The 57,671-nt window shown below is 46.1% G+C and carries 52 protein-coding genes (1 of these 52 running past the window's edge); 41 read left to right on the forward strand and 11 right to left on the reverse strand.

Going from position 1 to position 57,671, the window contains the following annotated elements:
* Positions 1–142: 142 nt before the first annotated feature.
* On the reverse strand, positions 143–637 hold the full coding sequence (locus D104_RS29225; protein ID WP_152531153.1) for a hypothetical protein: 495 nt from the start codon (positions 635–637) through the stop codon (positions 143–145).
* Entirely contained in the window at positions 615–2,699 is a 2,085-nt protein-coding gene (locus D104_RS29230; RefSeq protein ID WP_024024191.1) for a TonB-dependent receptor, read from the reverse strand. The genes D104_RS29225 and D104_RS29230 overlap by 23 nt, the downstream gene beginning before the upstream one ends.
* Positions 2,700–2,875: 176 nt before the next feature.
* Between D104_RS29230 and D104_RS29235 the strand changes: the two genes are divergently transcribed.
* From D104_RS29235 to D104_RS29260, 6 genes are all read left to right on the forward strand, one after another.
* Positions 2,876–3,793 carry a heme/hemin ABC transporter substrate-binding protein gene (locus tag D104_RS29235; protein WP_024024192.1) on the forward strand — a complete coding sequence of 306 codons (918 nt, stop codon included), beginning with the start codon at positions 2,876–2,878 and terminating at the stop codon, positions 3,791–3,793.
* A gap of 18 nt (positions 3,794–3,811) precedes the next feature.
* Entirely contained in the window at positions 3,812–4,855 is a 1,044-nt protein-coding gene (locus D104_RS29240; RefSeq protein ID WP_024024193.1) for a FecCD family ABC transporter permease, read from the forward strand.
* Positions 4,856–4,879: 24 nt separating this feature from the next.
* Positions 4,880–5,674, forward strand: a complete 795-nt coding sequence (locus D104_RS29245) for a heme ABC transporter ATP-binding protein (RefSeq protein WP_024024194.1) — start codon at positions 4,880–4,882, stop codon at positions 5,672–5,674.
* 123 nt (positions 5,675–5,797) lie between these two features.
* On the forward strand, positions 5,798–6,691 hold the full coding sequence (locus D104_RS37020) for a helix-turn-helix domain-containing protein (RefSeq protein ID WP_024024195.1): 894 nt from the start codon (positions 5,798–5,800) through the stop codon (positions 6,689–6,691).
* A gap of 419 nt (positions 6,692–7,110) precedes the next feature.
* A complete protein-coding gene (locus tag D104_RS29255; protein ID WP_024024196.1) occupies positions 7,111–8,040 on the forward strand; it encodes a LysR family transcriptional regulator in 930 nt (309 codons plus the stop codon).
* 74 nt (positions 8,041–8,114) lie between these two features.
* Positions 8,115–8,729 (forward strand): LysE family translocator, encoded by a 615-nt coding sequence (locus tag D104_RS29260; protein ID WP_024024197.1) that lies wholly within the window; start codon positions 8,115–8,117, stop codon positions 8,727–8,729.
* Between the two features lie 80 nt (positions 8,730–8,809).
* Here the strand turns inward: D104_RS29260 and D104_RS29265 are convergent, their stop codons facing one another.
* Positions 8,810–9,619 (reverse strand): AraC family transcriptional regulator, encoded by an 810-nt coding sequence (locus D104_RS29265; protein WP_235075925.1) that lies wholly within the window; start codon positions 9,617–9,619, stop codon positions 8,810–8,812.
* A 97-nt stretch (positions 9,620–9,716) separates the two neighbouring features.
* Here D104_RS29265 and D104_RS29270 point away from each other — a divergent pair, with 97 nt between their 5' ends.
* The gene (locus tag D104_RS29270; protein WP_024024199.1) at positions 9,717–10,937 is read left to right on the forward strand and encodes an MFS transporter; all 1,221 of its coding nucleotides are present in this window, start codon (positions 9,717–9,719) and stop codon (positions 10,935–10,937) included.
* Between the two features lie 11 nt (positions 10,938–10,948).
* Here the strand turns inward: D104_RS29270 and D104_RS29275 are convergent, their stop codons facing one another.
* Positions 10,949–12,904, reverse strand: coding sequence for a helix-turn-helix domain-containing protein (locus D104_RS29275; protein WP_024024200.1), 1,956 nt, complete (start codon positions 12,902–12,904; stop codon positions 10,949–10,951).
* 254 nt (positions 12,905–13,158) lie between these two features.
* On the opposite strand from D104_RS29275, the gene D104_RS29280 reads away from it, so the two are divergent.
* From D104_RS29280 to D104_RS37330, 10 genes are all read left to right on the forward strand, one after another.
* Positions 13,159–13,950 (forward strand): SDR family oxidoreductase, encoded by a 792-nt coding sequence (locus D104_RS29280; protein ID WP_024024201.1) that lies wholly within the window; start codon positions 13,159–13,161, stop codon positions 13,948–13,950.
* Positions 13,951–14,038: 88 nt separating this feature from the next.
* Positions 14,039–15,280: a branched-chain amino acid ABC transporter substrate-binding protein gene (locus D104_RS29285; protein WP_024024202.1), complete on the forward strand. Its 1,242-nt coding sequence runs from the start codon at positions 14,039–14,041 to the stop codon at positions 15,278–15,280.
* 84 nt (positions 15,281–15,364) lie between these two features.
* Positions 15,365–16,306: a branched-chain amino acid ABC transporter permease gene (locus D104_RS29290; RefSeq protein WP_024024203.1), complete on the forward strand. Its 942-nt coding sequence runs from the start codon at positions 15,365–15,367 to the stop codon at positions 16,304–16,306.
* 4 nt (positions 16,307–16,310) lie between these two features.
* Positions 16,311–17,588 (forward strand): branched-chain amino acid ABC transporter permease, encoded by a 1,278-nt coding sequence (locus D104_RS29295; protein ID WP_024024204.1) that lies wholly within the window; start codon positions 16,311–16,313, stop codon positions 17,586–17,588.
* Positions 17,585–18,340, forward strand: a complete 756-nt coding sequence (locus D104_RS29300; RefSeq protein WP_024024205.1) for an ABC transporter ATP-binding protein — start codon at positions 17,585–17,587, stop codon at positions 18,338–18,340. Before D104_RS29295 ends, D104_RS29300 begins: the two co-directional genes overlap by 4 nt.
* Complete coding sequence (locus D104_RS29305) at positions 18,337–19,056, forward strand: ABC transporter ATP-binding protein (RefSeq protein WP_024024206.1); 720 nt, start codon at positions 18,337–18,339, stop codon at positions 19,054–19,056. The genes D104_RS29300 and D104_RS29305 overlap by 4 nt, the downstream gene beginning before the upstream one ends.
* A 36-nt stretch (positions 19,057–19,092) precedes the next feature.
* The gene (locus D104_RS29310) at positions 19,093–20,031 is read left to right on the forward strand and encodes a BKACE family enzyme (protein ID WP_024024207.1); all 939 of its coding nucleotides are present in this window, start codon (positions 19,093–19,095) and stop codon (positions 20,029–20,031) included.
* Positions 20,032–20,285: 254 nt separating this feature from the next.
* Positions 20,286–21,995: a diguanylate cyclase gene (locus tag D104_RS29315; protein ID WP_024024208.1), complete on the forward strand. Its 1,710-nt coding sequence runs from the start codon at positions 20,286–20,288 to the stop codon at positions 21,993–21,995.
* Between the two features lie 130 nt (positions 21,996–22,125).
* Positions 22,126–23,778 carry a sensor domain-containing diguanylate cyclase gene (locus D104_RS29320; protein ID WP_031214938.1) on the forward strand — a complete coding sequence of 551 codons (1,653 nt, stop codon included), beginning with the start codon at positions 22,126–22,128 and terminating at the stop codon, positions 23,776–23,778.
* 11 nt (positions 23,779–23,789) lie between these two features.
* On the forward strand, positions 23,790–23,954 hold the full coding sequence (locus D104_RS37330) for a hypothetical protein (protein ID WP_024024210.1): 165 nt from the start codon (positions 23,790–23,792) through the stop codon (positions 23,952–23,954).
* Positions 23,955–23,994: 40 nt separating this feature from the next.
* Here D104_RS37330 and D104_RS0118890 read toward each other — a convergent pair whose 3' ends face one another.
* Together D104_RS0118890 and D104_RS29325 are read right to left on the reverse strand one after the other, a co-directional pair.
* Complete coding sequence (locus D104_RS0118890) at positions 23,995–25,899, reverse strand: sensor histidine kinase (RefSeq protein ID WP_031214939.1); 1,905 nt, start codon at positions 25,897–25,899, stop codon at positions 23,995–23,997.
* Between the two features lie 4 nt (positions 25,900–25,903).
* Positions 25,904–28,108: an EAL domain-containing protein gene (locus tag D104_RS29325; RefSeq protein WP_024024211.1), complete on the reverse strand. Its 2,205-nt coding sequence runs from the start codon at positions 28,106–28,108 to the stop codon at positions 25,904–25,906.
* A gap of 251 nt (positions 28,109–28,359) precedes the next feature.
* Between D104_RS29325 and gmk the strand changes: the two genes are divergently transcribed.
* From gmk to D104_RS29345, 4 genes are all read left to right on the forward strand, one after another.
* The gene (gene gmk, locus D104_RS29330) at positions 28,360–28,983 is read left to right on the forward strand and encodes a guanylate kinase (protein WP_024024212.1); all 624 of its coding nucleotides are present in this window, start codon (positions 28,360–28,362) and stop codon (positions 28,981–28,983) included.
* Positions 28,984–29,040: 57 nt separating this feature from the next.
* Positions 29,041–29,265, forward strand: coding sequence for a DNA-directed RNA polymerase subunit omega (rpoZ, locus tag D104_RS29335; RefSeq protein ID WP_024024213.1), 225 nt, complete (start codon positions 29,041–29,043; stop codon positions 29,263–29,265).
* A 62-nt stretch (positions 29,266–29,327) separates the two neighbouring features.
* The gene (locus tag D104_RS29340; RefSeq protein ID WP_024024214.1) at positions 29,328–31,445 is read left to right on the forward strand and encodes a RelA/SpoT family protein; all 2,118 of its coding nucleotides are present in this window, start codon (positions 29,328–29,330) and stop codon (positions 31,443–31,445) included.
* Positions 31,446–31,496: 51 nt separating this feature from the next.
* The gene (locus D104_RS29345) at positions 31,497–31,883 is read left to right on the forward strand and encodes a RidA family protein (protein WP_024024215.1); all 387 of its coding nucleotides are present in this window, start codon (positions 31,497–31,499) and stop codon (positions 31,881–31,883) included.
* A 72-nt stretch (positions 31,884–31,955) separates the two neighbouring features.
* Here the strand turns inward: D104_RS29345 and D104_RS29350 are convergent, their stop codons facing one another.
* Positions 31,956–32,798, reverse strand: coding sequence for an NAD-dependent epimerase/dehydratase family protein (locus D104_RS29350; RefSeq protein WP_024024216.1), 843 nt, complete (start codon positions 32,796–32,798; stop codon positions 31,956–31,958).
* 114 nt (positions 32,799–32,912) lie between these two features.
* Between D104_RS29350 and D104_RS29355 the strand changes: the two genes are divergently transcribed.
* The 3 genes from D104_RS29355 (at position 32,913) to D104_RS29365 (ending at position 36,723) form a co-directional block, all read left to right on the forward strand.
* Positions 32,913–33,818, forward strand: coding sequence for a hydrogen peroxide-inducible genes activator (locus D104_RS29355; protein WP_024024217.1), 906 nt, complete (start codon positions 32,913–32,915; stop codon positions 33,816–33,818).
* Positions 33,819–33,826: 8 nt separating this feature from the next.
* Positions 33,827–35,908, forward strand: coding sequence for an ATP-dependent DNA helicase RecG (gene recG, locus D104_RS29360; RefSeq protein ID WP_024024218.1), 2,082 nt, complete (start codon positions 33,827–33,829; stop codon positions 35,906–35,908).
* 137 nt (positions 35,909–36,045) lie between these two features.
* Entirely contained in the window at positions 36,046–36,723 is a 678-nt protein-coding gene (locus tag D104_RS29365; RefSeq protein WP_024024219.1) for a hypothetical protein, read from the forward strand.
* A 45-nt stretch (positions 36,724–36,768) separates the two neighbouring features.
* Here D104_RS29365 and lrp read toward each other — a convergent pair whose 3' ends face one another.
* Positions 36,769–37,245, reverse strand: a complete 477-nt coding sequence (gene lrp, locus D104_RS29370; protein WP_024024220.1) for a leucine-responsive transcriptional regulator Lrp — start codon at positions 37,243–37,245, stop codon at positions 36,769–36,771.
* Between the two features lie 543 nt (positions 37,246–37,788).
* Between lrp and D104_RS29375 the strand changes: the two genes are divergently transcribed.
* The 9 genes from D104_RS29375 to phoR all read left to right on the forward strand — a co-directional run bounded on the left by D104_RS29375 (position 37,789) and on the right by phoR (position 46,930).
* Complete coding sequence (locus D104_RS29375; RefSeq protein ID WP_024024221.1) at positions 37,789–38,811, forward strand: amino acid ABC transporter substrate-binding protein; 1,023 nt, start codon at positions 37,789–37,791, stop codon at positions 38,809–38,811.
* A 112-nt stretch (positions 38,812–38,923) separates the two neighbouring features.
* Positions 38,924–40,099, forward strand: a complete 1,176-nt coding sequence (locus D104_RS29380) for an amino acid ABC transporter permease (RefSeq protein ID WP_024024222.1) — start codon at positions 38,924–38,926, stop codon at positions 40,097–40,099.
* Positions 40,100–40,109: 10 nt separating this feature from the next.
* Complete coding sequence (locus tag D104_RS29385; RefSeq protein ID WP_024024223.1) at positions 40,110–41,210, forward strand: amino acid ABC transporter permease; 1,101 nt, start codon at positions 40,110–40,112, stop codon at positions 41,208–41,210.
* Positions 41,211–41,232: 22 nt separating this feature from the next.
* Positions 41,233–42,012 (forward strand): amino acid ABC transporter ATP-binding protein, encoded by a 780-nt coding sequence (locus D104_RS29390; RefSeq protein WP_024024224.1) that lies wholly within the window; start codon positions 41,233–41,235, stop codon positions 42,010–42,012.
* Positions 42,013–42,108: 96 nt separating this feature from the next.
* Positions 42,109–43,377 carry an HDOD domain-containing protein gene (locus tag D104_RS29395; RefSeq protein WP_024024225.1) on the forward strand — a complete coding sequence of 423 codons (1,269 nt, stop codon included), beginning with the start codon at positions 42,109–42,111 and terminating at the stop codon, positions 43,375–43,377.
* A gap of 30 nt (positions 43,378–43,407) precedes the next feature.
* Complete coding sequence (locus D104_RS29400) at positions 43,408–43,968, forward strand: chorismate--pyruvate lyase family protein (RefSeq protein ID WP_024024226.1); 561 nt, start codon at positions 43,408–43,410, stop codon at positions 43,966–43,968.
* Positions 43,965–44,819: a 4-hydroxybenzoate octaprenyltransferase gene (ubiA, locus tag D104_RS29405; protein WP_024024227.1), complete on the forward strand. Its 855-nt coding sequence runs from the start codon at positions 43,965–43,967 to the stop codon at positions 44,817–44,819. The genes D104_RS29400 and ubiA overlap by 4 nt, the downstream gene beginning before the upstream one ends.
* Positions 44,820–44,903: 84 nt before the next feature.
* Entirely contained in the window at positions 44,904–45,599 is a 696-nt protein-coding gene (gene phoB, locus D104_RS29410; protein ID WP_031214941.1) for a phosphate regulon transcriptional regulator PhoB, read from the forward strand.
* Positions 45,596–46,930, forward strand: a complete 1,335-nt coding sequence (gene phoR / locus D104_RS29415; RefSeq protein WP_024024229.1) for a phosphate regulon sensor histidine kinase PhoR — start codon at positions 45,596–45,598, stop codon at positions 46,928–46,930. The genes phoB and phoR overlap by 4 nt, the downstream gene beginning before the upstream one ends.
* 51 nt (positions 46,931–46,981) lie before the next feature.
* On the opposite strand, the gene D104_RS29420 is transcribed toward phoR, so the two are convergent.
* Both D104_RS29420 and cysZ read right to left on the reverse strand, forming a co-directional pair.
* A complete protein-coding gene (locus tag D104_RS29420) occupies positions 46,982–47,839 on the reverse strand; it encodes a response regulator (protein ID WP_024024230.1) in 858 nt (285 codons plus the stop codon).
* The gene (cysZ, locus tag D104_RS29425) at positions 47,839–48,618 is read right to left on the reverse strand and encodes a sulfate transporter CysZ (protein WP_024024231.1); all 780 of its coding nucleotides are present in this window, start codon (positions 48,616–48,618) and stop codon (positions 47,839–47,841) included. Before cysZ ends, D104_RS29420 begins: the two co-directional genes overlap by 1 nt.
* A 331-nt stretch (positions 48,619–48,949) precedes the next feature.
* Between cysZ and D104_RS29430 the strand changes: the two genes are divergently transcribed.
* The 8 genes from D104_RS29430 (at position 48,950) to D104_RS29465 (ending at position 57,396) form a co-directional block, all read left to right on the forward strand.
* Complete coding sequence (locus tag D104_RS29430) at positions 48,950–50,560, forward strand: ABC transporter substrate-binding protein (RefSeq protein WP_024024232.1); 1,611 nt, start codon at positions 48,950–48,952, stop codon at positions 50,558–50,560.
* Between the two features lie 129 nt (positions 50,561–50,689).
* Entirely contained in the window at positions 50,690–51,610 is a 921-nt protein-coding gene (oppB, locus tag D104_RS29435; RefSeq protein WP_024024233.1) for an oligopeptide ABC transporter permease OppB, read from the forward strand.
* A 12-nt stretch (positions 51,611–51,622) separates the two neighbouring features.
* On the forward strand, positions 51,623–52,549 hold the full coding sequence (gene oppC, locus D104_RS29440) for an oligopeptide ABC transporter permease OppC (protein WP_024024234.1): 927 nt from the start codon (positions 51,623–51,625) through the stop codon (positions 52,547–52,549).
* Positions 52,550–52,558: 9 nt separating this feature from the next.
* The gene (gene oppD, locus D104_RS29445; RefSeq protein ID WP_024024235.1) at positions 52,559–53,548 is read left to right on the forward strand and encodes an oligopeptide ABC transporter ATP-binding protein OppD; all 990 of its coding nucleotides are present in this window, start codon (positions 52,559–52,561) and stop codon (positions 53,546–53,548) included.
* The gene (oppF, locus tag D104_RS29450) at positions 53,548–54,549 is read left to right on the forward strand and encodes a murein tripeptide/oligopeptide ABC transporter ATP binding protein OppF (RefSeq protein ID WP_024024236.1); all 1,002 of its coding nucleotides are present in this window, start codon (positions 53,548–53,550) and stop codon (positions 54,547–54,549) included. The genes oppD and oppF overlap by 1 nt, the downstream gene beginning before the upstream one ends.
* 174 nt (positions 54,550–54,723) lie before the next feature.
* Positions 54,724–55,233, forward strand: coding sequence for a hypothetical protein (locus tag D104_RS29455; RefSeq protein WP_024024237.1), 510 nt, complete (start codon positions 54,724–54,726; stop codon positions 55,231–55,233).
* Positions 55,234–55,237: 4 nt separating this feature from the next.
* On the forward strand, positions 55,238–57,058 hold the full coding sequence (locus tag D104_RS29460) for a sensor histidine kinase (RefSeq protein WP_024024238.1): 1,821 nt from the start codon (positions 55,238–55,240) through the stop codon (positions 57,056–57,058).
* Complete coding sequence (locus D104_RS29465; protein WP_024024239.1) at positions 57,055–57,396, forward strand: Hpt domain-containing protein; 342 nt, start codon at positions 57,055–57,057, stop codon at positions 57,394–57,396. The genes D104_RS29460 and D104_RS29465 overlap by 4 nt, the downstream gene beginning before the upstream one ends.
* Here D104_RS29465 and D104_RS29470 read toward each other — a convergent pair.
* Positions 57,393–57,671 carry the 3' portion of a GAF domain-containing protein gene (locus D104_RS29470; RefSeq protein WP_024024240.1) on the reverse strand. Its footprint extends 222 nt past the window's final position, so 279 of the gene's 501 nt are visible here — the last part of the coding sequence; the start codon falls outside the window, past its right edge — the gene reads right to left on this strand; its stop codon occupies positions 57,393–57,395. The two genes, D104_RS29465 and D104_RS29470, sit on opposite strands and share 4 nt — an antisense overlap.

The following is a 57,671-nucleotide window of genomic DNA, read 5'->3' on the forward strand; positions in this document are numbered from 1 at the left end:
TCTAGACCGCTACTCAATGAGCAAATTCAGAATATTGAATAATGCTTACATCAATATTTTAATACGAGAAAATTCATAAGATACAAAATCCCCTATGAGTAAAGTGATGCCTGATAGGGGATTTTTTGTAGGCGGTGCTTACCTAAGATATTTCGAGTGTTTGTTTTACCGCCTCCTTCCAGTCTTTTTTAAGGTCAGATATATCCATTATCTCAAGTGAACAATCAAGCCAATCCAATGCGTCTTCAATGGAAGGGAATATTCCCCCTGGAATACCAAAAACCGCAGTCACATCCATTTTCTTCATTCGAGGATATTGATCAGGAGGAACAACAATCATCATGCTTTTCACAAGCGTGCGAAACTTTGTGTCGGCCCCTTTTGACATCCATTCCAGTGTCGCTTTACCGACGCCAGACGCTTGTTCAAGAGAGGCTTTATCGACATAGAATCGAATAACATGAAAGGGCTCGTTTTTCTCAAACCATGTGTTCCAACCTTCTAAAGAAGCCAGATGTTGTTCGAATGTCAGCTTTTCTTGTGCGATGGTAAGCGCCAATGGCCAGTGCTTATTTTCGTGTATTAAGTAGCCCATTTCGGTTTCCGTCACAGCATTAAAGTTGATACTGAATGCCAACTAAGAAGGTTCTTGGTTGAAGCAGTACAGCCGAATCCGCAGAGGCCGAACCAGCGTCCGAGCGCTGAAAAATCACAGCGTCTTCATCGAAGACATTATCAATACTGGCAAACCATTCCGCTTTACCAATTTTGTAAGATGCTTTCGCGTTCGTCACAATATAAGCGTCTGTTTCAGATTCAGGCTGGTTGGCCAAGTACGTAAAATAGCTGTCGGTGTAACGGACGTTTAAGCTGGCTTGCCAAGCGTCTTTGTGCCAATCCAAATTGAGGCTCGATGTGACGGTCGGCGAGGTCACAAGCTCATTGCCTTCTAGGTTCGTGTCATCGGAGAACTTCACGACGTCAGTGCTTAACAGCGCGACGGTGCCTGATAATGTGAGTTGATCCGAAACGAGTACGGTTAAGCCTTGTTCGAGGCCCCAAGTATTCACTTTGTCAGCATTAACAATGGAATACGCGCCATCATTGCCCCAATCACCCGTTGTACTGTAGCCAAGTTGAAGATTTTTATAACGAGAATGGAAAAGGTTTTGTGTACTGCTCACGCGCCCTTCTAAGAAGGCTTGTCGTCCATAAATTTCATAAGTCCACGACGTTTCTTCTTCATATTCATAGTCATTAACGGCAAATGTACTGGTATCCAGTGTCCAGCCTGCACCGCCGGCATTATAGCCTTTGGATATTTGTGCACCCCAGCTGATATTTTCTGATTGGTGCCAGTTGATACCTACTTTCGGTAAGAGTTCTGAATAGCTTTCATCGTGGCTAAAGTCATCGGCCGTTACGCCACCGCTATAAGCGCCACCATTACGTTTTCTGGATTCATACTCATAACGTAATCCCATTGACAGAGCGACATCGTCTGTCAGTGTAAGAGACCCTTCAGTGTAAGCACTTAACGTGTCCGTTTCGTCTTCATAATGCAGATCGCCAACGCTAAAAAGCTCTGAGAATTGCTCTTCTCGCGCACGGTAATAATAAAGTCCTGCTACCGCACTCCAGTTGTCATCATCATAGTAAACCTGAGGTTCCAATACATATTCACGAGTATCAATCGTCGTGTTCGTACTGTTCACTACGGTGGTGCGGGTAAAGTCTACATCGGTTGCGGACGCGTTTAATTTAAACTGAAATGCAGAGGTAAGGTCTTGAGAGTAATCCACGGAAACCGTGTTGGTCACAGGGTTGTGTTGAGGTTGTTTTACCGCGTTGGACACCTTATCTTTATAAGGCTTTGAGATCACCTCGTTGGCTGGGCCAGAATAATCAGAATGCGATAAGCCGATGAGTAATCTAGCGTTGTTTTCTGAATCAGGTTCAACAAGTAGCTTCCCTCTGATGTTCACGCTTTCATAAAGGCCTGGGTCATCTACACCATCATAAGATTCGTATTCAACCGAAGATTTTTTTTCCGTCCAATCCGCGGCAAGGCGGAATGCCACTGAATCTTTTGTGATGGGTCGGTTTAGAACCGCTGAAAGTTGCTGAGTATTATGGTTGCCTGTCGCGGCTCGTAATATGGTTTCATCTTCGAATACGGGATCATTCGTTTTGATGTTTACGGTGCCTGCCATGGCATTTCGACCCACCAGCGTGCTCTGTGGGCCACGCAACACTTCCACAGTATTTACATCAAATAAGCTAATGTCGCCATAGGCCACTTCATTGAAAGACATGGGTCTGTTGTCTAATTCGTAGCTCAGCCTAGATCGACCGCCAGCAAAAAGTGCAATGGCATTTTGAGCAGCGCCCGTTCCGTCTATTCCTCGTACTGTCGGTGCGGTACCAGTGCCCTCCATAACAGAGACATTGGATGTTGTTTCTAAAATGTCTCTGACCGTCGTAATGCCTGCCCGACTTTGAATGGTGTCTTCATCAAAGATTTCAGCACTTTCGGCGCTTTCTTGTACCGACTGATCGAGTAAGCCAGCGGTCACAATAACGGTATCTAGAATAAACGTTTGATCGGATAGCGCGTTCTTACTTTCTTCTGCTTCTGTCATTTCAGCTACGAGTACAAGTGGTAAAAACAGTGTTGAGAGTATTGTATTTTTGAGCATTAACTTAATCTCCGACATTAACGATAATAATTATCATTAATATTACTGCGTCGTTACTCTCTAAACTACTCCATAAGCGTCCAAAAAACTCCGAGAGCGGGACTAATATTTCAATTTTATTGACACACAAACACTAACGCTTATCATTTCCATTTATTGCATACTGTGGATTGAATATGACTAAATACCGATTATTGTTTTTGGGTTGTCTTATTGCGTTGACCAGCGCTATCACTAAGGCGACTCCTCCCGAGCGAATTGCGGTGGCTGGCGGCTCTATAACAGAAATCATTTATCGTCTTGGCGAGCAAAATCGCATTATTGGCGTGGATTCCACTAGTATTTTCCCAGAAGAGGCTAAAGAATTTCCAAGCTTGGGTTATGTCCGAAATATTGCTGTCGAAGGTGTGCTCTCTTTAAACCCAGACTTATTGTTAGGTGAGGAAGATACCGGCCCTATTAAAGCCGTTGAGCAAATAGCCTCTGTCGGGGTAAAAACAGACATAATAGAAAAAGATAATACGCTGCCAGCCTTACAAGAAAAAATCATGCACATCGCATCGTTGCTGGAGGTCAAAGAAAAAGGAACCGCACTTTTAGAGGACATTCAAATAGACCTTGATGCGCTGTCTTACGCGAAACAACACCTTCCAGATTCGGTTAAAAAATCACCGCCTAAAGTCTTGTTTTTTCTTACATTAGAAAATGGCTCGCCCATTGCTTCTGGCTCTGGCACTCCTGCTCATACCGTTGTTGAAGAAGCAGGCGCAATAAACCTATTGGCAGATTATGATGGGTGGATAAAGCTTTCTCCAGAATCCGCATTGGAATTAGACCCTGATGTCATTATTGTCATGAATCGACGTCAAGATGTCTTTAAACAAATAGACGACCTGCCTCACTTCAAATATCTGAAAGCCGTGAAAAACAAAGCGGTATATATAATAGATGGCATTTACCTTCTTGGTTTTGGCCCCCGCACACCACAAGCGATTGTCGAATTAGGCACCATGATTCATAAAGATTTTCCGTTGCCGGTGGGTTATAAGTTTCGTTATCCGCGTGATGATCTCGCATCAATGGCAGAGCGTTAAGATATGCAAGAAATGATAATGCTTAATAAGAAACGAGGTAAGCGTCAAATTATGGCGATCCCCGTGACTTTGGGGTTGCTGATTTGCTCTGCTTTCTTAGCGTTAGTCATCGGTGCTGTATCCTTATCGGAAAGCGATATTTTAACCTTTGTTAGCCATGGTTTTTCACAAACACACAGCTCATTAAGCACACGAGTTTTGTTTGAAATTCGATTGCCCAGGACGGTTTTGTCTCTTGGTGTTGGCGGTGCACTGGGGCTATGTGGTGCAGCCATGCAAGCGCTTTTCAGAAATCCACTCGCCGATCCTAGTTTAATTGGGGTCGCTGGTGGCGGCGCCTTGGGAGCTGTGACCGTTATTGTACTTGGCCACTCGATGTTTCCTCAGGCAATGGACGTGATTGGTATATATGCGCTACCAATAGGCGCAATGCTTGGCTGTCTGGGTGTTTGTGCCATTATCTATCGGTTAAGCAATCGCCAAGGTCAGTTCACCATTATTACCTTATTGCTATCAGGCATTGCAGTAAATGCGATTGTTGGTTCTCTCATTGGAATTTTGACATTGGTGAGCAGTGACAGTGAATTAAGAGAGCTGACTTTTTGGACAATGGGAAACTTGGGTGGCAACAGCTGGGCATTAACCTTACCAGTGTTGGTTTTAATTTTTATTAGCTTGATAGGACTTAGTCGGCTCGCAAAACCACTCAACCTGTATTTATTGGGTGAAGCGCAAGCGCAACACCTTGGTGTCTCTGTGTCGAATTTAAAGAAAAAGGTATTTATTTATACTGCGATGGCAGTTGGCGCGGCGGTATCCATTAGTGGAATGATTGGGTTTGTTGGGTTTGTCGTCCCTCATTTAGTCAGAATTCTGATTGGTCCAGATCATCGTTTTCTTTTTCCCGTCAGCATGTTGTTTGGCGCCAGTTTTTTAACCATAACAGACGTTATTGCACGTATTGTTATTATTCCGGCCGAACTTCCCATTGGCTTGGTGACAAGTGCGCTGGGTGGTCCTTTCTTCTTATTTGTTTTATACAAACAAACAAGTCGATATTAATTTAGAGGTCACAGGAAGCGCTTCATGAATATTGAAATACAAGCATTGTCTATTTCTGTTGGTAGAAAAACCTTACTAGACACCATCGACTTAACGATTAAACCCAATGAATTAAGCATACTGATTGGACCTAATGGTGCGGGGAAGTCCACCTTACTGAAGGCATGTTCTGGAGATATGCTTCCCAGTGAAGGTGACATATCTATTAACAAAAAATCCATTTCCTCGTTCACACCACTCGAACTTGCCAATACACGAGCCGTTATGACTCAATCCTATCAAATGGGATTTAGTTTCACTGTGATGGAAGTCGTGTCTATGGGCTGCTTTAACTATGAAGAACAAATATCTCAAGTGCAGAAGCAAGATATTATCCACGATGTGATGAGCTTTATGGACATAGAGCACCTTGCAGAACGCAGTTTTATAACACTGTCAGGTGGTGAACAACAACGCACTCAACTGGCGAGAGTATTAGCGCAGCTATGGTTACCCTACGAACAAGTCGAAGCGCGTTATTTATTTCTTGATGAGCCGACATCAAGCCTAGATGTGTTCCATCAATATCATGTGCTATCGCTGGCAAAAGAACTGACTAAACGTAATATTGGTGTGTTGGCGGTTATCCATGATTTGTCTTTAGCGGCCAGTTTCGCCGATCAATTAGTATTATTAAATAACGGAAAAATTGTGACGAAAGGCCGACCTGAAAGTGTTTTACAACGATCACATCTTGAACGTGTTTATGGCATAAAAGCAGAATATTACCATCATTCACAAGCGGTAAAACCTTCAATCATACTCGACCAAAATCAATAAAATTCTAACATTGACACCTATTTTGATAATCATTCTCATTTGTGCTAATTTGGTGTGAATCGCTACTCGTTTTCATCGCCGCGAAAAACCCTTAGTCACAGAATTGCTTTTAGGATGTTATAAATGACAAATCAGTTGCAGGGTCATATTTCTCAAACTGAGCTCAAGGGTTTTAATAGTCGAATGTCTGATTTGGGCATTACCCCCACACTGTCTCTTTCAGACAAGAAAGGAGAGTGCTTATTGGCGCATGCTGATTTTATGGCATTCGAAGGGAGTTTTTCCGCAAAGCCTTCTCCATTTCTAATGCTCAACCTTTGCACCGGTCACATAGGCCGTATGAAGCGGGAAGGCGAAGGACCATCGCTAGAAGGTATGTTGCGACCTGGAACAGTTGCCATGGCCTTACCGGAAACCATTGCGTCAGGATACTGGCCTAAAACCCAGATGTTAGGAATAGCGATTAAACTTGATGCTTTTACCTCAACCAATGGGGAAAATATTGATATAGAAAAGCTGATTCCTGCTGCGTCTCAACTTCATAATGATCCATTATTAACGGCTGTTATGACCGCATTATGGAGAGATGCAGAAGTGCATGGTTTATCGGGCGCTTTTTTTGAACAAGGGATTTACACGTTATTAACTAGACTGGCAGGTTATGAGTCGAAAAGCCTACAAAAAGCAATCGTTTACCCTTTAAACGGTCGGCGCTTACAACGTACTTTAGATTTTATGGAAAGTCGCCTTGGAGGAGACATTAGTGTGGCGGAACTCGCTGACTTAACGGGTCAAGATGTCCGCTCATTTACGCGCTCATTTCAGGCATCAACAGGATTTTCACCTTATGCTTACTTCACATATCGTCGTATGGAATACGCAAAACAACTGTTAGTCGATCAATCGATGATGATCACGGACATCGCGTTGCAAGTTGGTTACGCTAACCCGAGTAAATTCTCTGCGGCCTTTAGACGTATTGTGGGCGTGACGCCTAACGTATGGCGCAAACAATAAATCAACAACGGCATTTGTCGTGATCAAATAAAATAGAGCACCACGTTTTCGTTCATCTAGCGTTATGCATTCTTTTTGATTATTTGGATTCGCCATCATTGTGCCCTGCACTTCTCGGCATTACCTAAATCGTTTTACAAAACCCTCAAAATACCTTCCTTTTTAACAAGGACAAGTCCCATATTCAGGCCCATTTGTTTCATTCCTTACCCCATCGCTCTATCCGATATTGCTTTGGCAATTTGCCCCGTATTTTTTTGAAGAAAGTGGCAGATTTGTAATCCTTTCAATGAGGTAGGTTTGTCTACATTCGATTTTGGCTGATCCGTCTGAAAACTAGAAACCAATTCACCTTGCGTTCTCATAGGTAAAACCGAAAAATAAGACAACCACTCAGTCTAAGCCATGAGCATAACGAGATGATTCACCGTGTTAATCTAAATTTACTGCGTTCATTAAAGGTGCTGCTGGAAGAGCGACATGTCAGCCGCGCGGCCGAAAAATTGAATCTGACGCAGTCTGCGGTAAGCCGTCAGCTTAGCCAACTCAGAACGTTATTTTCAGACCCATTGCTGATCCGAGAAGGCAATACGCTGATCCCCACGCCAAAAGCGCTGCAGTTGCAGGCAAAACTTGAGCACTGGTTTGTTGAGCTCGATGACCTACTGGTCGACGATGTGTTTGACCCAAAACTCTGGCAAGGTGAGTTTGTTCTGTCTTCCAGCGACTACGTGGCGCAGTATCTGTTACCTGATATTGTTGGGCTGTTGGCTGAACAAGCGCCTCAAGTGTTGATGACCTATCACCTCTGGCAACCCGATTTAATTCAGCAATTGGCCACGTCAAATATTCAACTGGCATCGAGTATGTCGCTGACTCAACCTGACGGCGTGTCGTCTATTCAAATTGGCGAAGACAATCCTGTCTGTGTGATGCGAGCGTCGCATCCCTTGGCCGTGAAGGAACAAATAACCGTCGCAGACATACTCGACTATGCGCACATCAAAGTGATTGGCGGTGGCGACAAAGACCGTTATGTGGACGATGCGCTCGCAAAATTAGGCGAGAAACGCCGTATCGCGCTTAACGTTCCTTTCTTTCACGCCGCGTCCCAATCCTTGTGTCAGAGTGACCTTTTGTTGGTGATTCCCGAGCACATCGCTCGCAATTTAAAGAAGCACTTTCCTATTGCCTACAAACCTCTTCCCGTCACGACACCACGCCATAAGTACTGGCTGATTTGGCACGCTAAATACGACAATGAACCTTCCCATGTATGGATACGGAATCTCGTTTTGCAGGTGATGTCAAAAGCCGCGTATTCCATAAACTATGATTTAAAATCATAAGATAGATGAGAAATGATGATTTCATATAATAGCTCTGACTTGTTACTGTTCCTTCATTATCAGGGAGTTTATTTATGACATTGTCCATTTGGTTTTCTCTTTTCACTATTTGCCTTCTCGGCGCCATGTCGCCAGGCCCTAGCCTCGCCATGGTGATGAAGCACAGCTTGGCCGGCGGCCGCCTAAACGGGTTGGCGACGTCGTGGGCACACGCCGCGGGTATCGGCCTCTATGCCTTAATCTCATTACTAGGTCTTGCGGTGGTGTTTCATCAGCTGCCTTTACTATTTAAAGCAATCAGTTACGCTGGGGTGATTTACTTGGTTTACCTTGGAATAAACGCACTGCGCTCAAAAGGCGGCATTGCGGAAAGAATGGAATCAGGCAACGCAGTCAGCGTGTTCCAGTCGGCCAAAGAAGGGTTTTTGATATCGATTCTCAGCCCCAAAATTGCGTTATTTTTCGCGGCTTTGTTCAGCCCTTTTGTCGCAACCGTACATGACATGACGGGAAAAATCATGATGATCGCCACGCCATTTCTCGTGGATGGATTATGGTATACCGTGATCGTTGTGTTGCTTTCTAACCCAAGGTTATTAGACAAACTACGACAGAACGCAGTCATCATTGATCGTCTGACGGGCTTAGCTCTGCTTTTCTTGGCGCTGCGTATTCTTATGACTATCTAATACTTCATATCGATCAAATAGAGCAGCCACAAGAGGCGATGTCACTCAAAACCTGTTCTTCTAACGGTAAAAACGTCGCTTCATTCCTTGCCCCATCGCTCTATCCGATATTGTCTTGGTGATTTGCCCAGTGCTTTTTTGAAGAAAGTGATGAAGGCGCTGACGGATTCATAGCCGAGTTCTTCGGAAATGGTTTGAATGGGCATATTGACCGCGAGTTTTTGTAACGCAAGAACGATATGAAGTTGGCTGCGCCATTGACCGAAAGTGAGTTCTACGTGACGTTTTATCATGCGTGCTAAAGTGCGCTCACTCATGGCGAAATCGTTGGCCCATTCGCCGAGAGTCCGTTTTTCATTGGGTCTGGCGATGAGTTCTCGGGCAAGTCGGTTGAGTGTTGGTTCGTCGGGAATGGGGAAATCAAACTCTTCTCGCTCCAGTTGGATCAGTTGGTCGAGCAATACATCGACAAGCCGGTCCGTCGCCGGATCGGTTTCTTCGTAGCGCTGTTGTGTGTGCAAATGCAATATCAGTTCACGCACAAAGGGCGTGACCGTCAAGGTGCAAGCAGCATCCGGCAAAGGCAAATCCGCGCTGTCGACAAAGAGCATGCAGACATCAGCATTGGAGGAAATCTGATTCCGATGCATCACATTACCAGGAATCCAGACCGCGCAACGCGGTGGAACGAGCCACATTTTGTCATCAATAAAACTGGTCACCACACCCGTTAGAGGCAGTACCAGCTGCCCCTTTTTATGTTGATGCCAAGGCGTTTCTTCGCTGTGCGGTACGGATTGAGAGCGCAACACCAAGATTCGGTGTGGATAATGATCCGCAAAACAAAGGTCAGTCAAGGACTCGAAAATAGTTTTGTCTGTATTTCGCAATTTATTGTCCAAACATCTAAATTCAGCAAGCAGAGTAACGCATATAATAGCGAATCGGCAATCCCTCCCAACCAACACTCTTTTCGAAATGGACACCATGAAACGATTACATCGACTCGCGCAACACGACGCAGCATTTTTACTCTTATTTATCTTTTTGGTGGCGTTAAATTTGCGCGGCCCAGTGACGGGATTACCGCCGTTACTCGATAGAATCAGTACCGATCTGAATTTGAGCAGCTCGCAATCGGGTTTGCTCACCAGCTTGCCTTTGTTGGCGTTTGGTTTTTTTGCGCCTGTGGCGTCTTGGCTAACACGACACTTTCGTATTGAACGGATTCTGGCCTCGGGCGTCGGTCTGATCGCCATTGGCATGGTCATTCGCACGTTTGGTTCTATCAGCACCTTGTACATTGGGGCGATATTTATTGGCGCTGGGATTGCCATCGGCAATGTGCTGTTACCGAGTTTATTGAAGCGTGAATTTCCACAGTACGTTGTTCAGCTCACGGCGATTTATGTGCTGATGATGAGCATCGGCGGCTTTTTAATGTCGAGCTTTGCTGTGCCGTTAAGCCTGTATGCGGAGCAGTCCACTTTTCACTTGCCTATGAGTACGTTGTCTATCAGTGGCTGGGTGTTTGCGTTGGCGTGTCAAAGCGCATTGATTCTGCTGCCTTTAGTCGTGTGGTTTAGCTGTAAAATAACCCAACATCAATCGCCGCAAGCCAGCAATACCGATACGTCGACGTCCGTTTGGCGTTCGACGACAGCATGGCAAGTAGCCAGCTTTTTAGCGGTTAACTCGTTGATTAATTACATCGTGGTGGCGTGGGTGCCGGCCATTTTAATGAGCCACGGCTACACCGATTCAACCGCTGGGTTGTATCACGGGTATTTGCAATTGGCTGGGGCGATGCCATCGTTGATTTTAGCGCCCTTTATCCATCGTTTAGGCAGCCATAGAAGACTGTGTTTGAGCGCGACAGGGCTGACGACCTTGAGCTTGGCGGGCTTTATATTCATTCCAAGTTGGTCTGGTGTTTGGTCAGTGTCGTTCGGTTTTGGCGTCAGCATGGGGTTTATTTTGGGCTTGTCTTTCGTGAGTTTAAGAACCAACAGCCCAAAACAAGCCGCAGCACTGTCTGGCATGGCGCAGCTAATCGGTTACACGCTCGCCGCCATTGGCCCTGTGTTAATTGGGGCGCTTTACGATTGGCAACAATCATGGACAGCGCCACTCTACGTTATGTTAAGCATTGGCTTAATCTGGATGGGCTTAGGTTGGATGGCGAGCCCAAAGCCAAAAATCGAATAAAAACGCGCAGGTCACGTGTGCCTTAAATCCCACAGACGCAGTGCCATATGGATTTCTAACGCGCGTGATGAATTGTCAAAATGCCCGATCATTTCCTCGATACGATCCAGTCGTTGTCGCACCGTGTTCACGTGTATGTTCATGCGTTTGGCAACCAGATTCGCGTTACGGTTGCAGTCGAAATGACACAACAATGTGCTGGTAAGTTTCGCGTTTCGTTTCTGATCGTACGCTAATAAATTCCCTATCGTGCTCTCTAGAAATCCATCCAATGATGTCATGTCGAGTGATTCAAATAAGACGGTGTACAACGCCAATTCGTTTTGATGGTGAATGCCGTTTACGCTTAAACGCTTGGCGATCATTAACGTACGACGCAACGTCGTGTAAATAGAGGGTAAGTCTTCTGCCGTTGTCGACGGTCTAGATTGCACGCCCCAAAAGCTCGTATTTATTTCGGCATCAAAAAACTTAGTACACGTCTGAGCCACGTCTTGTGCGACTTCCGCTTTACAAATGATGGCAACAACGCCATCGATGTCATCGAGTACAACATTCGCAAGCGACACCATGGATCGAAGTCGCTTCGCCACGTACGCCGCTTTCAGCTGGGTCGATTCAACCAACAACAACGTATAGGATTGCGATAGATCGAGCTTGCACCGATGCGCTCGTTCAATCGTTAATGCCCACTCATATTCATGAGGCAACAGCAGCCCTCTTAACAACGCCGCCACATCACGGCTGCGATGAATCTCCAACCGCTCTTGGGCAAGTAAGCCAATGCCTATCACGCTGGCGCTTCTCTCAAACGTGCGTATCGCCACATCGCTCAAATCGGTTTGCCGGAATAATAAGATCGCGCCCACCACATCGTCACCGGCAAAAACAGACACGGCTCGACAAAGCGCTTTCCCTTCTTGATAAGCGATCACCGAACGCCCTGTTCGGCGGCTTTCTCGTATGGCGGTTTCAATTAAACTGCTTTTTTCACCGTAAGGATTGTAAGGTTGGCGGTTGGTTTCCGCCGCATTCTGAGCAACCCCTCGACAAATGAATTGCAGCGCTTCATCAACCACCACAACACAACCATCGAGCAACTGAGCCACAGTATCACTTAAGGTCGCAACCGACGCCCCCTGAGCAAGTAACGAGGTTAATTGGTTATGCGCTTCCGCGGCGGAATGGATCTCTTGCACATGCATTTCAAGCTCTTCACGAGCCGTGTCGGCATTTTTAAGTGCTGTGTTGGTAATGTCGAACGCCATCGCCGTTTTGAACGCGACAGCTGCGTGCGTGGCAAGCGTGGAAAGAATGGACACTTCCAGCGCTGTATGAGATCGATGATACCGATCAGCAACGAACAAAAGCCCTATTACTTCGTTTTCCGACATGAGCGGAACGCCAACCAAGCTGGATATTCCTTCGTGTTGAAAAATGGTGTCGAGTACGGGATCGTGCTCAAACCTATTGTCAGAGAGATAATCAGAGGTCGAAAAGGGCCTTCCGGTGGAAAAAATAACGCCGCCCACGCCCAAGCTCTTTCGCGTGGCCATCTTGTCGGTGTCTTTAAAGAGCGCCCCATCGGCGACTTGCACTTGCAGCTCATCCGCCGCTGAGTTGTACATGGTGATCCAAGCCACGTGCGATCCCAGCAAATTACGCGCTCTTGTGACGATCGCATGCAGCAATTCCATAAGGTCCAAATGACTGGAAAGGTCTTGAGCCGATTCGATCACCGCCAGTAGTCCGTGCTCCCTTTTTTGTTGCAGCTCCAAACGGTTACGGATCGTCATCGCCATTCTAATGCAATCCATGAGAGCCGATTTTTTATGCGCAGGAATCGGCAGCGCTTCCGCTCGTGCCAATTGAGCGACCAAGCCTTCTGCTGGCGCGTCTTGATGTAGTAAGCGAATCAAACTCTCATAAACGGCTTCGCTCGTCGGATCATCTGCAAGAAAACTCATCGATCTACCTCTCTCATGTGATGCACAAATGGCGTCCGCTTCACCACACTAAGCAGGCGAACTGGCCAGTCACTAAAACGTGAATTCTAGTCATGTTAATGAAAAGGTATCGTATTAAAGTATTCATTTGCCACACAATTATTCTTTATTTTATGTGTTGATATTACATTGTTTTGATGGAAGCATGACTCGACAATGTCCTTAACAAACAAGATTACGGCTCAGACTGAGCGTATGAATGAAGAGGATATTAAATGAGTATTGTGGACCTTATCCGCCCTCGGCCAGGGCAAAGAGTACTTGTCACCGCCGGCGCTTCTGGCATTGGCGCCGCCATTGCCAGTGCTTTCCATGAAGTGGGAGCTCGCGTCCATATTTGTGACCTGAATAAATCCGCTCTGGATGAGTTCGTTGCACGTCATCCCGGGGTTACCGCCAGCATGGCCGATGTGGCGGTGGCCGCCGAGGTCGATCAAGTCTTCGATGATATTCGCATCTCGATGGGCGGGCTGGATGTATTGATCAATAACGCCGGAATGGCCGGACCAACCGGTTCGATTGATGACATCACACAGGAAGATTGGGAACGAACCGTCGCAGTGAACTTGAACAGTCAGTTTTACTTTATACGTCGCGCTGTCCCGTTATTACGTGAGTCGGCGGACAGCCCTTGCATCATTTGCATGGGGTCTGTTGCGGGGCGTTTAGGCTATGGATTTAGAACGCCCTACGCATCCACAAAATGGGCGATTGTTGGGCTGGTAAAATCCCTCGCGATTGAATTAGGGCCGGAAAACATACGGGTCAACGCCATCCTTCCTGGGCCGGTCGAAGGCGAGCGTATGGAAGGCGTGATGAAAGCCCGTGCGTCTGCAACAGGAGTCAGTTTGGACGATATGCGCGCAGAGTATTTGCAAAAAATATCCTTGCGCCGAATGGTCACCGCCGAAGACGTTGCGGCCATGTCTGTTTTCTTAACCTCACAAGCCGCACGAAATGTCAGCGGCCAAGCAATCAGTGTTGATGGCAATGTAGAGTATCTCTAAAGGCAATAAAACAAGACGAGTGAAACCTCGTTTTAACACCCATGTAATACCGTTCAATTTATAACAAAAATAACATCAGGAGAACGCAATGATAAAGTTTAAGAAAGCGCTCTGTGGCATGGCCGCAATTGGTTTAACGGCCGGTATCGTTCACGCAGCCCCCGTTAAAGTCGCCATACTGGAAACCCTGTCTGGGCCGCAAGCCTCCACGGGGTTAGCGTATCGTAGTGCCGTTTGGTACGCGATCGAGAAGATCAATGCGGGCGGTGGCTGGAATAATGAACCCGTCCAATTATTAGAATATGACAACCAAGGCGGGCCGACTGGCGCGGCCACCAAATTAAAATCCGCCATTTCTGACGGTGCTCAAATCATTGTTCAAGCGGCTTCGTCGTCTATTGCAGGTCAAATCACCGAAGACGTTCGCAAATACAATCTGCGCAACCCTGGCAAAGAAGTGGTTTTTATCAACTTAGGTGCGGGCGCAGGCGAGTTAACCGGTGAAAAATGCAACTTCTATCATTTCCGATTCAGCGGCAATGCGATGGTTCAAACCAAAGCATTGGTGATGGCAATGAAGGAATCCAATGTGCTTGGGGATCGTGTTTACGCCATCAACCAGAACTATTCTTGGGGGCAAGATATGGAAAAAGCGATCGTCAGCTTTTCTGATCTTGGCGGTTATAATGTTGTTGCAAAAACCCTGCATGACACCAATAAAATCCAAGATTTCTCACCTTATGTAGCCAAGATTTCAGCGGCCAACGCCGACACGGTATTAACCGGAAACTGGTCAAATGATTTACTCCTGTTGATGAAAGCCAGCAAAGCCTCTGGTCTTAAAGCGCGTTTCGGCGCGTTGTATCTAGATCAGCCTGGAAACTTAGCCAATGCAGGCGATGCTGCGCTGGGTCATTATGTGTCTCACACTTTTAATGGCGATGCTGGTGACGCAGCGTCTAAGCAGTTCATGGCAGATTACACGTCCAAGATCGGCCACGACCCTGTCTTCATTGAACCGCAAGCGGTTTGGGGAATGGCAATGGTGGCGGACGCACTGAAACGCGTTCAACCTGAAAATGGCGTTCTGAATGTGAATACGTTAGCGAAAGCCTTAGAAACCAGCAAAATCCAAGCGCCAATGGGCGAAATGTACATGCGAGCGGCCGACCATCAAGTCCAGCTGCCAATCGTGGTCTCAACGGTTTCCAAAGACGCTCAAATCAAAGTGGATGGAACCGACATGGGATTCAAACGCGTGCGTGTCTTTAGTGCGAAAGAAGTCTCTACGCCAGCGCAATCCTCATGCAAAATGAAACGACCTAGCTAACTCGTTGCACAAAACAGCGGCTTGGACTTGCTAACGTCCAAGCCGTCATTAACGTCACGTTTCACGGGTAATGTTGGTAATACTATGAATATGTTGTTTGTTTCATTGATGAATGGCACCGTCTACGGATTGCTGCTTTTCATGGTGTCAGCGGGACTCACGCTGATCTTTGGCATGATGGGCGTGCTTAACTTTGCCCACGCCTCCTTTTATATGCTCGGCGCCTATTTCGCTTACTCATTGCAGGGCAGCATTGGCTTCTGGGGCGCGCTTTTGGTGGCGCCAATACTGGTCGGACTCGTGGGCGTTGTGGTTGAGCGCTTTTTTCTACGCAGGGTTCATCATCATGGTCATGCTCATGAGTTGTTATTGACCTTTGGGCTTTCCTTTATCATCACCGAGCTCATCAAATTGGTCTTTGGTAACTATCCGGTGAATTACCAAATTCCGGACGCGCTCAATTTTGCGGCGTTTACCATTGGCGGGGCGGATTATCCTGTTTATCGCGTATTAATGGGCGCGATTGCCATTGTGATGTTTATCGCCATTTACCTTCTTTTAACACGCACACGCGTTGGTATTGTGGTTCGATCGGCCATTTACAGACCCAAAATGGTCGAAGCGCTTGGACACAATGTGCCACTCGTTTTCATGGGTGTGTTTGGCGTTGGAGCCGCCTTGGCGGGCCTTGCCGGAGCGGTCGCGGGCGCGTTTTACACCACCAGCCCAAACATGGCGCTCGAACTTGGTGTCATCGTCTTTGTTGTTGTCGTGGTCGGTGGATTAGGTTCGTTAGGCGGCGCGATGTTGGCGTCTCTTCTCATCGGCATTATTACGTCCTTAGCCATCAGTATTGATGCCAGTCTCGCGGATTTTTTCGCGCTCTTTGGCGCTCGTGAATGGGCGGAAAACATCGGTGGCTTAATGACACTGCAAGTGTCCAGTTTATCCGGATCCATCCCGTTTGCCTTAATGCTGTTGGTATTGCTGGTACGGCCCAATGGGCTCCTTGGCGAGAAGGATTAATATTATGAAAACTCAATCGGTTCTTTTTATCACCGCGATTGCGCTTCTTCTAGCAATACCGTTTCTGCTTTCACAAGGGTTAGTGGATGCGGCCATACAAATGCTCATCGCGGCTTTATTTGCCAGCGCGTACAACTTGCTTTGCGGGCAAGCTGGGATGCTGTCATTCGGGCACGCAGCGTATTTTGGTATGGGCGCATTTGCCACCGTTCACGCCATGAATGCGCTTGACGGTACTGGATTATTACCAACGCCTTTCATGCCACTTGCTGGCGCGGTTGGCGGGTTGCTCTTTGGTATCGTTGCCGGCTACTTTTCCACCAAGCGAAGCGGCACTTACTTTGCCATGATCACGCTGGCGATTGCGGAACTTGTCCATGCACTTGCGCCTCAACTTAAAGACATGTTTGGTGGCGAATCCGGTATTTCAGCCATGCGCATGCCAGCGTGGGGCTTTACATTTGGTTCTACCAACGAAGTGTATTACCTCACGTTGGTCTGGGTTCTGCTCTCTATTGCACTGCTTTTCCTATTCACCCGCACGCCTTTGGGACGTTTGACGTTGGGGTTGCGTGAAAACGCGCATCGCTTGCGTTTTCTGGGCTATAACACGCACCGACTCAGTATTATGGTTTTCGCCATTTCAGCGATGTTTTCGGGCATTGCTGGTGGGCTTCAAGTCGTGAGTAATGAAGCGGCGAACTATGTGTTGTTTGATGCGCATTTGTCCGCGGCCGTTGTTCTCAACACCTATATTGGCGGCGTGGGCAGTTTTCTCGGGCCAGTGTTGGGCGCCTCTGTCATGACCTTTTTTGGTTATGCTGTATCCGATTTGACGCAGTCTTGGTTGCTCTATCAAGGCACGCTGTTTGTCTTGGTGATGATGTTTATGCCAACTGGGCTCGCAGGGATCATCGCATCACTTGGCGGTTTGCATAAAAGGTTCGGCGTTGCGTCGCTTGCGCCTTTGGTTGTGCTTTCTGTTATTTCTGCGCTGCTATTAAGCGCAGGCGGCACCTTTGTGATCGAAATGCTGCAACGAATGCTGTCGCAGAACTACCAATCATTGGCCAGTTTGCAGACCGCAACGCGTTGGCCGGACATTCTGCTGTTTGGGCAATCCTGGCCGCCTGCTTCGATCAGCACTTGGCTGGTTCCCATCAGTTTATTAGCCGTTGGGGCCGTTATGGGGTATTTGGCGAAGCAATGGGTACAAATACTCATTCAACGCGAAGCGCTCAAATCTGAGTCCAATCAGTCCGAAAAAGAGGTAGTAGAATGAGTGAATCCATCCTCAGTTTGCGAGGCCTGCGCAAATCCTTTGGCGATATAGAAATCATTCGCGGCGTTGATTTTGAGCTGCTCGACCACGAACGCCACGCGATTATTGGCCCAAATGGCGCAGGAAAATCAACGCTGTTTCACCTTATTTCAGGAAGTTTGACGCCGACATCGGGCGAGATCATCCTTGATCAACAGCAGATTGGGGGCTGGGAACCTGAGAAGATCAATCACCTTGGTCTTTCTAGATCGTTTCAGATTACCAATATTTTCCCCAAATTAACCACCTTCGAAAACGTTCGGCTCGCCGTTATGCGCTCTCATGGGTTGCAGTATGCGTTTTGGAAATTTATTGAACGAGACGTTCGTGTTCGGGAAGAAACGGAAAGGTTACTGGAGATGGTCCGGCTTGAATCAAGATCCTCGACGCTGGCGGGCGAAATGTCGTACTCAGAGCAACGTTCTCTGGAAATAGCCATGACTCTCGCTTCTGACCCGAAAGTCATCTTGCTTGATGAACCCATGGCTGGCATGTCTCACGACGAAACCGACTACACCGCATCGCTGATTCGCGACGTCACCCAAGGGCGCGCCCTGATGATTGTCGAGCACGATATGGATGTGGTGTTTTCACTGAGCGATCGAATCAGCGTATTGGTGTACGGCGAAATTATCGCCACAGGAACGCCAGAAGAGATTCGCAACAACGCCAAAGTCAAGGAAGCCTATCTTGGAGAGGAAGCGACAGCATGACGACAACCAACACCTTATTAGCTGTAAACGATCTGCACGCACATTATGGTAAAAGCCATATTTTGCATGGTGTGACGTTCGATGTGGGTCAGAACGAAGTCGTTAGTCTACTGGGACGCAATGGCTCTGGCCGCTCGACAACGCTGAAGGCAATCATGGGGATTGTGCCGCCAACCCAAGGGTCTATTCTCCTTAATGACCGACAGCTCGCCAAAGCCAAAAGCTATGAGATATGCCGTTCTGGCATTGCCTATGTGCCCGAAGAGCGTGAAGTGTTTGCCAATTTGACGGTGGATGAAAATCTTCGCATGGGAGAACAAGCGGCCAAAAAAGGCGCCACGCAATGGACAGTGGAAGACATGTTTGCGTATTTCCCTCGCTTAAAAGAGCGCCGCAACGTCAAAGCGGGCAGCATCTCGGGCGGCGAACAACAAATGCTTACCATGTGCCGTTCACTCTTGGGCAATCCATTGGTCATCCTTATTGATGAACCCACCGAAGGGCTGGCACCAAAAATCGTCAGCGCGGTGGGGGAATGCATTATGGATCTTCAGCGTAAAAATGTTTCCGTGGTGCTGGTCGAACAGAAACTTACGATTGCTCTCAAAGTGTCCTCCCGAGTGTGTGTGGTAGGACACGGCCAAATCGTTTTTGAAGGCACGCCTCAGCATCTCATGGAAGATGAAAAGCTACTTGCCGACTGGTTGGCGGTTTAAAACAACAATAATAATTTTGATTGAAAGGAATTGAATATGTCTACCACTGACAAAGTCATTATTTCATGTGCGGTAACGGGTTCTGTGCATACTCCATCGATGTCGCCTTACCTTCCACTAACGCCGGATCAGATCACCGAGCAAGCCATTGACGCCGCCAACGCCGGTGCGGCAATTCTTCATTTGCATGCCCGCGACCCTATTGATGGTCGACCAACACCAGACCCAAAAGTGTTTGATCAATTCGTGCCACGCATCAAAGCCGCCACAAACGCCGTGATTAATATCACCACAGGCGGCAGCACTCGCATGACAATGGAAGAACGTTTGGCCTATCCCATTCAGGCACAACCCGAAATGTGCTCGATCAACATGGGGTCGATGAACTTCTCGATTCACCCTGCAGCACGAAAAATTCAAGAGTGGATTCACCCATGGGAAAAGCCTTATATAGAAGGGATGGAAGACATGATCTTCCGCAACACATTCAAAGACATTAAATACATACTGCAAACACTGGGCGATGGATTCGGAACAAAATTTGAATTTGAATGTTACGACGTTGGGCACCTCTATTCTCTCGCCCATTTTATGGATGAAGGGTTAATAAAAGGGCCCGTTTTCATTCAGTCCATTTATGGCATTTTGGGTGGCATTGGCGCAGACCCAGAAAACCTATCCATCATGAGAACGACGGCGGATCGATTGTTCGGACGAGAAAACTATCGCTTCTCGGTGCTCGGTGCCGGTCGACACCAAATGCCACTGCTCACCATGGCGGCCATCATGGGCGGTAATGTTCGCGTTGGCTTAGAAGACAGTTTGTTTATTGGCAAAGGCCAGCTCGCGCATTCCTGCGCCGACCAAGTACGAAAGATCCGACGTATTCTTGAAGAGCTTTCCATGGAAATCGCGACGCCAGAAGAAGCTCGCATCATGCTGGGCCTTAAAGGCAAAGATGCGGTGAATTTTTAGTCACTGAACATCATCTTTTTGAATCCGCTTGAACCGCACAAACACCCCCTCTGCCGAGTGATTGTTTGTGCGGTTTGCTATGAATTTCCTCAAAGCATTGTCCTACCAATGAATTATCACTTTTATTTAGATTTACATCGGGAAGTTACTCTACAAAACTGAACAATTTAATCGGCATATTTCAGCATCAATCGGTTAAAATCTGTTCCACATTACCCAATCTCACCAACAGATTTCGTTACGGAAGATGATTCATGACTGCCAGCTGCCGCTTCACTTTTCGTCTCATGATGCTGATTTTTCCATTTTGGTTGATGCCCTCTCTCACTTTCGCGGCCATCCCAACCCTCGTCATCGAGGGGGATACCGTAAAACTTGAGCAGTTTCAAATGGGTTACTTTGTCGACTCGACGGAAAAAATGTCTTTTCCAGAAGTGCAAAGACAAGACTTCCAACCGTCTTCCAACAGCGTATCTCTAGGGTTAGAAGCCAAGACAACGTGGGCACAGATCAAGCTTGAGAATGTCAACTCAACCGCGTTAAAACTGTACCTTCATGATCCGTATGCGTACCACAATCATATCCTTGAACTATATGAAGTGGTCGATGGCAAGTTAACTCGCCAACGTATATTGGATATGGATCGTAAAGAAACTCAGCAATGGATGTATCGAGGTAGCGCAGTATTTGATATTACATTGCCTCCTAAATCACACAAAACCCTGTACATCAGAAGTGTCTCGTCTTCACATCAATGGTTCAGCCTTAGTCTTTATGATGAAGATGATTCCAAAAGAGCGCTATTAACCTTATTCACAGACATCGCCTTGTTGGTCGGCGTTCTACTTGCGCTCATGGTGTATAACTTATTGTTGTTCTTGTCGTCCCGCTTACGAGAGCACTTTTTTTACGCTTGTTATCTTGTGTCTGGGGGATTTTGGATTGCGCTGACGTATGGTTTATTAGGCAACTTGTTCGATGTCTACGGAACGATGACATTGAAATGGCACCTTTCATTGGGTGCCATGCCCATCTTTTTACTGCTGTTCATGATCCATATTTTCGAGACGAAGAAAAAATACCCGATAGAACATTGGGCGTTGCTGCTGAATATTTCCTTGTTAGTCGCCAATGCTATTTATGGCTTGTTTGATATTGTTACGGCCTTGAGTTATTCCAGCACATTAGCCGCCATCATGATGATCATCAGTCTTTCCGTCACCCTGTCGATGCTGATCCGTAAACACCCCATGGCTCTTTTCTTTTTATTAGGTCACGGCTTATTTGTTTTCTTTAGTTCGTTGTCCGTTTTGTTTTACAAAGGAATGGTTGAGTTTAATTACATCAATAGCCACGGCGTGGGCATTGGCATCATGGTAGAAGCACTGGTGTTGTCGCTCATCATTGCTTATCGTATTCGCATGCTGGAAAACTTAAAAGTGGCTCAAGTTGAGCTCAAATTATTGGCTTCCACGGACTCGCTAACACAGCTGTTTAATCGTCGGCATTTCAGCAATGAAGCAAACGCCATCTTGGAAAAAAACCAACGCGCCAAAGAAGCGATCACCGTAACGGTGCTTGATATTGATTTTTTCAAAAAAATTAATGATGCCTACGGGCACGGGTTAGGTGACAAAGTCATTATCCGCGTTGCCGATGCACTAAGAGCTCAGTGTCGTCGCCAAGATATTTTTGCACGATATGGCGGAGAAGAATTCGTGATTCTGATGCCGAATACCTACCTCAACGAGGCCTATACTTTGGCTGAGCGTATCCGCCAAGAGCTTGAAAACGTTGTGATTCCAATTGACCAACAGCAATCCGTCAGCTTTACTGTCAGTATAGGTATCGCTGAAGTGGACGCAGAGACACCGGATCTTCAAGCCGCCATTAACCGGGCCGACAAAGCCCTTTATAAAGCAAAAAATAATGGTCGGAACCAATCTCAGCGATTTTCACCGTAACGAAAATTGTGCTTAAGGGTCTGAAATAAGGCTACGTTTAACACACGTAGCCTAGGTGTATTGCCAAAATACATCGATCAAGAACGACTAACACGTTAGCGCCTTAGTCTTCCTTTTTTTGAGAAATGATATGTTAAAGACAATAAAGACTAAGATTATCACGACATACTCTTTGGTTATGATCGCGTTCACATCGACGCTTTTATTAACCACGTTTCTCACTGAACGTAATCGTGTACTGGATTTGGAGCTCGAAAAATCCATCGAAATATCAAGAATGCACGCCGAAATACTAGGCCACGAGTTCAGCCGATACATCACCATGTTGCAAATGGTGAGCTACAACCCCGAGATACAACTCAGAAATAAAGACAGCATCGATTTTCAATTAAAAAAATTACTGACGCTCGGCAAAGGTGACTTCATTAATGCCATTTATATCGATCAAGACCTCATGCTGACGGACGCAAATGGCAACACCAATAAGGTCACTCATCCTGCTTTTTTAAAGGCAGAGCAGTGGGCAGGAAAGGAATACAACATCAGCACGCCTGTGTTTAGCCGATTCGAGAAAAAGCCCGTTATTATCGTCGCGGTTCCAATTTTGAATAATTTGGAGCAATGGACAGGTACCATTGGCGTCGCCCTTCCGCTTAGCGCAATTACTAAAAAACTGTCTTTTATTAAATTAACCAAAGGCAGTTATGCTTGGTTAGCCGATTCGAATGGCATGATTGTCTCTCATCCAGACGAACGCTTTATTATGAAGGTGCAGCTGTCCACCACCAACAGTGATACCTTTCCTGGTTTCGGTGATATCGTGAAACGAACTCAGGTAGAAAGCCACGGCTATGGGCATTATTTAGACACCAGAATAAACGAATCCAAAGTGGTTACCTTCGCCAAAATCAGCAACTTGCCCGGCTGGAACTTATTCGTCACGACCAAAAAGTCTGAGGTGTTTCATGAGGTTTACGAAATACTCTCCAATGTGATCGTCACATCTGTTGTTTTGATGCTGATTTTTCTCTTATTAATCAATAGACTGTCTAGAAATCTTGTTCGGCCTTTGCTTCGTCTATCCAAACACGTCAAGGCATCCGTTAATGACAAACACCATCAATTTGATGTCATAGAATCCAACGATGAAATTGGCCAGTTATCCAAAGCCTTTGATGATGCCTTCAAAAAAATACACTCTCATACCGCGTATTTGGAAGAAGTGGTGAGCCGTCGTACACAAGAAATTCATTCGAAAAATGTGATTCTGAAAAGCCAAAACAAAGCACTGGAAGACATTGCCTCCTTAGACCCTCTTACCCATCTATATAACCGTCGCGCATTTAATGTCTTAATAGAAAAAGAAGTTCTCCATAATACAAAACACTCTCTACCACCGACCTTGGTGGTGTTAGACATTGACCATTTCAAAAAAATAAACGACCAATTTGGGCACGATGTGGGTGATGACATCTTGTGCCTTCTTGCCCATGAATTGTCGGAAACAAACCAAAGTGGAAATGACCATATCACCTGTCGATGGGGCGGAGAAGAATTTGTAATTCTCATACCCAACGCATCGAAAGATACGGTTTCAAGCTATATGACAGCGTTACAAGAAAAGATAGCAAACGCCAATTTTTCCCCGATTGAAAAGCTAACGTTTAGTGCTGGCGTTGCCACTATGTGGCCAGATGAGACGTTTAAAGAATGGTTCCAAAGAGCGGATAGAGCCATGTATGACGCAAAAGCCGCCGGTAGAGATAACTTCATTTGGGGTTAGCGCTGTCGGGTATGGCGCAGCTGATTGGGTATACATTGGCCGCGATTGGGCCGGTGATGATAGGCGCATTGTTCGACTGGCATCAATCTTGGACATTGCCCTTGTTTGTGATGTTAGCGATTTGTTTCGTGTGGTTAGTGTTAGGCTGGATCGCAAGCCCTAAGCCAAAACAATAAGCCGCAATTTCTCCCATTTAGTTTGGTAAAAAATCCCAGATCAGTTCTCTTCTTCTGTGATTTTTTGCTCCAATGGAACAGTCAACGTAAAAGTAGTACCCACACCAACCTCCGTTTCCACATCGATACGACCTCTCATCAATGTGTTTACCCATTGGCTGACTAAGTGTAGCCCCAGCCCCGTGTGTTTATTCGTGCGCCCTGTTGTGGCAAAAGGATCAAAAATCCGTTTTTTCATTTCAGGGGAAATTCCACGACCATTGTCTTTGAGCATCAGCACCAAATTGTCGGCGTCCTGTTTCGCAGTGAGCGTGATCAACCCTTTGTCCAATCGCTGAAATCCGTGGTCTAACGCGTTATCGATCAGATTTTGCAGTATTTGCGACATGATTCCCGGAAAACCCAACATTTTGATATTTTGCGGTACATCGATGTGTACTTTAATCTCTGGACGTTTTTTTAGCACAGGCTTGTAAGTGAACATAATGTCACTCACAACATTGTGAAAAAAGAAGGTTTGGGTTTCCTGCGCCGTTCGATCTGACACAATACGTTTGAAGCTTGAGACCACCTCCAGTGCTCGAAGAAGGTTTTTTTCGGCAATAGAAAGCGAATTGTTCATGCCTTCCGCTGCTTTTTTAGAGAGTAAATCCGACTCTTTATCCAGCCAAATTTTGCACGACGACAACGCCATTCTGACGCCGCCCAACGGTGTGTGCATTTCATGAGCCAGCCCTGCTACCATGAGTCCTAACGACGATAGCTTGCTGGTCTCGACCAATTCATCCTGCAAATCCACGAGTCGTGAATTGGTCAAACGCAGCTGCTGGTTTGCCAGCTCGGCTTGCTCTTTTTCTTGCTGAACCAATTTCAACAATCGATAGGTTTCGAATTGCGCTACGATTTGACGCCACACCAGCCAAGCAATTATCAAAAAACTGATACTCGCAATGGCCACAATGGTCGCAAGCATCGTTCTTTGCCATAGGGCGAATACTTCAGCGTGAGACTGGGCTACAAAATACAGTAACGGTACTTTTGTCCCCTCTTTCACCACTTCTTCTTCGTCTATATGTAGTTTTAGCAACCCCCATAATCGGTTGTCGTCGAAGATTCTTTCCAACCCATCGATGGCGTTTATTTCTTGCCAAATCTCAGGAAAGTGAGTCGCTATGTTAAATCGCGCATCTTGCAGGTAAAGAATACCGCCCCATTCAAGGCTCTTGTTGGACGACAGCATCCAGAATCCATTCGCGTCCAATATTTCCAAATTCACGCCATCTCCGCTGAACGAACGCATCAGCTCAAATAGCTTTGTCAGGTCATAATTGACCACCAGAATGCCGGGCATATTCCCGTCTATACGAACCACCCCACGAACCGTTGGTTGAAAGGGTCGCACAATTTCTTGATTTTCTATGTTGAGGTCAAGTGACGAGATGTAAACGGTGTTGTCTCCAACACGAGGGGCGTTTTTCACATAGCCTCGATCCGATTTGTCTTGCAGCTGAGACTCTGAAACACGGGTGATCACACCATCTTGGGCATTAATACGAACTAACTCCTGACCATTTGGCGCGATCCAGCGCACTTGTGAAATCAAGCGAGACGTCTGCGCAAAGCGACTAAATTCATCCGCAACTCGCACCTTCCAATCGTCACTCGATGCCATCTGGTCGGACGCTGGAGCCTGTTGAGATATCAGGCGGGCATTCACACTGTTGCGTAGTAGCAAGGTCACACGCTTAATATGGCCAATTTCTCGACTAAAAGCGCTCGCGCTACGTGACAACACCTCCGATTCAGTCCAAGCAAGCTGACTGATTTTATTGTCTAGAAAGTAACGGTAGCTGCCAAAGCTCAGTACAGTGATGAACACGGCAATGGCAGACATGCACATAAATATTTGCGTTTTCTTGCGTCCGAAATACTTTTTTAGTGTCATCGAATTATTGACCAGATTGAACCCAGTGAATGGTATTTTCCAAAGACATTGGCTTAGCAAACAAATAGCCTTGGCCGTTCTCACAACCTAGGCTTAGCAAATGCGCTTTTTGTTGTTCGGTCTCAATGCCTTCTGCAATAACACTCAAACCTAATATATTGCCCAATTCAATAATCATTTTCAGGATTTCAAAATCTTTTTCTGATTCTTCCATTTGCCACACAAAACTGTGGTCCACTTTTAACGTCGATACTGACAAAGTAGACAAATACGCTAGGGAAGAATACCCCGTGCCAAAGTCGTCAATATTCGTGTGCACGCCCAATGTTTTTAGCGCCGATAAATGCCTGTTTATGGTGGCTTTTTCATTAATCAATTGCGACTCAGTAATCTCTAATTCGATCAATTCAGCAGGCGCCTGCTCTTCTTCAAGAATCGTTTTAAAATTAGAAAAATAGTCTGGGCGGATAATTTCATTGCCCGCCACGTTCACCGAAATGGGCACATTGATACCAATCCCTTTAAGCGCTTTAATTGCTCGGCACGATTGACGCAACATTTGCCGATCTAACTTATCAATCAATCCACTGCTTTCAGCCAAAGAAATAAACAGCTCTGGTGAGACAAAACCGCGCGTCTTGTGTTCCCATCGCGCTAACGCTTCAAAGCCAATTAAGGCATTGTCTTTCAAGCTCACTTTGGGCTGGAAATACGCCACTATTTCATTGTTCAGAATCGCCTCTCGTAAATCTTGCAGTAGCTCATAACGGCCAAACATGGCAGAGGCCAATTCATTACTAAACGCCAGATACGCCACACCTTCGTATTTCGCTCTTGCCAACGTACTTTTTCCGACACTGATCAGTTGCTCTGGATTATAAGAAGAGAATTCGGAAAACTTTACTGAGCTGATGGTCAAATCAAGCGAGTGTGTGGCCTTTTCGACCTTAATATTGGTATGTATGATTCGTTCTAAAGAGGACTCGTTGTAGTCTTGGTTGTCGTAGACAACCAACATCAGGGTATCCCGTTCCAACAAAGCAATATCAGCGGTTTTATCAAAAAATTCATTTAGGTGATCATAAAGCGACAAAATAAGCTGATCGCAATATTTGGCTCCAAGCACCGATTCGGTGTACGCCAAATCATCTACGCAGACCATTAACAATGTGGCTTTTTCCCGCTCCCAAGACAACATGTTACGAATCTCACGTAACAGCCAGTTTTTGTTGTAAAGCCCTAAAATAGGGTCAACGTAAGCTAGCTCAGTAAGCTTGTTATGCAACGCCACATTCCGAAACCCTGCACCGATGTTTTCACAAAAAATTTGCAACAGGTTAATTTCATTTGCAGCCAATGCTCGATTCAATTTCACGACGACCATGTATTCTCGGCCATCCAATTCTTTATTCGAGAAATACAACACAGAAAAGCCTTCTAGGAAAACATGGCCTTTCTGTTTGCTCGCTTGCTCAATGGCCCCTTTAAGCATCTCCTCCTTACTGGCAACCGACAACAAATCTCGGTGCACATAGGATGAAAACTCCCCACTGGCCGCCACAATTCGAGCCCGCTCAATCAGATCGTCTTCGGTGTGAAGAAAACAGACAATGCCGCCACTGTTTATTTTTAGAAGTTGCCCTACCTCTTCTAGAATGGAGTGTGTGTATTCAACGATGTCGCTTTTTGAGGCGATTCTTTGACTGGAGGCCAATAGCAGTTGCATACCATGGCGTGCTTCCTTCATGTCGGAAAGGTGCTCCCACGTACGCAAATTACTCAGTACGATGGTTTGTAAATGCAACTGAGTCAGGTCTGCTTTGCACCAATAATCGTCAATATCATACTGATCAATTAAATCATCTACTGGCGCCATACCTGGCTGACCAGTAAGCAATACAATTCGCACCAGATCGTTCCCAATGACTTCTCTGATCGTGCGAATTAAACGCAAACCCGCCACATCGGTCTCCATCACCACATCTAAAAACATGACCGATACATCTGGATTTGCCGCGATGACAGTGGCGGCATCCGCCGCAGAAGAGGCGGTCAAAAACTCAACCTCTTTATTGTCGTAGTTCAACGCGCTTAAACCGTTAAGCAAGGCTTCTTGATAGTCTTGATCGTCTTCTACAGACAAGATTTTGCAATAGTGTCTGGGCGTAGGCGTCAGCAGTATTGGATTGTCATTAGAGGGTAAATCCATCTTCGTTTCCCTTCCATTTTTAATTTTTAGCGTAAATTAGAACCATGATTACATTCCGTTAAGCGTAGTGATATTTTTGAAAATTTCGTCAAAATTTAAGAATTTTTTTGTAACCAGGCATTCTCTTCAATTTGTATGACGTTATAAAGAATACACGCTATTGTCTTTACCAAGAACACACATTTGCTTCGTAGGTTTGTGATATAGTAAAACGTTGAAAAAGACATCGACAGGCGGATTAAAAAAACCCCATGGACAAACATAAAGGCAATTTATTCATTTTATCTGCGCCTTCTGGCGCCGGTAAATCGACCCTGTATAAGGCGCTGCTCAGCCAAGACAAACAGGTGCGCATTTCGATTTCTCACACTACTCGAGCACCGAGAACAGGCGAAGAAAACGGCCGAGAGTATTATTTCATTGATGATGAATCCTTTCTCGACATGATCGCCGAAGACGCGTTTTTTGAACACGCTCAAGTCTTTGATAATTATTACGGCACGTCGAAAGAATCGATTTTCGAAATGCTAGAACAAGGTTTAGATGTCATTCTAGAAATAGACTGGCAAGGCGCTCGTCAAATTCGCCAAATTTACCCTGAAGCCATCGGAATTTTCATTTTACCGCCGTCATTGCATGCCCTAGAAGAACGTCTAAAAAGCAGAGCAACCGACACCGAAGATGTTATTCAGCGCCGCATGGCAAAAGCGGTAAATGAAATGTCGCATTATCACGAATACGATTTTGTCATCGTAAATGACGATTTTGATGCAGCGCTTTCTCAAATGGCGTCAATTTTTATGGCAATGCGGGCAAAAACCCCTGTAATGCAAGAAAAAAATAGCAATCTTATAAATGATCTCTTGTCATTGTGAGAAGGCGTTAAGTAGAATTACCCTTGGAAAAATAGATAACCGAATACAGAGGTCAAAATGGCTCGAGTTACCGTAGAAGATTGTTTAGAAAACGTTGATAACCGCTTTGAATTAGTCATGGTGGCATCAAAACGCGCACGTCAACTTGCCACTGGTGGTGAAGACGCAAAAGTCCCTTTAGAAGGCGACAAATTGACAGTAGTTGCACTACGTGAAATAGCGGAAAATTTGATCAACGCAAAAAATGTTGATCTACAAAAACGCCCAATCCACGAGTTTTAATCTCCATGGTGTCGCTCATAGCACAGCTGTCGCACTTCTTTTTTGCCTTAGTGAGGTGAGCGATGTATACCGTTGAAGATTTAGCCCTGACCTTGAGTCAGTATTTACCTTACGACCAAGTCGCCAAGGTAAAACGCGCCTATTATTATGCCGAGCAAGCCCACGACGGGCAGCGGCGTAAAAGTGGCGAGCCCTATGTCACCCATCCTCTCGCTGTCGCTGAAATTCTATCTGAACTTCGGATGGATTGTGATGGATTGACCGCGGCACTTCTGCACGACGTCATTGAAGATACAGGTATCAGCCGTGAAGCACTCACTAAACAGTTTGGTGAAGGCGTTGCAGGTCTGGTAGATGGTGTTAGTAAACTGACCCACCTTGAATTCAATAGCCAGATCGAAAAACAAGCGCATAATTTCCAAAAAATGGCGATGGCCATGGCCGATGACATTCGCGTCATTTTGGTGAAATTGGCCGATCGATTACACAACATGCGTACACTCGACGCGATGCCTGCTCATAAAAAGCGCCGTATTGCTCGTGAAACCTTAGACATTTACGCTCCGATCGCAAACCGCTTAGGAATGTACAACGTCAGGGTCGATTTAGAATCCCTTGCCTTTCAAGCGTATTACCCGATGCGGGCGCGCATGTTACAACGCGCCATTCATAAAAAATATGGCCAGCAGCGCATCAAAGACACGGAAAAGCTGGAAGACACCATTCGATCTGAACTGGCCGCCGACTATATCGAAGCCAGCATCAGTGTTCGTGAAAAACACATTTACAGCATTTATCAAAAGATGGACAAGAAACGCCGATCTTTGGATGAAATCATGGACGTTATGGGTGTTCGAATTGTCACCGATCGTCATGACAGCTGTTATCGAATTCTTGGCGTTATCCACGCCCTTTTCAAACCCATTGAAGGCCGCTTCAAAGACTACATTGCCGTACCAAAATCCAACGGATACCAATCGCTTCACACCACGGTATTAGGCACCAACGGCATTCCAATGGAAGTGCAAATTCGCACAGCAGAAATGGATCTCGTCGCCAACAATGGCATTGCGGCTCATTGGGCTTACAAAGTGAGTGGCTCTTCCAATATTCCAAGTAACCATGACCGCGCGACAAAATGGGTCAAAAGCTTGTTGGAAATCCAACAAAAAGCACGAAATCCAATCGAATTTGTTGATAACGTCAAAAGCGATTTATTCCCAGATGAGGTGTATGTTTTCACACCCAATGGCCAAATCATCGAATTACCTTCTGGTGCCACACCGGTGGATTTCGCTTATGGCGTTCACACAGAAATCGGCAACACTTGTATTTCCTGTCGTATAAACCGACGCCTTGCACCACTCAGCACGCAATTAGAAAGTGGGCAAACCGTCGAAATCATTACCGCTAAGAACGCTCAACCAAATGTGGCTTGGCTAAGTTTTGCTATTACGGGTAAAGCACGCACAAACATTCGCCACTACCTAAAAGACAAGCAACGCGAAAATGCCATTGCAATTGGCCATCGTCTACTCACGCGCTCACTGAACGCGTTCAAAACCAACATTGATGAATTGACCACAGAGCAAATTACTCAAGTGTTAGGCAATCATCAGCTGGGCTCGCTGGACGATCTATTAGAATCCATCGGCAAAGGCCGCCATGTCGGTTATTTAGTGGCACGTGAATTGTTCCCGAATATCGATGAAGACACCTTGATCACGCCAAAATCCTTCAAGGTCAATGGCTCCGAAGGTATGCTGATTTCCTACGCGAAATGCTGTGCACCTATTCCTGGCGACCCCATTGTCGGTTATGTTCAAGTCGATAAAGGCATTGTGATTCATCATCTGAATTGTCCGAATGTTCAAGACCATCTTTCCAGCCCTGAACGCTTTATTCATATGTCTTGGGGCAAGGAAATTGAAGAAGAACTGCACATTAGCCTAATCGTTTCATACATCAATGAACGTGGCGCCGTGGCAAAAATTGCCAGCTCGATCAGTGACACCGATTTTCAAGTGTCCAATCTCGATATCATCGAGCGCGGGCGAGTCAGTCGTTTACGCTTAAGTATCACCATTTCCAGTCGTGTTGGTTTGGCCGATGTCATGCGCCGCATTAAAGCGGTTCGCTGTGTGGAAAAAGTAACGCGCGAAACCATCGTCGGGCGCTAGTTCGCCTGAATTCACCCTTTTATTTACCTCTTCTCGAAAAGGATACTCATTATGTCAAAACAAGTGATTCACACTGAAAATGCGCCAGCGGCGATCGGCCCTTACTCTCAAGCGGTTCGCGCAGGCAACACGGTCTATTTATCTGGTCAAATTCCTTTGGTACCAGAAACCATGGAAGTGATCAGCGAAGACATCGTTGAACAAACCACGCAAGTATTCAAAAACCTACAAGCGGTGTGTGAAGCGGCGGGTGGTTCATTGGAGAACGTTGTAAAATTCAACATTTTCATGACTGACTTAGGCAACTTCGCCACCGTAAACGAAGTGATGACTCAATTCGTAAAACAACCTTATCCTGCTCGCGCTGCCATGGGCGTTCGTGCATTGCCTAAAGGCGTTCAAGTTGAAATCGAAGGCATTATGGTATTAGAAGACTAATCTCTTCACTGTACTTTGTGTCTAACAAAAAAAGAGGCTTCGGCCTCTTTTTTTATGCGCTGAATCGCTCTTTTATGAGGCAGAAAGAAACGCTTTTATCAATGCGTGATAACCCGCCACATAACTGGGGTAACGCAATACCCAACCTTGTGAAAACAAATATTGTCCTTGGATGCGTTTCCCCGATGTCGGAACGAATTGCGTATTGTCATTCACGGCGACGTTGACGCCTAAGCATGTCGCCAGCCAGAGCTTTACTTCCCACATGGAAACCGGTGTTTGATCGGTCACAATCACGTGTTGAGGCAAGGTCTTGTCAGTCAACGCACACTGCGCCAACAAAACCAGTGCCGACACAACGTCGTCCCGATGAATGCGGTTGGTCCAGCTGTTTGCTTGCCACGAATCTTCACTCTGTACTTTTTCTAATAAGCGAAAACGCCCAGCCCCATAAATGCCTGAGCAGCGCACCGCGACACTGGGTAACGCGGCCGACAGTGCCATTTCGGTTTCAAGGAGAACTTTTGCCGTCACCGACTCCGGCTGAGCCAGTGTGGTTTCATCGATCCATTCGCCTTGGCTTTGTCCGTACACACTGGTGCTGGAAATGAAAAATACTGTTGGCGGCTTGGCCGTGGACTGATATCGACGAATCAAAACCTGAGCCGTATCAAAATACGCCGCTCGATAAGACGCTTCGTTACGGCCATTTGGCGTCATGATCAAAAAAATAAGATCGGCGTCTGGCAGCATGTCATCGCCCATCTCGACAAGATCACCCGTTAGGCCGTTTACGCCGTCAGGGAAATCCCTTTTCGTACGTCGAATGCCCGTCACCGTGTGCCCTTGCGCGACCAATTCCGTCGCCAAACCGGCCCCCAAATCACCACAACCCGCGATCAGTACCTTTGCCATTCAATCTCTCCAACAGCGCACAAGTCGTGCAAAATTCGTGTAACGAGTATACTTTATCAAATTATGTATTATCATAGTTATTAACAATGAATCAGCCTAGGTAAATGGTGCGCTATGACATTAACGGAATTGAAATACATTGTAATGTTGGCAGACGAGAAACATTTTGGTCGAGCCGCAGAGCGTTGCTATGTATCACAACCTACATTAAGCGTCGCGGTGAAAAAGCTAGAAGAAGAGCTTGGCACCGCGATTTTTGAACGCAGTAAAAGTTCGGTTTATGTCACGCCATTGGGTGAGCAAATCATTACGCAAGCCAAGCGGGTACTGGATCAAGCTAACGTGATTAAAGAGCTCGCAGCCTCAGGAAAAAACCAATTAAAAGGCCCGCTTAAAGTCGGTGCTATTTTTACCATTGCGCCCTATTTGTTTCCTTTTATGATTCCTTCTTTGAATAAAATGGCGTCTGGCATGCCATTGATTATTGAAGAAGACCTCACCGAGCATTTACGCCCTAAGCTTCGTAATGGCGAATTGGATGCGATTATCGTCGCGCTGCCATTTCGTGAACCGGATGTGGTCACACAGCCCATTTACGAAGAAGAGTTTGTCGTGCTGATGCCCAAAAATCACCCTTGGAGCAAGCTTGAAAGCATAGAAACCGATCAGCTTTCTACCGATAACCTGTTGTTACTCGGCAAAGGCCATTGTTTTAGTGAGCAAGTACTAGAAGCGTGCCCGCTTGTAACGGAAAGTTCTTATAACGATGGCCGTACGATCGTCAATGGCAGTTCATTAGAAACCATTCGGTATATGGTGGCGTCTGGGTTAGGCGTCACGGTGTTGCCCAAATCGGCAGTGACCAATATTGATCGCAGCTTATTAGAAGTGCGCCCTTTTACAGCGCCTGCACCAAAACGTACTGTGGCACTGGCATGGCGTGTCAGCTTTCCTAGACCGAAAGCCATTGAAGCCGTTAGCCAATCCATTCGCGATGCGTGCAAACACCTGAATCTATAGAGACCAACATGATCGACGGATTAGACACGCAAGATGTTCGCGACCTAAAAGGCGTGGGAAATGCAATGGCCGAGAAATTGGCCAAACTCCACCTGAACACCGTCCAAGATTTGCTGTTCCATTTGCCTATTCGTTATCAAGACAGAACCCGTGTTGTGCCAATAGGCATGCTTCGATTTGGGGACGAGGCGGTAATTGAAGGGCAAGTCACAGGCTGTGAAATCAAAATGGGCAAACGCCGCAGTCTACTCTGTCGAATCAAAGACCACACAGGCACGTTGTGTTTGCGCTTTTTTCATTTCTCCGCCGCACAAAAGAAACAATTGGAAACTGGCAAGCGCATCCGTTGTTTTGGCGAAATCCGTCGTGGCAGTTCGGGCTTTGAAATATATCACCCTGAGTATCAGATCATCGGCGACGACGCGTCACAAGAGGAATCTTCTCAGCTCACGCCCATTTATCCGCTCACAGAAGGATTAACGCAAACGAAAATCCGTCAGCTCTGCGAACAGGCTTTAGAGCGTTTAACGCCTTATAACCTTAAGGAATGGCTACCGGACGAGATTCGTGAGCAGTTTCGCTTACCACCATTGAGCGATGCCATTTTATTCTTACATCATCCGTCAAGAGACGCCGATTTAGAGCAGCTACGATCTGGCTGTCATCCTGCGCAATACCGATTGTCGTTTGAAGAACTCATGGCGCATCAGTTGTCTCTCATTGGCAAACGCGTAAAAGCAAAACAAGACGTGGCGATTCAAGTACCGGCCGCAGGCGCATTGAGCCAGGCACTGTTACAACAGCTGCCTTTTTCACCCACCAATGCTCAGCAGCGTGTTTTTCAAGAAATTCTCACGGACCTCAATACAGGTCACCCTATGCTGCGTTTAGTGCAAGGTGATGTAGGTTCAGGGAAAACACTCGTTGCCGCGCTCGCAGCCGCGTCCGTTGTTCAGGCAGGCTATCAAGTCGCGATTATGGCTCCAACTGAAATTTTAGCTGAGCAGCACTACATCAATTTTACCCAATGGTTTGAACCTCTTGGCCTTAAAGTCGCTTGGATGACAGGCAAACTCAAAGGTAAGATTCGAGAAAAAGAACGCGCCGACATCGCGTCTGGCGCAGCGCAAATTGTGGTTGGTACACATGCGCTCTTTCAAGACGCGATCGAATTTGACCGCTTGGCTCTGGCCATCATCGACGAACAACATCGTTTCGGGGTGCACCAGCGGATGGCATTGCGCGAGAAAGGCATGAAACATGGCTTTCAGCCACACCAACTCATCATGACCGCCACGCCGATCCCTCGAACCCTCGCCATGTCTGCGTACGCGGACTTAGACTGTTCGATTATTGACGAGCTTCCGCCAGGCCGAACGCCAGTCAATACGATTGTGGTCTCCGATCAACGCCGACAAGAAGTCATTGATCGGGTAAAAAGCGGCTGCGAAGAAGGCAAGCAGGCCTATTGGGTTTGTACTCTCATTGAAGAATCCGAAGCACTGCAATGCCAAGCCGCAGAAGACACCGCGATTTTATTGCAAGAACAGCTGGGGAATTTAACGATTGGTTTGGTGCATGGTCGACTAAAGGCGCAAGAAAAAGCCGACATCATGGCAAAGTTTAAAGCAGGCGACATTCAGCTGTTGGTGGCGACTACCGTGATCGAAGTCGGCGTCGATGTTCCTAATTCCAGCTTAATGGTAATCGAGAACCCGGAAAGGCTGGGATTGGCTCAGCTGCATCAGTTACGCGGCCGCGTTGGTCGAGGAAAGGAAGCCAGCCATTGTGTGTTGCTTTATAAAGCGCCTTTAGGCCAACAAGGCAAAGAGCGACTGTCTACCATGAGAGAGACCAGCGACGGTTTCAAAATTGCGGAAAAAGACCTTGAACTACGTGGCCCAGGTGAATTGCTTGGTACAAGGCAAACTGGCCTTTGGGAATTTAAAGTGGCCGACCTACAGCGTGATAAAGGCTTACTGGATGACGTCCAAAAAGCCGCAGCGCTTCTGCATAGCCGTTACCCTGACCGTATTTCGCCCCTATTATCACGATGGTTGCCAAATCATGATCAATACTTGAATGTCTAACCCTTCCCTCTAGGAGCCTTTTTATTTGCTTGCACATGAACAACTTTTGATCAAGAATTCACAGAGTCATCAAGCGTATCGGTTATTGTTGAAATTTAAGATTCTCCTTTTTAATGGATACACAATAAGGAATGGGCATGATCAGTGGAAACCAAGCGATTCAAAATACAGGCCTAACTTTGCAAGGTTGTGGTTATAAGATCGACAACGATCGTGTCACGATATCCATTCAGCGCATAGCCAATGATCGAGACGGTGGAAACCTCAGTGGCACTTTGTGCCTGCAGTTATGTGCATTCGAGCAATATACTGAACGTCAAGTTGAAGCCATATTGGCGTCGACAACCATTGGGGAAATAAAAGGCCAGCATTGCCTTGTTGGTTGTGACTACGATTTAATTTTCCAACCGCCAGCGGCAGGGGCCTGGCAATTCAGCCTACAACTTTGTGAATGGGATGGGGTTGCTTACACACTGTGTGACACCGTTTATTTCGACCTTTTTTATCAGGTGCCTGTCACACAAGCAGAAACCACAACCCAGCTTGACAACCCAATAACGCAAAGCCTGACACCTTCGCCAAAAGCACCAACAGAAAAAAAAGGCGTAAAAAAAAACACCATTGGTTACTCCAATGGCTATGTCGCCATTAATAAGTCAAAGGTGGAGAAGCTTCTAAACGTGAAGGGTGTGCCTAAAAAAGTACTGGGGAAACTGGCTGCCGAGCGTCCTTTTCATTCGGAAAAGGCGGTTCTCAATGTCAAAGGAATGGGGCCAGCAATGTTAAGTAAAGTCCTCGCTGAATTAACGAAATAACGAGGCCGTACGCAACATCAATTCAAGCCCATAGTCCGTATTACTCTATGGAATATTAACCACTGTCGTACTTTTCACTTCTTCCATGGCCACATAAGTACGCGACTCTCGTACGTGAGGCAGCGTCAATAGCGTTTCGCCTAACAGAAGACGATAGGTGTCCATATTCGATACACGAGCCTTAAGAAGGTATTCAAAATCCCCCGCAATCAGGTGACATTCTAAAATTTCAGGAATTTCCGCCACTGCGGTTTTGAATTCGTTAAAACCTTCTGGTGATGTTGTTTTGAGGCGTATTTCGACAAAAACAAGTAACCCTGCGTCAACTTTCTTCGGGTTTACCAAAGCACAATAACCCGTAATGTAACCATTGCGCTCTAAACGACGCACCCGTTCTAAACAAGGAGTGGCACTTAATCCTACTCGACTCGCCAATTCAACATTCGATAAACGGCCATTTATCTGCAGTTCACGTAGAATTTTTTTATCTAGGCGATCAAGCGGTTTTGCTGAGTTATCCATCTGATGTGGATCTCCTTACATGACTTCAATTGATGCTTAAGTCTACCATGCAGATTACAAATTATGGAAAGCGCTTTATTCAATATATTTCATACGGTTATTTGAATGGATTACAAAAAAGCACCAAAATGTTGCGAAAAACTATTTCTGCACAAAATAGGACGCATTCGGCAAAAAAACGCACCACACCTGTGCGCCAGCGAGGGTTGATACCCGCTACAACCCTTACCCTCAGCGACTTTGAAAAAAGTAACGCTTTTTAGAAAAAACACCAAATGCTCGTCTTGACTAATCTAAAAGTGCAAACAATGAGTACGCAACAACGCTACGCAGTCATTTTCTCCTTGACTCCACCTTCAAAGAGTAATTCTATAGGGGGATGTGATGACCTTTGTAGAGGAATCATCTACATATTCCAAACAACAAGAATAATTAAATGTTGGCATTAACTTTGCTTTGATAAATCAATCAGATTTTAGGATCTGTTATTTAAAGTTCAGCAATATAACAACATATATAAAAACGCCTGGGAGGCTCAATATAATGAAATCGAATGTCGGTAAACTACTGTCTACTGCTGCAATCGCCGCCACTATCAGTGCTGGTGCAGCCGCATCTACTCTTGAAGATGTAAAAGCAAAAGGTTTTGTTCAATGTGGTGTGAGCCAAGGCGTACCTGGTTTCTCAAATGCTGATTCAAGTGGTAACTGGACTGGTATCGATGTTGACGCTTGTCGCGCAACAGCAGCTGCTATCTTCGGCGATGCTCAGAAAGTTAAATTCACTCCTCTTTCTGCAAAAGAACGTTTCACAGCGCTACAGTCTGGTGAAATCGACGTTCTTTCTCGTAACACGACGTGGACTTACACTCGTGACACGTCTCTTGGTCTAGACTTCACTGCCGTTAACTTCTACGACGGTCAAGGCTTCATGGCTCGTAAAGATCTGGGTGTTACTTCTGCCCTAGACCTTGACGGTGCAACCGTTTGTACAGAACAAGGTACAACGACTGAATTGAACATGGCTGACTTCTTCCGTAAGCACAAATTGTCTTACGTTCCAGTTGTTGTTCAAAAAGCAGACGAAGCACTAGCAGCATACGCTTCTGGTCGTTGTGATGTATTCACAACAGATAAGTCTGGTCTAGCAGCTCACCGTTCTAAACTAGCGGATCCAAGCGCTCACATCATTCTTGATGAAACAATCTCTAAAGAACCTCTAGGTCCTGTTGTGCGTCATGGCGACAACCAGTGGAAAGATATTGTGACTTGGGCAATGTTTGTACAGGTTAATGCTGAAGAAATGGGCATTTCCTCTAAAAACGTCGCTAAGATCAAAAGCGAAACAAATGATCCAGGTATCAAACGTTTACTAGGCGCTGAAGGCGACATGGGTGCTCAACTAGGCCTTCCTGCTGAATGGGCTTACAGCATCATCGCTGAAGTAGGTAACTACGGCGAAGTGTTTGAACGTAACGTTGGACCATCTACTCCAGTAGGTCTTCCACGTGGTATTAACAAATTATGGACTGACGGTGGTGTAATGTACGCGCCACCAGTACGTTAATACCTAAAAGCTACCTGCTTCGGGTATTTACCCAGCGGCTCTAAAATAGAGCCGCTGTGTTTTTCCCCCCTTCCTTACACATCTGACGAGCATTTCAATTGCCTGAACCAAGATGAGCGATAAAACTACTTCAAGTAATAAAAGCATTTTGAATGACGCCGGCACTCGCGCCCTGATCTTTCAAGTAGTGCTTCTAGCAGTGGTTGTTTTCGTAGGTTATTACTTATTTAGTAACTTACAAGCCAACCTAGCTGACCAAGGTATTTCTACTGGTTTTGCATTTTTAAACCAACCAGCTGGATTTCCCGTTCTTATCCACCTAATTGATTACACAGAGGCTGACACCTACGGACGAGCGTTTGTTGTTGCCCTAATTAATACCGTTGTGATTTCCTTAATGGGGATCGTTTTAGCAACCATTATTGGTGTTGTAATGGGCTTAGCCCGTCTATCTAATAACTGGTTGGTTGCGCGTTTAGCAACGGTCTACGTTGAAACGTTGCGTAACATACCCTTGTTACTACAAATGTTTTTCTGGTATTTCGCGGTACTTGCAACCTTACCGATACCAAAAAACAGCATCATATTTGGGGATTTTTTCTTAAATAAACGCGGTATCTACTCTCCTAATCCAATCACTCAAGATGGATTTGGTATTGTCGTTGCTGGGTTTATCCTGTCTATTATTGCGTCTATCGCATTGATTGTTTGGGCGAAAAAACGCCAAACAAGAACAGGACTCTGGTTTCCTGCTTATTGGTCGTCTCTAGGATTAATCATCGTTATTAGCTTTTTAGCGTTGGCGGTATCCGGATTTCCTATCGAGTTTGATCTTCCACAGAAAAGTCGATTCAACGTCACTGGCGGTATGGTTCTTCCTCCAGAGTTTGTTGCGGTACTTGTCGCACTGTCTACTTATACCGGTGCCTTTATTGCCGAGATCGTTCGTGCGGGTATTATGTCGGTAAACTGGGGGCAAACTGAAGCGGCTCGTTCTTTGGGTCTAAAAGACAGTTTGACTCAGCGCCTGATTGTGTTGCCTCAAGCATTGCGCGTTATTATTCCACCGCTTACTAGCCAATTCCTAAACTTAGCGAAAAACTCCTCTCTTGGTGCCGCTATTGCGTATCCAGAGTTGGTTGCCGTAGTGATGGGCACGACGCTTAACCAAACTGGTCAAGCGATTGAAAATATCGGTCTTTGTATGCTCGTTTACGGAACATTGAGTCTTACGATTTCAATATTCATGAACTGGTACAACAAAAAAATGTCATTAACAGAGCGCTAGGAGGAAGAACATGGCTATTGAATTTAAACCATCACCAAGCCTTCCACCACCAGTGAATTCTGTTGGTGCGGTGGCGTGGGTTCGTCAAAATTTATTGTCGTCCCCACTTAACATTTTTTTAACGCTATTTAGCTTCTATATATTGTTTTTGCTTATCCCACCGGTTGTCGAATGGGGTATTGTCACAGCAACTTTTAGCGGTGCTTCTAAAGCTGATTGTACTGGAGCAGGTGCATGCTGGGCTTTCATTGGCGTGTACTTTGAACAGTTTATGTACGGCCTTTATCCTTCAGAAGAAACATGGCGTATTAACTTAGCCTTGATTCTATTGGTGGTTTTGGTGGGTACGTTTGTGGTTAAGACCGTCAACAAACTCTACTTATCCATTGGGATTGTGGTTGTTTACCCTATCATTGCTTACTTTCTGTTTGCTGGTGGTGTATTCGGTCTTGAAGTGGTTGAAACATCTCTATGGGGTGGCTTGTTCTTAACCACGCTGTTGGGTGTGGTTGGTATTGTTGCTTCTTTTCCTTTGGGTGTTTTGTTGGCGCTAGGTCGTCAATCAAGCATGCCTATCGCGAAATCGGTTTGTATCGTTTTCATCGAGACTATTCGTGCGGTTCCTTTGATCACTATCTTGTTCATGGCATCAGTAATGATTCCGTTGTTCTTGCCTGAAGGCATGAACTTCAACAAGCTTTTACGTGTTCTGATCGGTATTACCTTGTTCTCAGCTGCTTATATGGCAGAAGTTATTCGAGGTGGTTTACAAGCCATTCCGAAAGGCCAATACGAAGCCGCTGATGCAATGGGATTAACGTACTGGCAATCCATGGTCTTGGTCATTTTGCCACAAGCATTGAAATTGGTTATTCCAGGTATCGTAAACACCTTCATTGGTTTGTTTAAAGACACTACCCTTGTTTACATCGTGGGTATGTTCGATTTACTGGGTCGGATCCAAGCCGCTACGCATGATTCAAGCTGGCTAGGAACGACAATTGAAGGTTATGCCTTTGCGGGATTTGTGTATTGGTTGGCCTGCTTTGGCATGTCACGCTACAGTATGAGAATCGAGCGTAAGTTAGAAACTGGGCACAAGCGAAATTAGTTAAGAATTTGAGGTCTTTATAATGACAGATACAAATATGGCTCGTGCCCAACTAGAGCAGGGCGAATCAGCAATCATCGAATTTAACGATGTAAATAAATGGTACGGTGATTTTCACGTATTAAAGAACATCAACTTCAGCATCAAAAAAGGCGAGCGTATCGTTGTCTGTGGTCCATCTGGTTCTGGTAAATCAACGATGACTCGTTGTATTAACCGTCTAGAAGAGCACCAGAAAGGAACGATCCTAGTCGACGGCGTTGAAATGAATGATAACTTGAAGAACATCGAAGCAATTCGTAAAGATGTAGGCATGGTTTTCCAGCACTTCAACTTATTCCCTCATTTGACCATTTTAGAAAACCTGACGTTAGCGCCAATCTGGGTACGTAAAATGCCTAAGAAACAAGCGGAAGAAATGGCGATGCATTACTTGGAACGCGTAAAAATCGCCAACCAAGCATTGAAATACCCAGGTCAGCTTTCTGGTGGTCAACAACAACGTGTGGCGATTGCTCGTGGCCTTTGCATGCAGCCTCGCATCATGTTGTTTGATGAGCCAACATCGGCACTTGATCCAGAAATGATCAAAGAAGTATTGGATGTTATGGTTCAATTAGCGGAAGAAGGCATGACCATGGTGTGTGTAACGCACGAAATGGGCTTTGCTAAAACCGTTGCTGACCGTGTTGTCTTTATGGACGCTGGGGAAATCGTTGAAGCCAATGAGCCTCACGAATTCTTCGATAATCCACAACATGACCGTACTCAAATGTTTTTAAGCCAAATTCTAAATCACTAATACGTTACTTGGTTTTAAAATCTGTTATATTGACAAAAGCCCCTATAAGGGGCTTTTTTATTTCTGCCGTTTAACCATTGTTTTACAGGGAATTTTATGGAGTCTTCTCAAGACCCTCAACCAAGCCAAAAGCTACGTGTTGTGCATTTAGCGGATCATACCGGTCGCTTGCAGGTTATTTTTCCTGATAGCAATATGCTTGATATTTCTGCGGTATCTCGCATTACTAAACGACGCTTTGAGCCTGTGAGCAATTTTCACAGTTCTGGGGACCCTCTTATCCGGCCCAACAGTGTCACAACGATACTGGAAGCCAACATCCTTAAAGAGATGGCATTTTCAATTCGGACCAAAGTCAACGGGCACTACCACGACACAACCACAGAAGCCTTAAAAGACATGTTTTCTGGGCCTTTGAATCGCTTTGAGCCGATATCCATTGATACACAATTAATCAAACGCCCCGTCGACAATCATGAAGACGATGAAGAACAAATTCTTCAAGCACTTGGTCGTTTTCAATCTATTCGGCTGAAGCAGCGCTTAGAAGAAACATTGGAAATTCCGCCGTTACCGGCATCGTCACATCGGATCATTCGCCTGTCTTCAGACGCCACAGCAGGCACCGATGACCTGTGTGATGTGATTGCCCTCGATCCCAGTTTAGCCGCTCAAGTCGTTAGCTGGGCGTCATCGCCCTACTATGGCGCTCCTGGTTCAATCGAATCGGTAGAAGACGCGATTATTCGAGTCTTAGGCTTTGATATGGTGATGAACTTGGCACTTGGCCTTTCCATGGGAAATGCTTTCCAGGCGCCTGAAGATGGCCCACGTCACTACGAAGATTTTTGGTTAGATTCAGTATCTAATGCCGTCTTAATGGAATCTTTGGTGAAAGCCATGCCGATGCAAAAACGACCAAAGCTGGGACACGCCTATCTTGCTGGGCTGCTGCATAACTTTGGTTACCTCGCCATCAGCACGATATTGCCGCCACATTTTTCGATTCTTTCACGATACCAAGAAGCCAACGCTCACTTGTCTTCCGAATTGATAGAGATGCAAATTTTGCACTTTACGAAAGAACAATTAGGCTCTTGGTTATTACGCTATTGGAGCCTGCCAGACAACATTTGGACCGCCATCCGATACAGTAAAAAACCACACTACTACGGTGAACACGCGATGTTGGCCAAGCTACTGTATACCGCATTTCAACTGCGTAATGACGAAGATCTCGACCCATCCGTTCTACAGGAAATAGGCTTATCGCTTGAAGAAGCGGAAGCCTGCCGTGACGCCGTGTATCAAAAGTCCGCTGAGTTACAAAAAATGGTCGTCTTAATCAATAAAATGAATGCCTAACGGGTCGCTGCACAAAGGTCTCACTGCATTATGATATTAATGAACCCCACAGCGGCTCAGCAATTTGATTACCGCTGGGCGCCTATTCATCGCGTAAACAGAGTCAAGGTGCCCAATACGCTTTGGCCCTGGTTGGTGACTCAAGACTCTTTAACCGCGAAACTGCAGCATCTTGGCACATTAACAGTCGACGTCATCGACGACACATGGGGCGCGCCAACAGCACGGGAAAGAAAACGCCTCAAGTTACGACCCAGAGAAGCCGCACGAATTCGCACGGTATTACTCAAAGTCGATGGCAAAGCGGTGATTTACGCCCGCTCTATTATTCCCGCTAAATCGCTAAAAGGGCATTGGCGTCAAGTAAAGCGTTTGAAAAACAAACCCTTAGGCGGTTATTTATTTCAGCACCGAGCTCTGACTCGAAGTAACATAGAAATCACACAATTGCCCAAAAACATGTTCCCTAATCAACAAAATGCTTTATGGGCAAGACGCTCCGTGTTCCAACAATTTGGCCCCGGCATATTGGTAAATGAAGCGTTTTTTGAAGACATCAACCAATTGAAACCGCTGTTTGGATTCTTATGAGTAAGCTAAAAGATTACGCAGAACTAACAAGATTTAACCGCCCTATTGGCTCTTTTCTATTAATGTGGCCAACATTATGGGCTCTATGGCTTGCCGCTGATGGCATGCCAGAATGGCATTTGGTCATCATTTTTGTATTGGGCGTTTTTAGTATGCGCTCAGCAGGTTGTGTGATTAATGATTACGCCGATAGAAACGTCGATGGTAACGTAGACCGTACAAAAAACCGCCCTTTACCATCCGGTCGTGTATCAGAAAAAGAAGCGCTTTTACTCTTTGCCGCACTCTCTGTTTTGAGCTTCATCTTGGTACTCTTCACCGATCTACAGACAATTCTACTGTCGTTTGTCGGTTTAGGGCTGGCTGCTCTGTACCCTTTTATGAAGCGATATACCCATCTGCCTCAGCTTTTTCTCGGTTTGGCCTTTTCTTGGGCCATTCCAATGGCGTACAGTGCGCAAGGTGGCAATTTAACAAACCCTGAGCTTTGGATGCTGTTTGTTGCGAACTGCTTTTGGACCATCGCCTACGACACGTATTACGCCATGACAGACCGACCTGATGACATTAAGATCGGGGTGAAATCCACCGCCATTTTATTTGGCCGATACGACTTTTTTGTCATTCTGTGCCTACAAGGATTAACGCTATCATTATTGACATGGATCGGCGTTTTAGCTGAATTACATTGGCCATACTTTGTGTCATTAATCGTTTGTATCGGGCTTTTTTACCAGCAATACACACAAGCAAAAGAACGTGATAGACACGCTTGTTTTCGCTCTTTCTTAGACAATAACCGCGTAGGTTATTGTGTCTTTATTGGCTTGGTTGCAAACTATTTTATGTAATATATGGCAAAGATGTGACATTTTAACCAAACTGTCACATTGGGCCGCTTTAATGAAACCGTTCCTGAGATGAGGATAAATCCTGTGACCGGTAAAAAAGTATTAATAATTGATGACGAGTCTTCAATCCGCGAAATGATCGCGATTGCACTTGAAATGGCGGGCTACGAATATTTAGAAGCTGAGAACATTCAGCAAGCCCATGAAATCATCGTCGACCATCGACCAGATCTCATTCTTGTCGATTGGATGATGCCTGGCGGAAGCGGCATTGAGCTGACTCGTCGTTTGAAAAAAGACACTACGACGGCGGAAATTCCCGTTATCATGTTGACGGCAAAAAGCGAAGAAGACAATAAAATTCAAGGACTTGAAGTCGGTGCGGATGATTACATCACCAAACCATTTTCGCCACGTGAGTTGGTAGCGAGACTCAAAGCCGTATTGCGTCGAGCCACACCTCAAGGCATCGATGAACCGATTGAAGTCGACGGCTTGGTTCTTGATCCGATCAGCCAACGTGTCACCATTGGCACTCGCCCACTAGACATGGGACCGACGGAATACCGCCTACTAAAATTTCTCATGACCCACCAAGAACGCGCGTATTCAAGAGCTCAGCTGTTGGATCAAGTTTGGGGTGGCAATGTCTATGTTGAAGAGCGTACTGTGGATGTCCACATACGCCGTTTACGTAAAGCCATCGGCAGCTCTCATGACTCCTTGATACAAACCGTTCGAGGAACAGGGTACCGATTTTCAGCAAAAAGGTCTGTATGAAAACAATTTGGCGAAACACCATTCTTGCTTGGCTGGCGGGTCTTGGAGCCTGCATCGTAATAGGCCTAATTATTGGGCAATTATTGGGTGTTTTGCTGCTGTACACATTAGGGTCTTTATACTGGCAACTGTACCAGTTGTATCAATTTCATTATTGGTTACGCCATTCAGGTCGCGCGGCACCGCCTGAAGCCAGTGGTATTTGGGGCGAAGTCTTTGATGCGGTGTATCGATTGCATAAGAAACAACGCAAATCCAAACGCCGTATGCGCCAAGCGTTGACTCGCATTGAAAGCTCCACTACCGCCTTGAAAGAAGGCGTTATCATGGCCGACAATCAAGGCAATCTAGAATGGTGGAACAACTCCGCGGCGCACTTTCTGGGCTTGATGCGCCCGGTCGATCGCGGCCAAGTAATTACCAATATTGTCCGTAGCCCTGAATTTTTCCGCTATTTCAGCCAAAAACGCTTTGGTGAACCGTTAGTAATAAAATCACCAGCCAAAGACGGTGTTTATCTTGAAATCCAAACCACGTTGTACGATAAAAACGACCATCTGATTTTTGTCCGTGACGTGACGCGTCTACACTTACTCGAACAAATGCGCAAAGATTTTGTGGCCAATGCTTCCCATGAGCTAAAAACGCCTCTCACCGTCATAAAAGGCTACTTAGAAACGCTCGAGATGTTCAAAGACAGCCTGCCCGCGAGCATGCAAAAAGGCATCGTCAATATGTCAGAGCAATCCGAGCGAATGGAGCAACTGATTGAAGATCTTTTATTGTTGTCCCGCTTAGAAAGTAATGACAAACGGGAAGAGAACCAGTGGCATAAGGTCTCAGACTTAATACAAGCCGTCACTAAGGCCACTGCGCCTATATTGGACACGAAACACAGTTTGTCTATCAACATCCCTGAGGACGCTCGTCTCTACGGCTCATACAAAGAACTTTACAGTGCGTTTTCCAACCTTATCGTCAATGCCATCAAATACTCACCCGATGGCGGCGAGATCACCATTCAGTGGGAATCCAGTGAATTCAACGGTGTGTTTTCTGTCAAAGACACAGGATTAGGCATAGACCCAAGATACATTCCCCGCTTAACGGAGCGTTTTTTCAGAGTGGATAAAGGACGAGGATCAAAAACCGGCGGCACAGGACTGGGGTTGGCAATCGTGAAACACGTTTTATTGCATCATGATGCTAAGCTCCAAATACGCAGCCAACCAGGCCAAGGCAGTACCTTTTCCTGTCACTTCCCCGGAAATCGAATACGAACGGACAGCATTCCCGTTCAAAGCAACACGCCGTTAAGTATTGAAGAATAAAAAAAAGGAAGCACGATCACATGCTTCCCTTTTTAAAACATCAAACTCGTTCTATAAACTGTCGAACAACTGCTTAATAAACGCTTCTTTCTCACTGTCTTGGTCGATCAAACTTAGTGTCACGGTCAAGAAAGTTGAATCGTGTTTTTTCTCTGTCGTCGCCACGGATTGAATGTAGTAGTTCAGTCGATTAATCTTGCCGCCAAACTCCAAATCCAACACCGCTTGGCCAAGGACTTGCGGCACCACATCATCACTTTTAATAAACATCGTGGCTTCGGTTTTACTAAATTGAATCACCATGCAACGAAACTGCTTACTTTCAAAGCGAACTAACGTCGGCACCTTAACGTCCTTCACACCTTTTTCCGGTGCGACTGTCGTCGCCACTTCCGGTGGCGCAAATTTTGTCGCTTGCACAGACGCTGATTTACCCGCCCCCATCAAAACATCCAAAGAAGCCGTGCTTACACCACCAGGAGAAATAGATTCACGTGGTTTTTGCGCTGACAGTTTGCCTTCAAGGTTGTGCTTTTTCGCCGCTGAAATGACCTTGTTCGCCAGTTGTTCGCTCGAGAAAGGCTTACCAAGATAATCGGTCACACCAGACTGAACCGCTTCCACCACATGGCTTTTGTCGCCACGGCTGGTAATCATCACAAAAGGCACATCCTCTTTTTTATACTTGGGTTGCTCTCGACACCACTTAAGCAATTCCACACCGGTCATTTCAGGCATTTCCCAGTCACACAGCACCATATCGAACTGTGTTTTCGTGAGTAATTGCTGGGCTTTACGGCCATTTACGGCTTCTTCGATTTCTACCGCCGGGAACTGCTTACGCAAAGAGCGTCGAATCAGATCACGAGTGAAAGAGGCATCATCTACTACCAAAATTTTTAACGACATTAAAAAGTACCATCAGTGCGATCTAACAAAGCGGAAAAATCACCATGCTCTGATCGGAAAACAGAAATCCACAATAATGTGGCCGCCACAACCGCAATCGGCATAACGAATAAATTAAAAAACGGAATCGTCAAACTTACCATAACAATTCCGCCAAATGTCCAACATAACAAAGGCTTAGAACGCAGCGCCATTCTCATATCATGGAATTTTACCTTATTGTTATCAAAGGCATAATCCATGTACTGAAGCGACAACATCCACGCCGAAAACAACAGTAACAAAACGGGCGCGATCACATTCACCAGCGGTATAAAAGACAACAAAAGCAGCAAAATAAAACGCGGTAGAAAATACAAAATTTTCTGGCACTCTCTTTGCAGACTACGACCAATAATGGCCATGATGACGCCAGCGTTTAGGCTTTCATCGAACACTTTTCCCGTTTCTTTCTCTTCTACTTTTTCCGCCAAAAACGCCATAAATGGCGCGGCCAAAATATTCACACCCACAGAAAAACTATAGAACAAAAGCACACTAATGATAGCCGCAAATATCAGATAAAACAGCCAATTCAAAAAAGAGACCCAGTCGGGTAAATACCCCATTGCAGAATCCATTAGCGCTTGGAAATAACTGAATGCGACCATGTATAACAAGCCGACCAAAACAAAGTTCGCCAGCAAAGGCGCCAAGATGAACAGCCTTAAATCTTTCGACAGAACCAAGGGAAATGCTTTTAAAAAAGCCCCTGCGGCTTTAAATGGATGAGTGATCACGATGCCGTATTACCTTTTTGGTTAAGTTTTCCAGTAATGCAAAGAATATCATGAGGCCTTTCATGGCTCCATACAGCCTTACCAATCAACAACGTAATTAATACGAAGTGTCCCTTTTTTGAACCTAATAAACCTTAAAACGCATTTTTTAAAGTTCCCCTTGAAGATCCTTACATTTATTAGACGCATAACCTGATACGCAATTTCGATTGTGACCTTTAGGGAATTGGGGAACTATGAAAACGTAAGACGAATACAAACCAGTGCCGGTATGACGTCTAAACATAAAAAGGGCACACACAAAAGCTAACTAACAAGGGACATTATTCACATGAAAAAAACATTGCTCGCCAGTGCCATCATGGCCACTTCATTTATTGCTCTGCAAGCCCAAGCCGCCGACGTACCAGCCGGCGTAGAATTGGCCGCGAAACAAGAACTCGTTCGTGGTGGTGGTTCTGAACCCGCAACACTTGACCCACAAAAAATCGAAGGCACACCAGGTTCTGCTCGTTCACGTGACCTATTCGAAGGTTTGTATAACCAAGACGGCGACGGCAACCAAATCCCTGGCGTGGCAACAAGCTACGACGTAAACGCCGACAACACGCAATACACTTTCCATCTTCGTAAAAACGCAAAATGGTCTAACGGCGACCCAGTAACGGCGGAAGACTTCGTTTACGCCTTCACACGTGCGGTTGATCCTAAATTAGCGTCACCTTACGCATGGTTCATGGAAATCCCATCCATTGTGAACGCCACTAAAATCATCGCAGGTGAAGCACAGCCATCAACTCTTGGCGTGAAAGCTTTAGACGCGTACACATTCCAAGTGACACTAGAACGTCCGGTTCCTTATTTTGTAAAAATGACGTCTCACCAAACCATGTTCCCAGTGCCAAAAAAAGTGGTTGAAAAATGGGGCGATGACTGGACAAAACCTGAACACATGGTGTCTAACGGCGCATACAAAATGGACGAATGGGTAGTAAACGAGAAGATGGTATTTTCTCGTAATGCAAACTACTGGAACAATGCAAAAACCGTTATCAACAAAGTGACGTATTTGCCAATTGAGTCTCCAAACGCCGAACTAAAACGCTTCCAAGCGGGCCAAATGGACCTGAGCTACGAGCTACCAAACGACCATTACAAGCAACTGATGCGCGACATTCCAGAACAAGTAGTGGTAACGCCTTATTTGGGCACCTATTACTACCAATTCAATATCACCAAAGCACCTTACAATGACGTTCGCGTTCGTAAAGCCTTGTCTTACGCCATTGACCGCGACGTGATCACCAAGTTTGTGACAGGTGTTGGCGAAATCCCTGCGTATTCCTTCACACCAGAAGTGGTGAATGGCTTTAATCCAGCCGTACCAACTTATGCAACGTGGACACAAAAAGAACGTAACGAAAAAGCCAAAGCCTTGTTAGAAGAAGCCGGCTTCGATAAGAGCCACCCACTGTCTTTCAACTTGCTTTACAACACCAACGAAAACCATAAAAAAATCGCCATTGCGATTGCGTCTATGTGGAAAAAAACCTTGGGCGTAAACGTTATGCTGGAAAACCAAGAGTGGAAAACCTACTTAGAAACGAAAAAACATCAGCAATTTGATGTGGCACGTGCCGGTTGGATTGGCGACTACAACGAAGCGTCTACCATGTTAGATCTTCTAACCACCACACATGGTAACAACGACGGTAAATACAGCAACGCAGAATACGACAAGCTATTGCACGATGCTCGTACCATGCAAAATCCTGCGGCGAACTACAACAAAGCCGAAGAGATCGCCATCGAACAAGACATGGCCGTTGCACCCATTTACCAATACACCAATAAGCGTTTAGTGAAACCTTACGTGGGTGGTTACCAACCAAACCCAGAAGACAACATCTACGCGCGTGATATGTACATCATCAAGCACTAAGACAACGCGTTAAAGCGCATTGTCTTTTGAAAACCATGCCCAGCGGCGTGTCGTCGCTGGGCATCTCTTGAATTCCCTACAGGTTCCAAGTATTAGCCGCTGATAAGCGTGTCTAACACGGTAATATATATGTTTACATTTATTTCAAAACGCATCTTAGAAGCCATTCCAACCTTGTTAATCTTAATCACGGTGTCTTTCTTCTTGATGCATTCTGCGCCCGGCAGCCCGTTTTCCAGCGAGCGATCTTTACCGCCGGAAGTCTTGGCTAACATTAATGCCAAGTACCACCTAGATGAGCCAGTGATTAACCAATATTTTTATTACCTTGGTGGCTTAATTCAAGGCGATTTAGGTCCGTCCTTTCGTTATAAAGATTTCACCATCAACGAACTCATTGCACAGAGCTTTCCTGTTTCCGCAGAAATCGGTATTTGGTCTTTTCTCGTCGCGCTGATTCTTGGTGTGGGTTGCGGGATTATTGCGGCATTGCGGCAGAATTCATGGGTCGACTACAGCGTCATGGGGTTTGCTAACCTTGGCATTGTGTTACCTAATTTTGTATTAGCACCTTTGTGTATCCTATTTTTCTCTATTTACAACCATTGGCTTCCGCCCGGTGGCTGGAACGGCGGCGCTTGGCCTTACTTAGTCATGCCTGTCATTGCTATGTCCACCAGCTACATTGCACAGATCGCGCGTATCACACGGGGCAGCATGATTGAAACCATGCATTCCAACTTTATCCGTACTGCGCGAGCAAAGGGCTTACCGAAATACCGCATTATTTTTCAGCATGCTTTGCGCCCAGCCATGCTGCCGGTTATTTCTTATCTTGGACCAGCGTTTGTCGGCATTGTCACCGGTTCCGTGATTGTGGATGTGTACTTTGGAACCGGCGGAATTGGCCAGCATTTCATTAATGGCGCATTAAACCGCGATTACTCCATGGTCATGGGCGTCACCATTTTGGTCGGTACATTAACGATTCTATTCAACGCCATCGTTGATGTTTTATACGCGGTTATTGACCCGAAAATTCGCTACTAAGGCCTCTTTATTATGATTACTACAAAAGACAAAATTCAGGCCGTCGAACAGTTCGCCGAAAAAGTGGTGGAAATTGAAGGACGCAGTTTATGGCAAGACGCTCGTCGACGCTTTTTCTCCAACCACGCTGCAGTTATTAGCTTAGTGATACTTACGATGATTGCGGCGATTGCGTTGTTAGCGCCGTTATTCAGCCAATGGCATTACGAAGACATCGACTGGGAAGCACTGTCTGATATTTCGGTATTGGGTCGCCCCAACATCGAAAACGGCCACTACTTCGGCACAGACACGTTAGGCCGCGACATTTTTGTTCGCACCATGCAAGGCGGACAAATTTCGTTGCTGGTTGGCATTATGGGCAGTGCCGTGGCGATTGTCATCGGCACGCTTTACGGCGCGACATCTGGTTACCTTGGTGGGCGTGTTGATAGCGTCATGATGCGCTTCTTGGAAATTTTGAACTCGTTTCCTTTCATGTTCTTTGTGATCATTTTGATGACCTTATTTGGCCGTCATATCTTTTTGATCTTTGTCGCCATTGGGGCGATTTCTTGGCTCGACATGGCGCGGATCGTTCGCGGTCAGACGCTGAGTTTGAAAAACAAAGAATACATCGAAGCCGCCTACGCTTGCGGCGTATCCACGCCAAAAATCATCTTGCGTCACATTGTGCCAAACGTGCTCGGTATCGTCGTGGTTTACGCCACCTTGTTAGTACCCAATATGATCTTGCTGGAATCTTTCATCAGTTTCTTAGGGCTGGGCGTTCAAGAACCCATGACCAGCTGGGGCGCGCTGATTTCTGAAGGCGCTCAGAACATGGAAATTGCCATCTGGCAATTGGCTTGGCCGCTCGGTTTCTTAGTCGTGACCCTGTTTTGCTTTAACTTCCTCGGCGATGGCTTACGCGATGCGCTTGATCCAAAAGACCGCTAAGGAGATTTTATGACCATTTCAACCACCCAGAATTTGTTAGAAGTCTCTAACCTACGTGTGAATTTCAAAACACCAGACGGTTTTGTGACCGCGGTGAACGATCTGAATTTCACGTTAGAACAAGGCCAAACCTTAGGCATTGTGGGCGAATCCGGTTCCGGCAAAAGCCAAACCGCGTTTGCGCTCATGGGATTATTAGCCGGCAACGGCGTGATCGAAGGGGAAGCGCGCTTTGAAGGAAAAAACATCCTCGCGTTGAACGAACGTGAAATGAACCGCATTCGATCCAAAGAAATCGCGATGATTTTCCAAGACCCAATGACCTCGCTGAACCCTTACATGAAAGTCGGCAAACAGCTGATGGAAGTGTTAACGCTGCACAAAGGCATGAGCAAAGCCGAAGCGTTTGAAGCCTCTGTAAAAATGCTCGACGCCGTTAAAATGCCAGAAGCACGCAAACGCATGAACATGTATCCGCACGAGTTTTCTGGCGGCATGAGACAGCGTGTGATGATCGCCATGGCGTTGTTGTGCCAACCCAAACTCTTGATCGCCGATGAGCCAACAACCGCGCTCGACGTGACCGTGCAAGCGCAAATCCTCACCTTACTAAATGAGTTAAAAGACGACTTTAATACTTCCATTGTGATGATCACCCACGATTTAGGCGTGGTCGCCGGATTGTGTGACAAAGTCTTGGTGATGTACGCGGGTCAAACCATGGAATACGGCACAGCAGAAGACGTGTTTTATCGCCCGACGCACCCTTATACACAAGGTTTGCTAAAGGCCATTCCACGTCTGGATGCCAATGACGAAAAATTATCGACCATTGCGGGAAATCCACCCAACTTATTGCATTTGCCAGCGGGTTGTCCATTCCAAGCGCGTTGTGATTGTGCGAGCGATCGCTGTTTAGAAAGTATGCCAGCATTGCAAGAGTTTGCACCGGGTCAGCTTCGTGCTTGTCATAAATCCCTTGATGGGAGCGTTGCCTAATGAACACCTCAAATAATGTATTAATGGAAGTGAATAACTTAAAAGTGCACTTCAATATCAAATCCGATAACGCGTGGCCTTGGGAAAAAGGCCATGCGCTCAAAGCCGTCGACGGCGTTGACCTCACCATTTATGAAGGCGAAACGCTGGGTGTAGTGGGCGAATCTGGCTGCGGCAAATCCACCTTGGCGCGTGCTTTGTTGCGCCTTGTGCCGATTACCGACGGCAGCGTGGTGTGGCTCGGACAAGATTTAAGGGATCTTGATAAAAAACAAATGCGCAGCAAACGCCAAGAGCTGCAAATGATTTTCCAAGACCCGTTGGCGTCGTTGGACCCTCGGATGACCGTGGGCGATATTATCGCGGAACCGCTCAAAACCTTCCGTCCTGAGCTTTTGAAAGAAGACGTGAAAGCCGAAGTACGCAGCATCATGGATCGCGTGGGCTTGCTGCCTAACGTGATTAACCGTTACCCCCATGAATTTTCCGGCGGCCAATGTCAGCGTATCGGCATCGCGCGTGCCTTGATTCTAAAACCCAAATTGGTCGTGTGTGACGAACCGGTTTCTGCGTTGGATGTGTCTATCCAAGCACAAGTGGTCAATTTGCTGAAAGAATTGCAGGCAGAAATGGGCTTGTCGTTGGTGTTCATTGCACACGATTTAAGCGTGGTAAAACACATTTCCGATCGTGTATTGGTAATGTATTTAGGCAATGCGGTCGAATTGGCGAGTAAAAAATCGTTATACGATAACCCTCAGCACCCTTATACCAAGGCGTTATTGTCAGCGGTGCCTGTGCCCGATCCGAGGGTTGAACGAGGCAAGAAAATCCAGCTGTTGTTGGGCGACCTTCCTTCTCCGATTAATCCGCCTTCTGGCTGTGTTTTTCGAACCCGCTGCCCTCATGCAAATGAAAGCTGTGCACAGAAAAAACCGGCCTTACAAGCTTTGTCTAACGAGCATCAAGCGGCCTGCTCTCGTCTGGCTGAAATCGCTTAACCATTCATTCATGTAATGTTTGTAACAAAAGCCGTTTTGACAACACTCAAAGCGGCTTTTTCATCGGTTGAACAGGCGTATATTTCTATCCCTTTCAGATTAACGACAAATACCCGCGATTTTTGTCTATCATAGGAAATGTTCTTTCATCTAATTGTGTTAAGGCTGCTCACTATGCGTTTATTCGTTCCTTTCATTGTCGTTGTTGCTAGCCTTATTTCCAGTGCGTCTTTTGCCTTAGAGCAACCCAAAGGCCGAGTCATATTAACCGTGACAGGAGCGATCAATGCGACAAACTTGGAACAAAGCGCCGTGTTTGACCAGGCCATGTTGCAAGTGTTACCAACGCATTCAATTACGACACGCAACCCATGGACAAAAGGTCTGCATATGTATCAAGGCTTTTCCGCGGTGGATTTGCTGACCAAATTGGGCAATAAAGGCACATTGTTGAAAGTCACAGCGCTGAATCAATACATGACGGAAATTCCGCTGAGTGACTTTGTTGTCAATGGTGCCATTTTTGCCACACATCAAGACGGAAAGCCTATGAGTGTTAGGAAGCTTGGTCCTATTATGGTGATTTACCCGTTCGACCAGCGGGACGATCTCAAATCTGAAGTCTTTTATGGGCGCTCAATCTGGCAGGTTGACCGCATTGAATCAATTGTTTTAACGGAGTAAAACAATGCGTTTTTTTAAGGAAAGCGACTGGCAATCTACTTTTAGACAATCTGTTTGGTACAGCTTTATTGGCTTTATGATCGCCATTGCAATTGCCGTATTTGGTATCATTACCTACACCAGTGACAGCTCACAAAACAACAGCCGACGTATATTTGAAAGCTCTCTGTGGAATGCGCTACAGCTGCAAGTCCAATCTTATCGTTTTCTCAATTATCTGATTGAACTGGATGAGGCAGACTACCCACTGAATGGCCATGCGTTCTTTGAGTATGACTTACTCATGAGTCGGGTGGATTTACTCAGAGAAGGCCAAGTCGGAACGCTCATCCGCACCTTTGAAAATGGCCGCTCAACCAGGCTGCTCAACATAATTAATGGCGAACTGGAGTTACTGAGCTTCAATTTATCGAAAATGGAAAGCGGCGACGCCTCTTATCAATCCAACTTGATTGAACGCATTCGACGCATCGAAGGCCAAATCAACGAATTTGTCACGCTCGTCAACACCGGCAGCAATCAATACATCACCAGCGAACACCACGTACTTCAAAAGAATTTAAATTACATTCAGCTTTTATCCATGGCATTGCTCGTATGTTTGCTGCTGTTTGGCTTTTTTTCCATCCGAGGTTTGTCTGAACTAAGGCGCGCCTTTAAGCACAACAAAAAACTCACACTCGGCATACAAACCGTCCATGAAGACAAGGCCAATATGCTGGCGTTCATCAACCAAGAAATACGCTTTCCAGTGAATGCGATTCTCGGCGTGGCGAAAACGCTCAACCGCTCCACATCCAAAAACTTCACCGAAGCGTCCGCGAAACACATTGAAGAATCAGGGCTGCAGTTGCTTCAAACCATCGAAATGCTGTCTGATCTTGCGCTCATTGACGCAAAACAACTCACGCTGACGCCCACCACCGAACATTTGCCCAGCCACATAGAAGCCTGCCTTGCTCTATTTGAACCACAAATGACGCGAAAAGGCTTACAAAGTGTGGTCTACATAGACCCAAACTTGCCAGAATTTGTGTGTTTGGATTTTTCCCGTACCAAAGAAATCATTTCTGCCTTACTGCAAAATGCCATTTCCCACACCCCTTCTGGCAGCATCAGCTTACAGATCCGTCACTCGGCATTAAGCGCCTCTCAAACCGCGCTACCAGCCGGAGTAAAAGAAGCCAGCGTATTGCAAATTGCCCTTCGTGATACTGGCCTTGGTATGCCAAGCGAGTTACAACAAAACCTCAGAATCAACCCTGCGTTGCCCATGCAACAAGAAGGTCCGCTGCCGAGCAAAGTTGGCTTAAGTTTGGCGCTCTGCCATAAATTGGTGTATCTGATGAAGGGAGAAATGCATTTTTCCAGCGCGCCGCAGAAAGGCTGTGAATTCTGGATTGATATTCCATTTTATATCGAAAATACGAGTCCCATACCTCAACACACCGCCTTTCGTTGTCCGGACAAAACCGTAGCGCTGTTGATAGAAACGGACGCTCATCTCGCGAAGATCATCACGTTGCAATTGGCGACCTTTAATATCGAGGTCACTGTTTCAAAAGATGGTAGTTTCCAAGAGCACAAAGAATTCAACCTCGTTATCATTGGTAATACGCCAAAATATGAGCGCGAATCTCACGACGCTATTCAGCAACGAAAAGCCAAGGCTTGTCCGATATTCAGCTACCTTCCGGACGCCATAAACTACCCAGACTATGCCATTACTGCACTGCACTTTCCGTTGACGCAGAATCAACTAGAGTCATTGATTGCGCCTTTATTTCCTCAGTCAGCGACGTCGACAGAGGAGACTCTGTCATGATTAATCGCGCACAACTCGACAGCCTCACCCAATTCCTTGGGAAAGACGACATTAATCAAATACGTTTGCAATACACGCAAGACAGCTGCCTAAAAGTATCGTTGCTGTTGAGCGCGTGGCGGGAAAGGGACTATCAAGAACTGCAACGCTTAAGTCACTCGCTCAAGTCGTCCAGTTTGAATATGGCAATGCAGATGTTTGCGAAACAATGTCAGCAGATCGAAAAACTCGCGCCTCTGCATGATGATCAAGGGCTTCAAGCCATCATAGACACACTGCCAGCCCTTCACCAAGTATCACTGAAAGAGCTGGCGGCGTATTTTGCATCGTCAGATTAGATCGACCAAGTCATGTCAGTGGCGTCAATAAACGTCGCCACGAATGCCGAAATACCTGCTTGGTCAACGTCAGAAAAACGACCCGTTTTGGGACTGTCCATATCGAACACCGCCACCAGCTTGCCGTCGACAACAACCGGAAGAACCAACTCAGCGGCCGATGCGGCATCGCACGCAATGTGACCGTCAAAGGCATGAACGTCATCGATACGTTGAACCTGTCGCGTCTGAGCGGCCTTGCCGCACACACCACGACCGAACGGGATCCGCGTACA

The organism is Marinomonas profundimaris (assembly GCF_000508165.1).
GTDB lineage: Bacteria > Pseudomonadota > Gammaproteobacteria > Pseudomonadales > Marinomonadaceae > Marinomonas > Marinomonas profundimaris.

Coding starts and splice junctions, on each gene's coding strand:
- D104_RS29345 (WP_024024215.1), top strand. CDS start 31,497: ATGTCAAAACAAGTGATTCACACTGAAAATGCGCCAGCGGCGATCGGC.
- D104_RS29240 (WP_024024193.1), top strand. CDS start 3,812: ATGCTTAATAAGAAACGAGGTAAGCGTCAAATTATGGCGATCCCCGTG.
- rpoZ (WP_024024213.1), top strand. CDS start 29,041: ATGGCTCGAGTTACCGTAGAAGATTGTTTAGAAAACGTTGATAACCGC.
- D104_RS29305 (WP_024024206.1), top strand. CDS start 18,337: ATGACGACAACCAACACCTTATTAGCTGTAAACGATCTGCACGCACAT.
- D104_RS29390 (WP_024024224.1), top strand. CDS start 41,233: ATGACAGATACAAATATGGCTCGTGCCCAACTAGAGCAGGGCGAATCA.
- D104_RS29235 (WP_024024192.1), top strand. CDS start 2,876: ATGACTAAATACCGATTATTGTTTTTGGGTTGTCTTATTGCGTTGACC.
- D104_RS29295 (WP_024024204.1), top strand. CDS start 16,311: ATGAAAACTCAATCGGTTCTTTTTATCACCGCGATTGCGCTTCTTCTA.
- D104_RS29310 (WP_024024207.1), top strand. CDS start 19,093: ATGTCTACCACTGACAAAGTCATTATTTCATGTGCGGTAACGGGTTCT.
- oppD (WP_024024235.1), top strand. CDS start 52,559: ATGACCATTTCAACCACCCAGAATTTGTTAGAAGTCTCTAACCTACGT.
- D104_RS0118890 (WP_031214939.1), bottom strand. CDS start 25,899: ATGACACTAAAAAAGTATTTCGGACGCAAGAAAACGCAAATATTTATG.
- oppB (WP_024024233.1), top strand. CDS start 50,690: ATGTTTACATTTATTTCAAAACGCATCTTAGAAGCCATTCCAACCTTG.
- D104_RS29350 (WP_024024216.1), bottom strand. CDS start 32,798: ATGGCAAAGGTACTGATCGCGGGTTGTGGTGATTTGGGGGCCGGTTTG.
- D104_RS29455 (WP_024024237.1), top strand. CDS start 54,724: ATGCGTTTATTCGTTCCTTTCATTGTCGTTGTTGCTAGCCTTATTTCC.
- D104_RS29400 (WP_024024226.1), top strand. CDS start 43,408: ATGATATTAATGAACCCCACAGCGGCTCAGCAATTTGATTACCGCTGG.
- D104_RS29420 (WP_024024230.1), bottom strand. CDS start 47,839: ATGTCGTTAAAAATTTTGGTAGTAGATGATGCCTCTTTCACTCGTGAT.
- phoR (WP_024024229.1), top strand. CDS start 45,596: ATGAAAACAATTTGGCGAAACACCATTCTTGCTTGGCTGGCGGGTCTT.
- D104_RS29465 (WP_024024239.1), top strand. CDS start 57,055: ATGATTAATCGCGCACAACTCGACAGCCTCACCCAATTCCTTGGGAAA.
- D104_RS29325 (WP_024024211.1), bottom strand. CDS start 28,108: ATGGATTTACCCTCTAATGACAATCCAATACTGCTGACGCCTACGCCC.
- recG (WP_024024218.1), top strand. CDS start 33,827: ATGATCGACGGATTAGACACGCAAGATGTTCGCGACCTAAAAGGCGTG.
- D104_RS29275 (WP_024024200.1), bottom strand. CDS start 12,904: ATGAGTTTTCTTGCAGATGATCCGACGAGCGAAGCCGTTTATGAGAGT.
- D104_RS37330 (WP_024024210.1), top strand. CDS start 23,790: ATGGCGCAGCTGATTGGGTATACATTGGCCGCGATTGGGCCGGTGATG.
- ubiA (WP_024024227.1), top strand. CDS start 43,965: ATGAGTAAGCTAAAAGATTACGCAGAACTAACAAGATTTAACCGCCCT.
- D104_RS29375 (WP_024024221.1), top strand. CDS start 37,789: ATGAAATCGAATGTCGGTAAACTACTGTCTACTGCTGCAATCGCCGCC.
- D104_RS29255 (WP_024024196.1), top strand. CDS start 7,111: ATGATTCACCGTGTTAATCTAAATTTACTGCGTTCATTAAAGGTGCTG.
- D104_RS37020 (WP_024024195.1), top strand. CDS start 5,798: ATGACAAATCAGTTGCAGGGTCATATTTCTCAAACTGAGCTCAAGGGT.
- D104_RS29285 (WP_024024202.1), top strand. CDS start 14,039: ATGATAAAGTTTAAGAAAGCGCTCTGTGGCATGGCCGCAATTGGTTTA.
- D104_RS29430 (WP_024024232.1), top strand. CDS start 48,950: ATGAAAAAAACATTGCTCGCCAGTGCCATCATGGCCACTTCATTTATT.
- D104_RS29290 (WP_024024203.1), top strand. CDS start 15,365: ATGAATATGTTGTTTGTTTCATTGATGAATGGCACCGTCTACGGATTG.
- D104_RS29300 (WP_024024205.1), top strand. CDS start 17,585: ATGAGTGAATCCATCCTCAGTTTGCGAGGCCTGCGCAAATCCTTTGGC.
- D104_RS29385 (WP_024024223.1), top strand. CDS start 40,110: ATGGCTATTGAATTTAAACCATCACCAAGCCTTCCACCACCAGTGAAT.
- D104_RS29355 (WP_024024217.1), top strand. CDS start 32,913: ATGACATTAACGGAATTGAAATACATTGTAATGTTGGCAGACGAGAAA.
- D104_RS29340 (WP_024024214.1), top strand. CDS start 29,328: ATGTATACCGTTGAAGATTTAGCCCTGACCTTGAGTCAGTATTTACCT.
- lrp (WP_024024220.1), bottom strand. CDS start 37,245: ATGGATAACTCAGCAAAACCGCTTGATCGCCTAGATAAAAAAATTCTA.
- D104_RS29365 (WP_024024219.1), top strand. CDS start 36,046: ATGATCAGTGGAAACCAAGCGATTCAAAATACAGGCCTAACTTTGCAA.
- D104_RS29320 (WP_031214938.1), top strand. CDS start 22,126: ATGTTAAAGACAATAAAGACTAAGATTATCACGACATACTCTTTGGTT.
- oppC (WP_024024234.1), top strand. CDS start 51,623: ATGATTACTACAAAAGACAAAATTCAGGCCGTCGAACAGTTCGCCGAA.
- gmk (WP_024024212.1), top strand. CDS start 28,360: ATGGACAAACATAAAGGCAATTTATTCATTTTATCTGCGCCTTCTGGC.
- D104_RS29395 (WP_024024225.1), top strand. CDS start 42,109: ATGGAGTCTTCTCAAGACCCTCAACCAAGCCAAAAGCTACGTGTTGTG.
- D104_RS29270 (WP_024024199.1), top strand. CDS start 9,717: ATGAAACGATTACATCGACTCGCGCAACACGACGCAGCATTTTTACTC.
- D104_RS29245 (WP_024024194.1), top strand. CDS start 4,880: ATGAATATTGAAATACAAGCATTGTCTATTTCTGTTGGTAGAAAAACC.
- D104_RS29460 (WP_024024238.1), top strand. CDS start 55,238: ATGCGTTTTTTTAAGGAAAGCGACTGGCAATCTACTTTTAGACAATCT.
- D104_RS29280 (WP_024024201.1), top strand. CDS start 13,159: ATGAGTATTGTGGACCTTATCCGCCCTCGGCCAGGGCAAAGAGTACTT.
- D104_RS29260 (WP_024024197.1), top strand. CDS start 8,115: ATGACATTGTCCATTTGGTTTTCTCTTTTCACTATTTGCCTTCTCGGC.
- D104_RS29380 (WP_024024222.1), top strand. CDS start 38,924: ATGAGCGATAAAACTACTTCAAGTAATAAAAGCATTTTGAATGACGCC.
- oppF (WP_024024236.1), top strand. CDS start 53,548: ATGAACACCTCAAATAATGTATTAATGGAAGTGAATAACTTAAAAGTG.
- D104_RS29315 (WP_024024208.1), top strand. CDS start 20,286: ATGACTGCCAGCTGCCGCTTCACTTTTCGTCTCATGATGCTGATTTTT.
- D104_RS29230 (WP_024024191.1), bottom strand. CDS start 2,699: ATGCTCAAAAATACAATACTCTCAACACTGTTTTTACCACTTGTACTC.